The sequence below is a fragment of the Neobacillus ginsengisoli genome (genome assembly GCF_030813055.1).
In genome coordinates this window covers 1-55,618 of the sequence record NZ_JAUSTW010000012.1, presented here as the reverse complement: position 1 = coordinate 55,618, position 55,618 = coordinate 1, and the positions used below count along the sequence as shown (strand labels likewise).

Below are 55,618 nucleotides of genomic sequence, written 5' to 3'. Positions count from 1 at the left end.
CAAGAGTGGCTGGATAAAATAGCTGAGCTGCGTGACCAATTTATCAAAGATATGGATGACGATTTTAACACTGCAAAAGCGATTTCTATCCTATTCGAGCTTTCAAAACTAGCGAATTATTATCTTTTGGAAAAAAACACAGCTGTCGAAGTAATCAATACCTTCTTATCGGAATTTGAACAATTATTCCATGTTTTAGGTCTAACGATAGAAGATGAGGAAATGTTAGACGAAGAAATTGATGCCTTAATTGAAAAGCGAATTCAAGCGCGGAAGGACCGGAACTTTCAATTATCGGATCAAATTAGAGATCAATTAAAGGAAATGAATATTATTTTAGAGGATACGGCGCAAGGGACAAGATGGAAAAGAGGCTAATTTAATGCTTAATTATGAAAATAAAGTGGATGCCAAACAATTAAATAGCCTTGCCCTTGCCTATATGGGAGACGCTGTCTTTGAAATCTACGTAAGGCGCCACCTCCTTCAAAGCGGGAAAGTGAAGCCGCACCACTTACACCGTACAGGTACGAAATATGTATCTGCAAAAGCGCAATGTCAAATTTTATTTCAGATGATGGATGATAAACTTCTCTCTGACAATGAATTAGCAGTTGTAATGCGCGGACGAAATGCAAAATCAGGGACAATCCCGAAAAATACGGATGTCCAGACGTATCGTTACAGTACTGCGTTTGAAGCTTTAATGGGATATCTTTATTTAACGGGGGAATTGGACCGGTTAGAAGAACTCATTCGTAAGGCATTTTCGTATGTGGCTGAAGAGAAAGGAGGAACAGTAGGATGAATCAGGAAGAATACATCATCGGAAAAAACCCGGTGATTGAGGCACTAAAATCAGAAAGAGATATTAATAAAATCCTTATTGCTGAAGGGTCGCAGCGCGGTCAAATGCAGCAAATCACCCAGCTGGCAAAAGAAGCAAATGTGATTGTTCAATTTGTACCAAAGAAAAAAATCGATCAAATCACGGATCAAAATCATCAAGGGGTTCTCGCTTATGTTGCAGCATATCAATATGCGGAACTGGATGATTTATTTGCTGCTGCGGAAAAGAAAAACGAACCTCCTTTCTTTCTGCTGTTGGATGAAATTGAGGATCCCCATAACCTAGGCTCCATTATGAGGACAGCAGATGCTGTCGGGGCGCATGGAATTATTATTCCAAAACGGAGGGCTGTAGGCTTAACCGCAACAGTAGCTAAAGCCTCAACAGGTGCAATTGAATATATTCCGGTCGTACGAGTGACAAATATGGCAAGGACAATTGATGAATTAAAAGAACGCGGTGTGTGGATTGCAGGAACAGATGCCCAGGGAAAAGAAGACTATCGCGTGTTTGATGGGACACTTCCACTTGGGCTCGTCATAGGCAGTGAAGGAAAAGGAATGGGCAGGCTTGTCAGGGATAAATGCGATTTTCTGATTCATTTACCAATGACAGGAAAAGTAACTTCGTTGAATGCATCCGTTGCAGCAGCACTCCTCATGTATGAGGTTTATCGAAATCGTCATCCTCTTGGGGGATAGTTTATGGATATCCTGCTAGTTGACGGATATAACATTATCGGTGCATGGCCGGAGCTCAGGACATTAAAGGAACGTGATTTGCCTGCCGCACGGGACCGTTTAGTGGAAAGGATGGCAGAATTCCAAGCATATTCCGGTTTCCATGTCATTGTTGTATTTGATGCACATTTTGTTCAAGGGACCGAGAAAAGATATAAAAATCATAAAGTTGACGTGATTTTCACAAAGGAAAATGAGACAGCTGATGAGCGGATTGAAAAAATGGCTATTAGTTTAAACAATCGGAAAACGCAAATTCATGTAGCCACCTCCGATTTTACGGAACAATGGGCAATTTTCGGACAAGGGGCCTTAAGAATATCCGCTCGTGAGCTGCTTCATGAAATGTCTTTGATTGAAAAAGGAATTGAAAAAAAGGTAAAGAAAATCCAAGAAAAAAAACCAGTATCCAAGATACCGATTAGTAATGAAGTGGCAGAAATTTTTGAAAAATGGCGCAGAGGGAAAAAATGAGCGTTGAGATTAAAAAAATTCTGATGTATACTAATACTATCTATGCTTGTACGGTGGAGGGGATCGACGTTGAGTACAGAATTCGGGATGAAAATCAACGAACACTTCATTGTAATGGAAGATGAAGAAATCGTTGATTTAGTGCACCAAGGTGACACGGAGGCTTTGGATTTTTTAATTCATAAATATCGAAATTTTGTACGAGCAAAAGCAAGATCCTATTTTTTAATTGGGGCAGATAAAGAAGACATTGTCCAAGAAGGTATGATTGGTCTTTATAAGGCGATTCGTGACTTTCGGGAGGATAAACTTACTTCCTTCAAAGCGTTTGCTGAGTTATGTATAACCCGTCAAATTATCACTGCGATTAAAACTGCTACAAGGCAAAAACATATTCCTTTAAATTCCTATGTTTCATTGGACAAGCCTATATATGATGAAGAATCAGACCGGACATTGATGGATGTTTTATCAGGTGCAAAGGTTCTTGACCCTGAAGAGCTAATTATCAATCAGGAAGAATTTGATCATATTGAAGTGAAAATGACCGAATTGTTGAGTGATTTAGAAAGAAAGGTTTTAGCTCTTTACTTAGATGGACAGTCCTACCAAGAAATTTCTGAAGAACTGAATCGTCATGTCAAATCTATTGATAATGCCCTGCAACGTGTAAAACGAAAACTAGAGAGATATTTAGAGGTTCGAGAATTTTCTTTGTAAATCGACATTATTGTCTATAATATTAATACGCTCTCAAGGGTTATTGACAATAATTTGGGTGCATGTTACATTTTTAAAGATAAAAATGATGGTTTTTTGAAGGTGTAAACAATGAGTAAAAAAATTATCCTAGCTTGTGTGGAGTGCGGTTCACGAAATTATTCGACAGCGGGTAACCAGACACAATCAGAGAGATTAGAATTGAAAAAGTTTTGCAAAACATGCGGTTCTCATACAAACCACCGTGAAACAAAATAATTTTACTAGATTCCAGCAGTGCTATTCATATAGTTGGGGGTTATTGAATGCAACGCATAAAGAAGTTTTTCAGTGATGTTTTCCGTGAAATGAGAAAGGTAAGCTGGCCGAGACGCGGTGAATTAACTCGTTATACGATTACCGTTTTATCGACTGTTGTATTCTTTGCTCTTTTCTTTGAAGTGATAGATTTTGGGATTTCGAAATTGATTCGTTTAATTCTTGAATAATAAACTATATTTCATGGTATAATGGTGAATAATACAGGAAATTTTATGTAAAGCCCGTTTAACGGGTTTTTTCATTTGGTTTAAAAACGAAAAGCGGAAGCGCCTTGGTCAGGACCGAAGCGACTCGAGGGGCTAGGCGCTGGAGCTAGACAGTGATCATAGTTCAAAATAACAAAAGGGTTACTGATAAAAATGCAGGGAGGGACGGACGCTCTAGTCCTCTTAAATGGAAAAGAATTGGTATGTTGTTCATACTTACTCGGGTTATGAAAATAAAGTAAAAGCTAATTTAGAAAAACGTGTCGAATCAATGGGTATGGCGGATAAAATTTTCCGTGTCGTTGTTCCGGAAGAAGAAGAAACAGAAATTAAAAATGGTAAGAAAAAGGTCGTAAAACGTAAAGTTTTCCCTGGGTATGTGTTAGTTGAAATTGTGATGACGGATGATTCCTGGTATGTAGTGAGGAATACACCCGGTGTAACCGGATTCGTCGGTTCTGCCGGTTCGGGTTCAAAGCCGACTCCGTTGTTGCCGGAAGAGGTAACTGGATTACTGAAGCGTATGGGCGTTGATGAAAAACGAGTCGATGTGAATTATGAAATTGGCGAAACCGTTCGGGTGAAAGAAGGTCCATTTGCCGACTTTACCGGTTCCATCGAAGAGATGGATAAAATGAAATCGAAGCTTAAAGTTCTTGTCAATATGTTCGGTCGCGATACCCCGGTAGAATTAGATTTTACACAAATCGAGAAATTATAATGTAAAAAAACTTGAAATCAATTTCAAAAAATGTTAATATTTCATAGGTCAGTATGTCTCGATTGCTGAGACAAGACTTATGTCAAGTTCTTTATCTTTATATAAAGACAGATGCCTGAGTGGGAGGGTTTATCCCTATTACCACATCACGGACTTTAAGGAGGTGTGTCTCGTGGCTAAAAAAGTAATTAAAGTTGTTAAATTGCAAATCCCTGCTGGTAAAGCAAATCCTGCACCGCCAGTTGGTCCAGCACTTGGTCAAGCCGGTGTTAATATCATGGGATTCTGTAAGGAATTTAACGCTCGTACAGCAGATCAAGCTGGTTTGATCATTCCTGTTGAAATCACGGTATTTGAAGACCGTTCATTTACATTTATTACGAAAACTCCTCCTGCTGCCGTTCTTTTGAAAGTAGCAGCTGGAATCCAGTCTGGTTCAGGCCAGCCTAACCGTAATAAAGTAGCAACAGTTAAGCGTAACACAGTACGCGAGATTGCGGAACAGAAAATGCCTGACCTCAACGCAGCTAGTGTTGAAGCAGCAATGCGCATGGTTGAAGGTACTGCACGCAGCATGGGTATCGTTATCGAAGACTAATCCATGTAAACTGTTGGATGTAATGAGGGGTTGCGACGTTGATATATTTCACTCGCAACCTTTTTCGTGGGAGGTAACATTCCGCTAAAACCACAATCTAGGAGGAAAAATTAAATGGCTAAAAAAGGTAAAAAGTATTTAGAAGCTGCAAAGCTTGTAGATCGTACAAAAGCTTACCCGATTGCAGACGCAATTGACCTTGCGAAGCAAACAAATTTTGCGAAATTTGATGCAACTTTAGAAGTAGCATTCCGTTTAGGTGTTGACCCTAAGAAAGCTGATCAACAAATCCGTGGAGCTGTTGTACTTCCAAACGGTACTGGTAAAACTCAACGCGTTTTAGTTTTCGCGAAGGGTGAAAAAGTGAAAGAAGCAGAAGCAGCTGGTGCTGATTATGTAGGTGATGCTGAGTACATCAACAAAATTCAACAAGGTTGGTTTGAATTTGATGTCATCGTAGCAACTCCTGACATGATGGGTGAAGTTGGTAAACTTGGCCGTGTATTAGGACCTAAAGGCTTAATGCCAAACCCTAAAACTGGTACAGTTACATTTGATGTAACTAGAGCTATTAACGAAATTAAAGCAGGTAAAGTTGAATACCGCGTTGACAAAGCTGGGAATATCCATGTTCCAATCGGTAAATCATCTTTTGAAAACGAAAAGCTTGTTGAAAACTTCAACACAGTTTTTGAAACAATGTTAAAAGCTAAGCCTGCTGCTGCAAAAGGTACTTACATGAAGAACGTAACTGTTACTTCAACTATGGGACCTGGTGTGAAAGTAGATCCTTCATCCGTTGCGGTAAAATAATTTTTAGTTGACAAACAATAATATATTTTATATAATATGTTTTGTTGTTTAAAATAATAAACATTTGTACTGTAGACAGCAGGTGCCAAATGGCTTAATGTCCTGCCGAGGTAATGCGATAGAATTGGCTGAATTAATCGGCTATTGTATGCTGCCTCCATGTCGTTGTTAAGATATGGAGGTTTTTACTTGCCTGGTATAAATGTAGAGAATCTACAGGAGGTGTAAAGATGAGCAACGCAATCGAATCAAAAAAATTAATCGTTGATGAAATCACCGATAAATTAAAAGCTAGCAAATCAACAATTGTTGTTGATTATCGCGGACTATCTGTTGCTGAAGTAACTGAACTTCGTAAACAACTTCGCGAAGCTGGTATCGATTTCAAAGTTTACAAAAACACAATGACTCGCCGTGCAGCTGATGCAGCTGAGCTTTCAGGTTTAAATGATGCGTTAACAGGTCCGAACGCAATTGCGTTCAGTAACGAAGACGTAGTAGCACCTGCCAAAATCTTGAATGATTTTGCGAAAAAGCATGAGGCACTTGAAATTAAAGCTGGTGTAATTGAAGGAAATGTTGCAACAGTTGAAGAGGTTAAAGCTCTTGCTGAACTACCTTCACGCGAAGGCTTACTTTCTATGCTACTCAGCGTACTACAAGCTCCAATTCGCAACCTTGCTCTTGTTACAAAAGCAGTTGCAGAACAAAAAGAAGAACAAGGCGCGTAAGTTAATCTGAAACGCTATCCTAATAAAACGAACGTAAACTAAGGAGGAAAATTTATCATGACTAAAGAACAAATCATTGAAGCAGTTAAATCTATGACTGTTTTAGAACTTAACGATCTAGTAAAAGCAATCGAAGAAGAATTCGGCGTAACTGCTGCTGCTCCTGTAGCAATGGTAGGCGGAGCTGGAGCTGCTGCTGTTGAAGAGCAAACTGAATTTGATGTAATCCTAGCTAGCGCTGGCGATCAAAAAATCAAAGTTATCAAAGTTGTACGTGAAATCACTGGTCTTGGACTTAAAGAAGCAAAAGACCTTGTTGACAACACTCCAAAAGCTGTTAAAGAAGGCGTTGCTAAAGAAGAAGCAGAAGAAATCAAAGCTAAGCTTGCTGAAGTTGGAGCCAACGTTGAAGTTAAGTAATTACCAAAAAAATGAGCTCGCTGTCTAAGCGGGCTTTTTTTCGCTTAAGAAAAATCCATCGATTGTTTAAAAAATGAAAGTCCTCTTTTTTCTTCAATTATATACGCTCTCCGGGAGGTGAGTCTGTTGACTGAACACTACTATTCTCGTACCCAAAAGGTTGAAAGTGATCCGAAATATTGGGATTTTACACTCAGGAATCATCTATTTCGTTTTAAAACGGATAATGGTGTCTTTTCGAAAAGGGAAGTAGATTTTGGCTCACGTTTATTGATTGAAACGTTTGAAATGCCGAAGGCGGAGGGGCTTGTTTTAGATGTAGGTTGCGGATATGGACCGATTGGCCTATCAGTTGCGAAGAGCTTTCATGGACGAACCGTTCATATGGTTGATGTCAATGAGAGGGCGATTGAATTGGCAAAGGAAAATGCTGAACTTAACCGGATTCAAAATGTTGTTATATACGAGAGTGACCGTTTGGTAAATGTAAAGGAAAGTAATTTTTCAGTGATCCTAACAAATCCACCGATTAGGGCCGGAAAAAAGACAGTTCATGATATTTTTGAACAAAGCTACGAACGTCTTGTTTCACACGGTGAGCTCTGGGTGGTCATTCAAAAAAAACAAGGGGCACCATCCGCAATTGAAAAATTAAAAGAATTATTTTCTGTTGTTGAGACTATTGACAAATCAAAAGGTTATTTTATCATTAAATCGATAAAATAGTTGACTGGAAAATGTCACTATGGTAGCATTATAAAATGCCATCATAATATTTTCCGAATTATTCCTATAAATACTTACTTTTTATGTATAAAATTGGATTGATTAGGAAAAGATGACAAAATAATAGTCAAAATGTGAAAATGTGGTTTTTGATTTAAAAAACCCTTTTTCTTTTTGTCTGATGGAAGGAATGTCAATTCCTTGCTGAGGACGTAAATAAATTTTTATCATAACGCTTGATTTGAGGGGTGAATCAGTTGACAGGTCAACTAGTTCAGTATGGACGACACCGCCAACGAAGAAGTTACGCGCGAATCAGTGAAGTTTTAGAATTACCAAATCTTATTGAAATCCAAACCTCTTCATATCAATGGTTTCTTGATGAGGGATTGCGTGAAATGTTCCAGGATATTTCACCGATTGAAGACTTTACTGGTAACCTATCACTGGAATTTATTGATTACAGCCTTGGCGATCCAAAGTATTCTGTTGAAGAATCAAAAGAACGGGACGTTACATATTCAGCGCCGTTGCGTGTTAAAGTGCGTCTAGTTAACAAAGAAACAGGCGAAGTAAAAGACCAAGATGTTTTTATGGGTGATTTTCCGCTTATGACGGAAACAGGTACGTTTGTCATTAATGGGGCAGAACGTGTTATTGTTTCCCAATTAGTCCGGTCACCGAGTGTTTACTTCAGTGGGAAAGTTGATAAAAATGGAAAAAGAGGATTTACAGCGACTGTAATTCCGAACCGCGGCGCTTGGCTTGAATACGAAACTGATGCCAAAGATGTCGTATATGTAAGAATAGATCGTACTCGGAAACTGCCCGTTACGGTTCTTTTGCGTGCGTTAGGGTTCGGTTCTGATCAAGAAATCATTGAATTGATTGGTGATAACGAGTATATTCGCAATACGTTAGAGAAGGACAACACAGAGGGTGTTGAAAAAGCACTGCTTGAAATTTATGAGCGCCTCCGTCCGGGTGAACCGCCAACCGTTGATAATGCGAAAAGCTTATTGGTTTCCCGATTTTTTGACCCAAAACGCTATGATTTAGCGAACGTTGGGCGTTATAAAATCAATAAGAAGCTTCATATTAAAAACCGCTTATTCAATCAGCGTCTGGCAGAATCCCTTGCTGACCCTGAAACAGGTGAAGTTATTGCGGAAAAAGGAACAGTCCTTGATCGCAGAAATCTGGACCGAATCATTCCTGCTCTTGAAAAAAACATTAACTTTAAAGGCTTTAATCCTGCCGGTGGTGTAGTCGAAGAAGAAATTATTCTTCAAGGAATTAAAATCTATGCTCCAAATGATGAAAGTGAAAAAGTTATAAATGTGTTGGGCAACGCCTATGTGGCAGAGCCAATTAAAAATATTACTCCTGCTGATATCATTTCATCCATAAGTTATTTCTTTAACTTACTGCATGGTGTCGGTGATACTGATGATATCGATCATTTGGGTAACAGACGTCTTCGTTCTGTTGGAGAATTGCTGCAAAATCAGTTCCGTATCGGATTATCCCGGATGGAACGTGTGGTTCGCGAAAGAATGTCCATTCAAGATACAGCAACAATTACTCCGCAGCAATTAATTAATATCCGTCCTGTGATCGCTTCGATTAAAGAGTTCTTTGGCAGCTCTCAGCTTTCACAGTTCATGGACCAAACGAATCCGCTTGCGGAATTAACTCACAAGCGTCGTCTTTCAGCATTAGGACCGGGTGGATTAACCCGTGAACGTGCAGGCTTTGAAGTCCGTGACGTACACTATTCCCACTATGGCCGTATGTGTCCGATTGAAACGCCTGAGGGTCCGAACATCGGACTAATTAACTCATTATCATCATATGCGAAAGTAAACCGCTTCGGTTTCATTGAAACTCCATACCGCCGTATTGATCCTGATACCGGAAGGGTAACAGGCCGAATCGATTATTTAACCGCAGATGAAGAAGATCTCTATGTAGTGGCACAAGCAAACTCCCGTCTTGGAGATGATGGGTCATTCCTTGATGAAGATGTAGTGGCGCGTTTCCGCGGTGAAAATACAGTTGTTAAACGTGAACGCATCGATTATATGGATGTATCACCAAAACAGGTTGTATCTGCGGCAACAGCATGTATTCCGTTCCTTGAGAATGATGACTCTAACCGTGCCTTGATGGGTGCGAACATGCAGCGTCAAGCCGTACCGCTAATGCAGCCTGAGGCTCCTCGCGTTGGTACCGGTATGGAATATGTATCCGGGAAAGATTCAGGTGCGGCTGTTATTTGTAAGCATGATGGTATTGTGGAACATGTCGAAGCACGTGAAGTATGGGTTCGTCAAATTAAAGAAGTAGATGGTCAAGAAGTAAAAGGTGACCTTAAAAAATATCGACTCTTAAAATTTATCCGTTCAAACCAAGGTACCTGCTATAACCAGCGTCCAATCGTTGCAGTAGGTGACCGTGTGAAGAAAGGCGAAATTCTTGCTGACGGTCCTTCAATGGAGCTAGGGGAATTAGCTCTAGGACGTAATGTTCTCGTGGCCTTTATGACATGGGATGGCTATAACTATGAAGATGCGATCATCATGAGTGAACGTTTAGTAAAAGACGATGTGTATACATCGATTCATATTGAAGAATACGAATCCGAATCACGTGATACAAAACTGGGACCGGAAGAAATTACCCGCGACATTCCTAACGTAGGGGAAGACGCCCTTCGTAATTTAGATGAACGCGGTATTATCCGTACCGGGGCAGAGGTAAAAGACGGAGACCTTCTTGTTGGTAAAGTAACTCCAAAAGGGGTTACAGAACTTACTGCTGAAGAAAGACTTTTGCATGCTATTTTTGGTGAAAAAGCACGTGAAGTCCGTGATACTTCTCTTCGTGTACCACATGGCGGCGGAGGAATTGTTCACGATGTTAAAGTCTTTAACCGTGAAGATGGCGATGAACTCCCGCCGGGTGTGAACCAGCTTGTCCGTGTCTATATTGTTCAGAAGCGTAAAATTCATGAAGGCGATAAGATGGCTGGTCGACATGGTAATAAAGGGGTTATCTCAAGGATTTTACCTGAAGAAGATATGCCTTACCTACCAGACGGAACGCCAGTTGATATCATGTTAAATCCTCTAGGGGTACCTTCTCGTATGAACATCGGTCAGGTGTTAGAGCTTCATCTTGGAATGGCAGCCCGCTACTTAGGAATTCATGTAGCCTCTCCAGTATTTGATGGTGCTCGTGAGGAAGATGTTTGGGGAACGATTGAAGAAGCTGGAATGGCGCGTGATGCGAAAACGGTTCTATATGATGGCCGTTCAGGTGAACCATTTGATAACCGTGTTTCTGTAGGTGTTATGTATATGATTAAACTTGCACACATGGTTGATGATAAGTTACACGCCCGCTCAACTGGACCATACTCACTTGTTACGCAGCAGCCACTTGGCGGTAAAGCACAATTTGGTGGACAGCGTTTTGGTGAGATGGAGGTTTGGGCACTTGAAGCATACGGAGCAGCATATACACTTCAAGAAATCCTAACAGTGAAATCAGATGATGTAGTTGGTCGTGTGAAGACATATGAAGCGATTGTAAAAGGTGAAAATGTTCCAGAGCCAGGTGTTCCTGAATCATTCAAAGTATTAATTAAAGAACTTCAAAGTCTTGGTATGGATGTGAAAATTCTATCAGGAGATGAAGAAGAAATTGAAATGCGTGATTTGGAAGATGAGGATGACTTACAACAAGTCGATACGTTAAACATTGTTTCTGAAGCGCAGAACTTTGAATCAGAAAAAGTCGGTTCAAAAGAGTAGTTACTAGCTGCAGCGCACACCCAAAAGGGAAGCTTATCGTGTATATGCTTCGATAGGAACAAGCTTTGCTTGTTCCGAGTGCGCTTTTAGCTTTTGTTCGCAATAAGGGTAAAACCTGGAGATCAAAAGGGAGGTAGGCCCCTTGCTGGATGTTAATAATTTTGAGTATATGAAGATTGGTCTTGCTTCACCGGATAAAATCCGTTCATGGTCATTCGGAGAAGTGAAAAAACCGGAAACCATTAACTATCGTACTTTAAAGCCTGAAAAGGATGGCTTATTCTGTGAAAGGATTTTCGGTCCAACAAAGGACTGGGAATGTCATTGCGGAAAGTACAAACGTGTTCGTTATAAAGGCGTTGTTTGTGACCGATGCGGTGTTGAAGTAACACGGGCAAAAGTCCGCCGTGAGCGAATGGGTCATATTGAGCTTGCTGCACCTGTATCTCATATATGGTATTTCAAAGGAATTCCTAGCCGAATGGGACTTGTTTTAGATATGTCCCCACGGGCATTAGAAGAAGTGATTTATTTTGCTTCTTATGTAGTAACGGAATCCGGAGATACCGCCCTTGATAAGAAGCAACTCTTATCTGAAAAAGAATATCGTGCATACCGTGATAAGTACGGAAATAAATTCCAAGCTGCCATGGGTGCAGAAGCTATCAAAAAATTACTCTCAGATATCGATCTAAACAAAGAAGTAGAAAGTTTAAAGGAAGAATTAAAAACAGCACAAGGCCAACGACGCACCCGTGCGATTAAACGCCTTGAAGTATTAGAAGCATTCCGCGGTTCCGGTAATGAACCTTCATGGATGATTCTGGATGTGCTTCCTGTTATTCCTCCTGAACTTCGTCCAATGGTCCAATTGGATGGGGGAAGATTTGCTACATCTGACTTAAATGATCTTTACCGCCGTGTTATTAACCGTAATAACCGTCTAAAGCGTTTATTAGACCTTGGAGCACCGAGCATTATCGTTCAGAACGAAAAACGGATGCTGCAAGAAGCGGTTGATGCCTTGATTGATAACGGCAGACGCGGCCGTCCTGTAACAGGACCGGGTAACCGTCCGTTAAAATCACTATCCCATATGTTAAAAGGGAAGCAAGGTCGTTTCCGTCAAAACCTTCTCGGTAAGCGTGTTGACTATTCCGGCCGTTCGGTAATTGTAGTAGGTCCAAACTTAAAAATGTATCAATGCGGCCTTCCGAAAGAAATGGCTTTAGAACTATTTAAGCCATTTGTTATGAAGGAGCTTGTTGAAAAAGGTTTAGCACATAACATCAAGTCCGCGAAGCGGAAAATTGAAAGAGTGTCTCCTGATGTTTGGGATGTACTTGAAGATGTAATCAGAGAGCATCCGGTTCTATTAAACCGTGCCCCTACATTGCATAGATTAGGAATTCAGGCATTTGAACCTACGCTTGTTGAAGGCCGGGCAATTCGCCTTCACCCTCTCGTATGTACTGCGTATAACGCGGACTTCGACGGTGACCAAATGGCTGTTCACGTTCCGCTTTCGTCAGAAGCGCAAGCAGAAGCGCGTCTGTTGATGCTTGCTGCACAAAACATCTTGAACCCTAAAGATGGAAAACCGGTTGTTACACCTTCACAGGATATGGTATTAGGTAACTATTACTTAACCTTAGAGCGGGAAGGCACAGTCGGTGAAGGGATGATTTTTAAAGACACGAGTGAAGCGATTCTTGCCTATCAAAACGGTTATGTTCACTTGCATACACGTGTTGCAGTCCCTGCCGGTTCATTAGGAAATGAAACCTTTACGGAAGAACAAAACAGTAAGCTATTAATAACAACTGTTGGGAAACTTATTTTTAATGAGATTCTACCGAAATCATTCCCTTATATCAATGAACCAACAAGGAATAATCTGGAAGTCCAAACACCTGAAAAGTATTTCGTTGAAAAAGGTGAAGACGTTCTAGCAAAAATTAAAGCAATGCCGTTAATTGATCCGTTCAAAAAGAAAATCCTTGGAAATATTATCGCTGAAGTATTCAAGCGTTTCAAAATTACTGAAACGTCCAAAATGCTTGACCGTATGAAAGACCTAGGGTTCAAACATTCAACAAAGGCCGGTATTACGGTCGGTGTTGCTGATATTGTTGTACTTAAGGAAAAGCAGGAAATTCTTCATGAGGCACAAGCAAAAGTAGATAACGTGATGAAGCAATTCAGACGTGGATTAATTACCGAAGAAGAGCGTTATGATCGCGTTATTGCGATTTGGAGCCAAGCGAAGGATACCATTCAAGGTAAACTGATGAAATCCTTGAATAAAACGAACCCAATTTTCATGATGAGTGATTCCGGTGCCCGTGGTAACGCATCAAACTTTACGCAGCTAGCAGGTATGCGCGGTCTAATGGCCAACCCGGCTGGACGTATCATTGAATTACCGATTAAATCCAGTTTCCGTGAAGGTCTAACGGTATTAGAGTACTTTATTTCTACACATGGTGCTCGTAAAGGACTTGCTGATACAGCTCTTAAAACAGCTGACTCTGGTTATTTGACACGTCGTCTTGTTGACGTAGCACAAGATGTCATTGTCCGTGAAGATGATTGCGGAACGGATCGTGGTTTATTAATTCGTTCATTAAAAGACGGTACTGAAGTAATTGAAGGACTAGATGAACGTTTAATTGGACGTTATGCACGTAATGCCATTAAGCATCCTGAAACGAAGGAAGTCCTTGTACCTGAGAATGGACTTATTACAGAAGATCTAGCTGAAATCATTGTTGGCGCAGGTATTGAAGAAGTGAAAATTCGGTCTGCCTTTACCTGTAATACTCGCCACGGCGTATGTAAGAAATGCTATGGTCGTAACTTAGCCACTGGCCAAGAGGTTGAAGTCGGCGAAGCTGTTGGTATTATTGCTGCACAATCGATTGGTGAGCCAGGAACACAGTTAACGATGCGTACTTTCCATACAGGTGGGGTAGCAGGAGACGATATTACCCAAGGTTTACCACGTATCCAAGAGATTTTTGAAGCGCGTAACCCTAAAGGGCAAGCTGTAATTTCTGAAATCGATGGTGTGGTTGTCGGGATTAACGAAGGCCGTGACCGTCAGCATGAAATCGTTGTGCAAGGCGATGTTGAATCACGTACCTACAATGCTCCTTATACAGCACGCTTGAAGGTTGCAATAAATGATCAGGTGGCACGCGGTCAAGAACTGACAGAGGGTTCTATTGACCCTAAAGAATTAATTAAAGTAAAAGACGTAAATGCCGTCCAAGAATACCTATTGCGTGAAGTACAAAAAGTTTACCGCATGCAAGGGGTTGAAATTGGCGATAAGCACGTTGAGGTAATGGTGCGCCAAATGCTTCGTAAAGTCCGTGTTATTGATGCCGGTGAAACAGATGTCCTTCCAGGGACACTCTTAGACATTCATCAGTTCACTGATGCGAATGAAAAGGCGTTATTAAGCGGAAAATTACCTGCAACCGGACGTCCGGTATTACTTGGTATTACCAAAGCATCACTTGAAACAGACTCTTTCTTGTCTGCAGCTTCTTTCCAAGAAACAACAAGAGTTCTTACAGATGCAGCTATTAAAGGTAAACGTGATGAATTGCTTGGATTGAAAGAAAATGTTATCATCGGTAAGCTTGTACCTGCGGGAACAGGAATGCAGCGTTATCGCAAAGCAGATCCTGTCCTAAGAGATACAACTTCTGAAGAAACAGTAGCAATTGATTAATAAAACATGAGTAATGTCTAGCTCCAGCGCCTAGGGGCTCACAGGTCTACAGTAAATCCGTCGGGAAGGTTAAAAAGCAACCTTCCCGTCGGCTCGTCTTATGCATGTCGCCCCTGGTTAAGGCGCTTCCGCTTTTCTATGTACCGCGTTTTAAAGAAAGTCTATAAGTCTTGTTGACATCCTTTTATGAAGATGTTACTATATTAAAGGTGCTTCTATTCACCTGATACTTTGGAGGATATGATAAATGTCTTATGAAAAAGTATTACAGGCCAAAAGAATTGTCATTGGAACAAAACAAACAGTAAAAGCCCTTAAAGAAGGTAGTGTTCAAGAGTTAATCATTGCAAGCGATGCTGAACCGAAAGTGACAGCAAAAGTAGTAAGTGTAGCTCTTGAATTAAGCGTTCCTGTCTTATATGTGGAATCGATGAAAAAACTCGGCAAAGCATGTGGGATTGAGGTAGGTGCTTCAACTGTTGCAATTATCCGTTAAAAACTGTTTTTGTAGATAGATTAGTCTGCAAAAACTTTGTTTTTGCAAAAAAATGAACCACCTGGATGTGTGGGTTTACAAATAATGAAGGGAGGAAAAAAACATGCCTACAATTAATCAATTAGTGCGCAAGCCTCGTCAATCTAAAGAGGAAAAGTCAAAATCACCTGCGCTAAATAAAGGCTATAACAGCTTTAAAAAATCACAAACTAATGTATCTTCACCACAAAAACGCGGAGTATGTACTCGTGTTGGTACAATGACTCCAAAGAAACCGAACTCAGCGTTACGTAAATATGCACGTGTACGTTTGACAAATGGTATTGAGGTGACAGCATACATTCCTGGTATTGGCCACAACCTTCAAGAACACAGCGTTGTTCTTATCCGTGGAGGACGTGTAAAAGACTTACCGGGGGTACGTTATCATATCGTACGTGGAGCACTTGATACTGCTGGTGTAAACAACCGTATGCAAGGTCGCTCAAAATATGGTACTAAGAGACCAAAAGCACCGAAAAAATAATCATATTAAATAGAAGCTTCTTTGAAAGGAGGAAAAAATATGCCACGTAAAGGTCCTGTAGCAAAAAGAGACGTGTTACCAGATCCGCTTTACAATTCTAAACTTGTTACTCGTCTAATCAACAAAATGATGGTTGACGGTAAAAGAGGTAAATCGCAAGAAATTCTTTACTCTGCATTTAATACAATTCGCGAACGTTCTGGAAAAGAGCCAATGGAAGTTTTCGATGCAGCGATGAAAAATATTATGCCAGTACTTGAAGTTAAAGCACGCCGTGTAGGTGGTGCGAACTACCAAGTACCAGTTGAGGTGCGTCCTGACCGCCGTACAACTCTTGGTCTTCGCTGGTTAGTGAACTACTCGCGTCTTCGCGGTGAAAAAACGATGGAAGAGCGTTTAGCTAACGAAATCATGGATGCAGCTAACAACACTGGTGCATCTGTTAAGAAACGTGAAGATACACACAAAATGGCAGAAGCAAACAAAGCGTTTGCTCACTATCGTTGGTAATTTAACCTTCAATATAAAAACTTTCATACTAGGAAGGAGAAAGACCCAATGGCAAGAGAGTTCTCCTTAGACAACACTCGTAATATCGGGATCATGGCACACATCGATGCCGGTAAAACGACAACCACTGAGCGTGTTCTTTACTACACCGGTAAAATTCATAAAATCGGTGAAACACATGAAGGCGCTTCTCAGATGGACTGGATGGAGCAGGAACAAGAACGCGGAATCACAATCACTTCCGCAGCAACAACTGCATCATGGAAAGGTCACCGCGTAAACATCATTGACACACCGGGACACGTAGACTTCACAGTTGAAGTTGAACGTTCTCTTCGTGTACTTGATGGTGCGGTAGCTGTACTTGATGCACAATCAGGCGTTGAGCCGCAAACTGAAACAGTTTGGCGTCAAGCAACAACTTACGGCGTTCCGCGTGTTGTATTCGTAAACAAGATGGACAAAATTGGAGCTGATTTCTTATACTCTGTAAAAACACTCCATGACCGTCTACAAGCGAATGCTCATGCAATTCAGTTACCAATCGGTGCTGAAGACCAGTTTGAAGCAATCATTGACCTTGTGGAAATGAATGCTGTATTTTACGGAAATGACTTAGGAACTGATATTCAAGTTCGTGAGATTCCGGAAGAATACAAAGCACAAGCTGAAGAATACCGTGAAAAATTAGTTGAAGCTGTAGCAGAACTTGATGAAGAGTTAATGGAAAAGTACCTTGGTGGTGAAGAAATCACTAAAGAAGAACTAAAAGCAGGGATTCGAAAAGGTACCGTTAATGTTGAATTCTACCCGGTAATCTGTGGATCAGCATTCAAAAACAAAGGTGTTCAGTTAATGCTAGACGCTGTTATCGATTATCTTCCATCTCCATTAGATGTACCGGCTATCAAAGGTCATGCACCGGATGCAGAAGATGAAGTGATCGAACGTCATTCAAGTGATGAAGAACCATTCTCAGCACTTGCGTTCAAAGTTATGACTGACCCTTATGTTGGGAAATTAACGTTCTTCCGTGTTTACTCAGGTATGCTAGAGTCCGGATCATATGTTCAAAACTCTACTAAAGGAAAACGTGAGCGTGTAGGACGTATCCTGCAAATGCATGCGAATAGCCGTCAAGAAATCTCAAAGGTTTATGCAGGTGACATCGCAGCAGCAGTAGGTCTGAAAGATACTACTACAGGTGATACTCTATGTGATGATAAGAACCTTGTTATCCTAGAGTCTATGCAATTCCCTGAACCGGTAATTCAGCTTTCAGTAGAACCAAAATCAAAAGCAGACCAAGACAAGATGACAACGGCACTGCAGAAGCTTCAAGAAGAAGATCCAACATTCCGCGCACATACTGACCAGGAAACTGGACAGGTTATCATTGCCGGTATGGGTGAACTTCACCTTGATATCTTAGTTGACCGTATGCGTCGTGAATTTAAGGTTGAGGCGAACGTAGGTGCACCACAGGTTGCCTATCGTGAAACTTTCCGTGCTTCTGCACAAGTTGAAGGTAAATTCGCTCGACAATCCGGTGGTCGTGGACAATACGGTCACGTTTGGATTGAATTCTCACCTAACGAAGAAGGTAAAGGCTTCGAATTCGTAAACGGTATTGTCGGCGGTGTTGTTCCTCGTGAATACATCCCTGCTGTTCAAGCCGGTCTTGAAGATGCTCTAGATCGCGGTGTTCTTGCTGGATATCCGTTAGTTGATATAAAAGCAAGATTGTTTGATGGATCATACCATGATGTTGACTCCTCGGAAATGGCGTTTAAAATTGCTGCATCTATGGCACTTAAGAATGCTGCATCCAAGTGTAGCCCTGTCATCTTAGAACCTATGATGAGGGTTGAAGTGACGATTCCTGAAGAATATTTAGGAGATATCATGGGACAAATCACTGCTCGACGAGGCCGTGTTGAAGGTATGGAAGCACGCGGTAACGCCCAAGTAGTTCGTTCAATGGTTCCACTTTCAGAAATGTTTGGTTATGCAACAGCACTTCGTTCAAGTACACAAGGTCGTGGTGTATTCTCCATGCACTTTGATCACTACGAAGAAGTGCCAAAATCAGTTTCTGAAGAAATCATCAAAAAAAATAAAGGTGAATAATTGATTTTCACCTTACTATAAAGTATAACTACTAGTGTAAGCATGGAAGCTGAGAATTTGGACAACCACTTCACAGCTTCCATAAAAAAATATACTTAACTTTTATAATTTAAAGGAGGACTTCCTAATGGGTAAAGCTAAATTCGACCGTTCAAAGCCACACGTTAACATCGGAACAATTGGTCACGTTGACCATGGTAAAACTACTTTAACAGCTGCTATCACTTCTGTTCTTGCTAAAACTGGTAAAGCAGAAGCTCGTGCATATGATCAAATCGATGGTGCTCCAGAAGAAAGAGAACGTGGTATCACAATCTCTACTGCACACGTTGAGTATGAAACTGACAACCGTCACTATGCACACGTTGACTGCCCAGGACACGCTGACTATGTTAAAAACATGATCACTGGTGCTGCTCAAATGGACGGCGGTATCCTTGTTGTATCTGCAACTGATGGCCCAATGCCACAAACTCGTGAGCACATCCTTCTTTCTCGTCAAGTAGGTGTTCCATACCTTGTTGTATTCATGAACAAGTGTGACATGGTTGACGACGAAGAACTTCTTGAATTAGTAGAAATGGAAATTCGTGATCTATTAACAGAATACGACTTCCCTGGCGATGACACTCCAGTTATCAAAGGTTCTGCTCTTAAAGCATTAGAAGGCGATGCTGCTTGGGAAGAAAAAATTTATGAACTTATGACTGCTGTTGATGAGTTTATCCCAACTCCAACTCGTGACACTGATAAGCCATTCATGATGCCTGTTGAGGATGTTTTCTCTATCACTGGCCGTGGAACAGTTGCTACTGGACGTGTTGAGCGTGGTGTAGTTAAAGTTGGTGACGTAGTTGAAATCGTAGGTTTCACTGAAGAACCAAAATCTACAACTGTAACAGGTGTAGAAATGTTCCGTAAGCTTCTTGATTTTGCAGAAGCAGGAGACAATATCGGTGCCCTTCTTCGTGGTGTAGCACGTGAAGATATCGAACGTGGTCAAGTATTGGCTAAACCAAAGTCAATCACTCCACACACTAAGTTTAAAGCACAAGTTTACGTTTTATCAAAAGAAGAAGGCGGACGTCATACTCCATTCTTCTCAAACTATCGTCCACAATTCTATTTCCGTACTTCTGATATCACTGGTATTTGTATGCTTCCAGAAGGTACTGAAATGGTTATGCCTGGCGACCACATCGAAATGACAGTTGAACTAATCGCTCCGGTTGCGATCGAAGAAGGAACTAAGTTCTCAATTCGTGAAGGCGGACGTACTGTAGGTTCAGGTTCAATCACAACAATTCAAGAATAATCATTCAATATCAAAAGCAGGTGGGTGACGATCCACTTGCTTTTTTATTTTTAGCTAAAATGTATTATTTTATTAAACATTAAGAAATGTCTAGCTCTAGCGCAAGTACAAGGCGCTAGGGCTTTTCGTATTAGGACTTTTATAACAATTTATCAAAATGCCTGAAAATTTTAAAATAACTGATTGACTTTTATACAAAATGCTGTTAAATTAAATTAAACCGATATATTAACTAGGAATTAAATTTTAGAAAAATTTGAACTTTATGTTTTAAAAGTGAATACTTATCCAGAGCGACGGAGGGAATTGGCCCTTTGATGTCCGGCAACCTACAAATAGCAAGGTGCTAAATCCAACAAAATGTGAACCATTTTGAAAGATAAGGTAAAAATATTACCTAAACAGTCTTTCCGAAATGGGAAGATTTTTTTATTTTACAAGGGAGGGACTTGTTTGGGAAAAGAAGACGTGCTGGAACATGTTTTTATACAGCTAAAAGAGCTAATGAAAGATTTGAAGTTTGGCTCGATAACGCTTGTCGTTCAAGACGGTAAGGTCATTCAAATTGAAAAAAATGAAAAAGTAAGGCTGAAATAAAAAGTGCTGACTAGATAAACTAGAGGCAGTTTTCACCGCAAGGAGTGAAACTGTCTTTTTTTTATGGCCTTGCTAAAGGAATGGGGGATATAGCTTGACTGAATTGTTGACATATAATACGTTTGATTCTTTTTCACCGCCTTTGTTTACAACGGATGATGAAACAAAAGGAGCTCTCGAAGTATTAAGGTGGGCGTACCGGCATTACTCAGAGGAGGAGCTAACATATGCCTGTAGTTTCGGAATTGAAGGAATTGTCTTAATTGATTTGATCGCAAAAGTAAACAACAAAGCTAAAGTAGTTTTTCTGGATACAGGGGTCCATTTTGAAGAGACCTATGAGCTAATAGAACAAGTAAAACAAAAATATCCTCACTTAAGAATTGAAATGAAAAAACCTGATCTTACACTTAAACAACAGGCATTGGAATATGGGGATGAATTATGGAAGCGTGAGCCTAATAAGTGCTGTGAAATGAGAAAGGTCATTCCGCTAAATGAAGTCCTGTCCGGCGGGACTGCATGGCTTTCAGGATTAAGAAGAGAACAGTCTGAAACGAGAAAAAACACAGAATTTATTAATGTAGATAGTAAATTTAAATCAGTAAAAATTTGTCCGCTTATCCACTGGACCTGGAAGGATATTTGGAGATATGCACACAAAAACCAGTTGCCGTACAATATCCTTCATGATAAAGGCTATCCAAGCATTGGCTGTAAAACTTGTACCGCACCTGCTTGGAATGAAGAAGATCTTCGTTCAGGAAGATGGTCCGGTAAAGGTAAAACAGAATGCGGACTACATGAATAAGAGGGGATGTCAATGCTAACTTATGCTGCTTGTGCAGTTGCCTTGTTTTTTGCTATGAATATTGGAGCTAGCGGTGCCGCAGCTGCTATAAGTATCCCTTACGGCTCAGGTGCACTTCCGAATCGAAAAATAGCCTTACTTATATGCGGCATCGGTATATTTGCCGGTGCTGTCATCGGAGGCGGTGAAGTAGTCAAAACAATCGGGAGCAGCCTTATTCCCCATACGTTTTTAACCGTGAAGGTTGTTTTGATTATCCTTTCATCTGCCGCTTTATCCTTATTTGTCGCTAATATTTTAAGTATCCCACTCTCCACAAGCGAGATTACAGTTGGCTCTGTGGTGGGGGTAGGAATTGCCTACCATGCTTTATTTATCAATAACATTTTGGTGATCGTCGCTTTTTGGTTTATCATCCCAATCATTGGTTTTACACTGGGGTTCGTTTTTGGAAAGTTGATTCAGAAAATACAAAAGAAATACCCTAAGTTAGAAACAGGGAAATCAAAAGGCATTCTCTCACTATTTCTAATTATTGTTGGCTTTTTCGAGGCTTTTTCAGCCGGTATGAACAATGTTGCCAATGCAGCAGGGCCAATTGTCGGTGCAGGCATATTAACAGTTAAATCAGGCATTATCATTGGTGGGCTGGTTATTGCTTTGGGAGCCATTCTTCTTGGGAAAGGTGTTTTACAAACTAATGCTAAAAAAATAACTAGCTTTTCCCTATTAGAAGGTGGAGCGATTTCCGGGACGGGAGCAACTCTTGTCATTTTAGCCTCTATTTATGGATTACCGGTGCCACTTACACAAGTAACAAGTACTGCGATTATGGGAATTGGTACTGCACAAAGAGGACTGGAAATCTTTAAAACTACCGTAATTAGTAAAATTGTGAAAGTATGGCTGGTATCTCCGGTCCTTTCACTTGTGATCTCATATGGTTTTGTAAAATTATTTGTTGACAGTGACATTTACACAGTAGTCGTTTTATTCGGTGTTTGCGCAGCAACATTAGGAATTATAAGCCTTATTAAGACAATACGGGAAGATAGCAGGTCGTATTACGAAGGCGGAGGGGGTATTTAGGTATAAGATATTTATCTTACACCTAACCCGCCTACAGTATCTTAAACTTTTTAAATAATGGAGGAAAAAATCATGGCATTAATTAAACCGCATGGAGGATCACTAATAAATCTTTGGGAGCCTTCTTATAATTATGAATCTGTAGAAAAAGAACTTCAATTAGATGTAATGGCACTAAGTGACTTGGAATTAATCGGGACGGGGGCTTACAGCCCTAATAAAGGTTTTATGAATAAAAAGGATTATGAGTCTGTCGTAAAATCAATGCGCCTTGCAGATGGTACTGTTTGGAGTATCCCTATTACACTTCCTGTCTCTGAGGAAGAAGCACAACATCTTTCCGTTGGTGATGAAGTAAGGCTTTTGCACAATCATGAAACCTATGGTGTTATTACCGTTTCTGATATTTTTCAGCCTGATAAATTTGTAGAAGCAGAAAATGTATATCGAACAACTGAAACAGCACATCCGGGAGTAAAAAAATTACTTGATCGAGGAAATGTATACGTTGGCGGTGAAATCAAACTTATTAAGCGAATCAAACGAGACCAATTCGCAGATTTTTATTTTGATCCTGCCGAAACAAGACAAGAATTTGAAGCAAAGGGATGGAAAAAGGTTGTCGGCTTCCAAACAAGAAATCCGGTTCACCGTGCACATGAATATATTCAAAAAACGGCCCTTGAGACTGTGGATGGTTTATTTTTAAACCCGCTTGTCGGTGAAACTAAATCAGATGATATTCCTGCAGATGTTCGAATGGAAAGCTATCAAGTATTGTTAAAGAACTATTATCCGCAAGAGCGTGTATTCCTTGCTGTTTTCCCTGCCGCGATGCGCTATGCAGGTCCTAGAGAAGCTGTTTTCCATGCAATGGTTAGGAAGAATTATGGCTGCACGCATTTTATTGTCGGCCGCGACCATGCCGGGGTAGGTAATTATTACGGAACGTATGATGCCCAATTAATTTTCAGCAATTTTACCCAAGAAGAACTTGGAATTAACCTATTATTCTTTGAACACAGCTTTTATTGCAAAAAATGCGAAAGCATGGCTTCAACCAAAACATGTTCACACAGCAAAGAAGATCATGTTATTTTATCCGGCACAAAGGTTAGAGAATTGCTCCGCAACGGCGAACTGCCGCCAAGTACATTTAGCCGAAAAGAAGTAGTGGAAGTTCTGATCGAAGGATTGCGCAAAACTGCAGTTAAAGCATAAAGGAAGCGGAGTGGATTATGTTGCAAAAAAGTTCAAATATTGTTTGGCATGAACAATCGCTGACAAAGGAATTAAGAAGAAAACAAAATGGACATAACAGTTTTGTCCTATGGTTCACAGGCCTTTCCGGTTCGGGAAAATCAACGGTTGCCAATGCTGTTGCCAAACGTTTGTTTGATGAAGGAATAAAAAACTATGTGTTGGATGGGGATAATGTCCGGCATGGCTTGAACAAGGATCTCGGTTTTTCAGAGGAAGATCGTAAAGAGAATATCCGCAGAATCGGCGAAGTTTCAAAATTGTTTGTGGACGGCGGACAGGTCGTTTTAACGGCATTTATCTCTCCTTTCGCAGCCGATAGGGAACTAGTTCGTTCCCTTCTTGAAGATGATGAGTTTGTAGAAGTTTATATCAAATGTCCGATTGAAGAATGTGAAAAAAGAGACCCTAAAGGGCTTTACGTAAAAGCAAGACAAGGAATAATTCGTGACTTCACGGGAATCGATTCTCCATACGAGGAACCGGTAAATCCTGAATTGACAATCGAAACGAATGCCTATTCAATAGAAGATAGCGTTGAAAAGATTATTGAGTATTTAAAGAAAAGAAACTTCATTTCATAGAAAAGATTTAGATGATTATGCAGGAATGTTTTTATTAAAAGCGGGGTGAATGGAATTTGGGAAAAGTATATCTAGTCGGCGCAGGACCGGGCGACCCGGACTTAATAACGGTAAAAGGACTAAAATGTATTAAAGAAGCAGATGTCGTTTTATATGATCGATTAATAAACGAAGAATTGTTAAGCTTTGCAAAGCCAAGTGCCGAATTGATTTACTGCGGAAAACAACCAAATTCTCATGCACTTCAGCAAGAAACTATTAATCAATTACTAGTTATGCACGCAAAGCAGGGGAAAGTCTTGACCCGTTTAAAAGGCGGCGACCCATTCGTCTTTGGCCGTGGCGGGGAAGAGGCGGAAACCCTTGCAAACAACAGTATTGAATTTGAAATCGTGCCCGGTATTACATCAGGTATTGCTGCTCCGGCATATGCCGGTATCCCGGTGACACATAGAGACTATGGTTCTTCATTTGCGATTGTTACCGGTCACCGTAAAAATGGAGAGGCCGATAATATAAAATGGGCGGCATTGGCCAAGGGGATTGATACTGTTGCTGTCTACATGGGGGTAAAAAATCTTCCTTATGTTCAAGAGCAGTTGCTGCAGCATGGGAAAAGCCCGGATACCCCTGCGGCGTTAATCCAATGGGGAACTAAGACTAATCAAAAAACAGTAATAAGTACACTCCGGGAGGTAAATGTTGCTGCACGGAGAGAAAAAATAGAAAACCCATGCATGATTGTGGTTGGGGATGTTGTAACCATGCATCACAAAATTAACTGGTTTGAAAACAAACAATTAAACGAAAAACTTATAGCAAGCGAGGCTTTTTAAATGGAAGCAATTTTGTATATTTGCCATGGTAGTCGGGTTAAAACGGCAAGGGAGCAGGCCATAACATTTATAACAAAATGCATAGAGCGGAGTCATGCTCCAATCAACGAGTATTGCTTCCTTGAACTTGCCGCGCCGACAATTGAAGAGGCATTCATTAATTGTGTACAAAAAGGAGCAACAAAAATTATCGCGCTGCCGGTATTATTATTAACTGCTGTACATGCAAAAGTGGATATTCCAAATGAACTGGCGAGACTATCTGCACTGTTTCCGGGTATAGAATTAGAATATGGCAGGCCGATTGGTGTCCATAGGAAAATGATTGATACATTAATTGAACGGATAGAAGAAACAGGTGAAGAGCTTGATGGAAACTCAAGAGTCCTTCTGGTTGGAAGGGGCAGCAGTGATCCTGATGTTAAAAATGACCTTAATGCAATTGCGGAAATGCTAAAAAGGAAAACAGGTGTTAAGAGGGTACAGACGTGCTTTCTAACAGCTACCTCACCCGGTTTGGAAGATGGCATGGAACTAATCGGAGAAGATAAAAATTCAAAGGTGTTTGTGATTCCTTATTTACTATTTACCGGTATATTAATGAACCATATAAATAAGGTAATAAAAAATCACCCTCAAAGTCACCAGTTCATACTATGCAATTATTTAGGATATCATCCGAATATTGAAAGTGTAATACAAGAAAGAGTTTTGGAGATAACTGCTTAGTAGGCTTTAAAGATACTTTTCTTCTATATATATATTTGAAAAAGATGGAGCAGCTGAAAATCAGTTAGCTCCTTTTCTATTTAAATAATGGAAAGAGTAATTTATTTGTTTTCAGAAAAAAAGAATCTATAACGATAAATTATCCAATTAATTTCCTAAACCCCCGTTGTAGCGCCAAAAAAACTTATAAACAAATAAACCGGAATAAAAAGAAATTAACAATATACGAATATTCACTTGAAAACAGGCTAAGCCCTAGTTATAATAAGAAAAGTGTTCAAAACATAATAAATTCGTAATAAATGTTGCGTTTGCTTTATGTTTTATGTATAATAGACAATGTTGGTCTTTGACTGCGATGATGTGGAAGGTTGCTGACACACCCGGCCGCTTTGCCATGGCGAGTGTGTGGGAAATTTTCACTGAGAAATGTCTATTTAGAAAATAGGCGATAAAGGAGGGAAAATAATGGCAAAACAAAAAATTCGTATCCGTTTAAAGGCGTATGATCACAGAATTCTTGATCAATCGGCAGAAAAAATCGTTGAAACAGCAAAACGTTCAGGTGCGGCAGTATCCGGTCCGATCCCGCTTCCAACTGAAAAATCCGTTTACACGATTCTTCGTGCGGTTCATAAGTATAAAGATTCTCGTGAACAATTCGAAATGCGGACACATAAGCGTCTAATCGACATCGTTAACCCAACTCCGCAAACAGTTGATGCGTTAATGCGTTTAGATTTACCATCTGGTGTTGATATCGAAATCAAACTTTAATAAAAATAAATGAACAAATTACAGGAGGTGTGACTTAAATGACCAAAGGAATCTTAGGAAGAAAGATTGGAATGACTCAAGTATTTGCGGAAAACGGCAACTTAATCCCTGTTACTGTTGTTGAAGCAACTGCAAACGTAGTACTTCAAAAGAAATCAGTTGAAAGCGACGGTTATGTTGCGGTTCAAGTGGGCTTTGAAGATAAACGTGAAAAGTTAGCTAACAAACCGGAAAAAGGCCACGTTGCAAAAGCTAATACTGCTCCTAAGCGCTTCGTTCGCGAATTCCGCGGAGATGACTTAGCAGGACTTGAAGTTGGTCAGGAAGTCAAAGTTGATATTTTCGCTGCAGGCGATGTAGTAGATGTAACAGGAGTTTCAAAAGGTAAAGGTTTCCAAGGCTCAATCAAACGCCACGGACAATCTCGCGGCCCTATGGCTCACGGTTCTCGTTATCATCGTCGTCCGGGTTCAATGGGACCTGTTGCTCCAAACCGTGTATTCAAAGGTAAAGCATTACCTGGTAGAATGGGCGGCGAACAAGTTACTGTTCAAAACCTTGAAATCGTTAAGGTTGATACAGATCGTAACTTACTTTTAATCAAAGGTAACGTTCCAGGACCTAAAAAAGCATTACTAAAAATTAAAGGTGCGATTAAAGCATAGTCACTTTATAAGAAAGGAGGAACAAAGGAATGCCTAAAGTAGCATTATTAAACCAAAACGGATCACAAGTTGGTGAAATCGAACTTAATGAATCAGTATTTGGTATTGAGCCAAACCAACACGTACTATTTGAAGCGATTGTTATGCAACGTGCTTCATTGCGTCAAGGAACTCATAAAACAAAAATTCGTTCTGAAGTAGCAGGCGGCGGACGTAAACCATGGCGCCAAAAAGGAACCGGCCGTGCTCGTCAAGGGTCAATCCGTTCACCACAATGGCGCGGAGGCGGTACAGTATTTGGACCTGTTCCACGCAGCTATAGCTACAAATTGCCGAAAAAAGTGCGTCGTTTAGCAATCAAATCTGCACTTTCTTCAAAAGTATTAGAAGAAAACATTCTAGTACTGGAAAGCTTAGCTTTCGAAACTCCAAAAACAAAAGACTTCAAATCAGTTTTAACCGGTCTTTCTGTTGAGAAAAAAGCACTAATTGTTACTGCAGATCTTGATGAAAATGTAGCACTTTCTGCTCGTAACATTCCTGGTGTAACAGTTGTAACAGCTGCCGGAATCAACGTATTAGACGTTGTTAATCATGAAAAATTGATTATCACTAAAGCAGCGGTTGAAAAAGTAGAGGAGGTGCTTGCATAATGGATGCACGCGATATCATTAAGCGCCCCGTTATCACTGAACGTTCTACTGACCTAATGGCTGAAAAGAAATATACGTTCGAAGTTGATGTTAGAGCTAACAAAACTCAAGTTAAAGATGCCGTTGAAGAAATCTTTGGCGTTGATGTTGAGAAAGTTAACATCATGAACTATAAAGGTAAATTCAAGCGTATGGGGAAATTCGGTGGTTACACAAACAAACGTCGTAAAGCAATTGTAAAATTAACAACTGACAGCAAAGAAATCGAATTCTTTGAAGCATAAGAACCTAACAAGAAGAGGAGGGAAATAAAATGGCGATTAAAAAGTACAAACCTACCTCTAATGGTCGTCGCGGTATGACTACGTCTGATTTCGCAGAAATCACAACTAGCACACCAGAAAAATCTCTTTTAGCTCCATTAACGAGAAAAGGCGGCCGTAATAACCAAGGTAAGTTAACTGTTCGTCATCAAGGTGGCGGCCATAAGCGTCAATATCGTTTAATCGATTTTAAACGTACAAAAGATGGCATTCCAGGACGCGTTGCCACTATCGAGTACGATCCAAACCGTTCCGCAAATATAGCACTAATCAATTATGTTGATGGAGAAAAGCGTTATATCTTAGCTCCTAAAAACTTGCAAGTTGGCATGGAAGTAATGTCCGGCCCTGAGGCGGATATTAAAGTGGGTAACGCTCTTCCATTAGCAAACATTCCTGTTGGTACAGTAGTACACAACATCGAATTAAAACCTGGTAAAGGTGGACAATTAGTCCGTTCTGCTGGTACTTCAGCACAAGTACTTGGTAAAGAAGGTAAATATGTTCTAGTTCGTTTAACTTCTGGTGAAGTTCGCATGATTCTTTCTGAATGCCGTGCTTCTATCGGTCAAGTTGGTAACGAGCAGCACGAATTAATTAACATTGGTAAAGCAGGTCGTTCACGCTGGTTAGGCAAGCGCCCGACAGTACGTGGATCTGTAATGAACCCTAACGACCATCCACACGGTGGTGGTGAAGGACGTTCACCAATCGGACGTAAATCACCAATGTCTCCATGGGGTAAACCAACTCTTGGATTCAAAACACGTAAGAAAAAGAATAAATCAGATAAATTTATCGTACGTCGTCGTAAAAAATAACGGGGTTGAACTACGGTTCAAGGAACGAACCGTAGACCAATCACGAAGGGAGGTTCCTTCATGGGTCGCAGCTTAAAAAAAGGACCATTTGTTGATGATCATTTAATGGTTAAGATCGAAAAGTTAAATGAAACCGAAAGTAAACAAGTTGTTAAAACTTGGTCTCGCCGTTCTACGATCTTCCCACAATTTATCGGCCACACAATCGCAGTATACGATGGTCGCAAACATGTGCCTGTGTATGTTACTGAAGACATGGTAGGACACAAGCTTGGAGAATTCGCTCCAACTCGTGCTTATAAAGGTCACGGTAACGATGATAAGAAAACAAGACGTTAAGAGAGGAGGGCATCCAAATGCAAGCTAAAGCTGTTGCAAGAACAGTTCGTATTGCTCCTCGTAAAGCACGTTTAGTCGTAGATTTAATTCGAGGTAAGCAAGTTGGTGAAGCGGTGGCGATTTTAAATCTCACTCCTAAGGCTGCTTCTCCAATCGTTGAAAAAGTATTAAAATCCGCTATGGCAAATGCCGAGCACAATTATGAAATGGACGTTAATAGCTTGGTAGTTGAGCAAGCTTTTGTAGATGAAGGACCAACATTAAAACGTTTCCGTCCTCGCGCAATGGGCCGTGCAAGCCAAATTAACAAACGCACTAGCCACATCACAATCGTTCTATCAGAAAAGAAGGAGGGATAATCAGTGGGTCAAAAAGTAAATCCAGTCGGTTTGCGTGTCGGGATCATCCGTGATTGGGAATCTAAATGGTACGCAGGTAAAGACTTTGCTGAACTTTTACACGAAGACCTTAAAGTTCGTGAGTACATCACGAAACGTTTAAAAGATGCTTCTGTTTCTAAAGTTGAAATCGAACGTGCTGCTAACCGTGTGAATGTAACTGTTCATACAGCTAAGCCTGGTATGGTTATCGGTAAAGGCGGTACTGAAGTTGAAGCACTTCGTAAAGCATTAAATCAACTTACTGGCAAACGTGTTCACATCAATATTCTTGAAATCAAGAAAGCTGACCTTGATGCGAAACTAGTAGCTGAAAATGTTGCTCGTCAATTAGAAAACCGTGTATCTTTCCGTCGTGCTCAAAAGCAAGTTATTCAACGTGCTATGCGTGCTGGTGCGAAAGGTATTAAAACAATGGTATCCGGACGTCTTGGTGGCGCTGATATCGCTCGTTCTGAACATTACAGCGAAGGAACAGTTCCACTTCATACACTTCGCGCTGATATCGACTATGCTACAGCTGAAGCTGATACTACTTATGGTAAGCTAGGCGTAAAAGTATGGATCTATAAGGGAGAAGTCCTTCCTACTAAGAAGAAAAATGCGGAAGGAGGCAAATAATCATGTTATTGCCAAAACGCGTAAAATATCGCCGTCAACACCGCGGGAAAATGCGTGGAAACGCAAAAGGTGGCACTGAAGTTACTTTCGGTGAATACGGCCTACAAGCTACAGAAGCTTCTTGGATCACGAACCGCCAAATCGAAGCTGCCCGTATTGCCATGACACGTTACATGAAACGTGGCGGTAAAGTTTGGATTAAAATTTTCCCACATAAGCCTTACACTGCTAAACCTTTAGAAGTGCGGATGGGTTCTGGTAAAGGGGCGCCTGAAGGATGGGTAGCTGTTGTTAAACCGGGAAAAATTATGTTTGAAATTGCGGGGGTTTCTGAAGAAATCGCACGTGAAGCACTGCGTCTTGCAATGCACAAGCTTCCTGTAAAGTGTAAGTTTGTAAAACGAGAAGAAATTGGTGGTGAATCAAATGAAAGCTAATGAACTTCGTGACCTTACCACTGCTGAAATTGAACAAAAAGTAAAATCATTAAAAGAAGAGCTTTTCAACCTTCGCTTTCAATTGGCGACTGGACAACTTGAAAATACAGCTCGTATACGTGAAGTACGTAAAGCGATTGCTCGCATGAAAACTGTGATTCGCGAGAGAGAAATCAGCGTTAACAAGTAAATGAGAGGAGGTTCACATAATGAGTGAACGTAACCAACGCAAAGTTTACACTGGACGCGTTGTTTCTGACAAGATGGAAAAAACCGTTACGGTTCTTGTTGAAACACATAAAAAGCATCCTCTTTACGGTAAACGCGTTAAGTACTCTAAAAAGTTTAAAGCTCATGATGAGCAAAACCAGGCAAAAGTTGGCGACATCGTGCGTATCATGGAAACTCGCCCACTTTCAGCTACAAAACGCTTCCGTTTAGTAGAAGTTGTAGAAAAAGCAGTTATTATTTAATTGTTCGGATAAGTTTCATTCCGAAGGGAGGTTACACGCATGATTCAACAAGAAACACGTTTAAAAGTTGCTGACAATTCCGGTGCTCGTGAGGTACTAACTATCAAGGTTCTTGGTGGTTCCGGACGCAAAACTGCCGGGATCGGCGATGTTATCGTATGTACAGTAAAACAAGCAACACCTGGTGGCGTTGTTAAAAAAGGTGATGTTGTTAAAGCTGTTATTGTTCGTACAAAAAGCGGTGCTCGTCGCCCTGACGGTTCTTATATTAAATTTGACGAAAATGCATGTGTGATTATCAAAGATGATAAGAGCCCACGCGGAACTCGTATCTTCGGACCAGTCGCTCGTGAACTTCGCGAAAACAACTTTATGAAAATCGTTTCTTTAGCTCCAGAAGTACTATAATTTAAATTCAAATGCCTTTAAGGAGGTGCTTAATGATGCATGTGAAAAAAGGTGACAAAGTAAGAGTCATCTCCGGTAAGGATAAAGGTAAAACAGGTGTAATCCTAGCTGCCTATCCTAAAGAAAGCCGAGTTCTTGTTGAAGGTGTAAACATCGTGAAAAAACACGCAAAACCTTCCCAAGCGAACCCGCAAGGCGGAATCATGAGCTTTGAGGCTCCAATTCATGTATCAAACGTTATGCCTATCGATCCTAAGTCCGGTAACCCAACTCGTGTAGGTTACACAACGGTTGATGGCAAAAAAGTACGCACAGCAAAATCCGGTGAAGTTTTAGATAAATAGTTTAAATTAAGAAGGGAGGTACAATAAATGAACCGCCTAAAAGAAAAATTTGTTAAAGAAGTATCACCTGCTCTAGTAAGCAAGTTCAACTATAAATCAGTTATGCAAGTACCAAAGCTTGAAAAAATCGTTGTGAATATGGGCGTTGGTGATGCTGTTGCTAATGCAAAAGCACTCGATAACGCCGTTGAAGAACTTGCAACTATTACTGGTCAAAAACCTGTAGTAACTCGTGCAAAGAAATCAATCGCCGGCTTCCGTCTACGTGAAGGTATGCCGATCGGTGCGAAGGTTACTCTTCGTGGTGAGCGCATGTACGAATTCTTGGATAAATTAGTTTCTGTTTCTTTACCTCGTGTACGTGACTTCCGTGGTGTTTCTAAAAAAGCATTCGATGGTCGCGGTAACTACACTTTAGGTATTAAAGAACAATTAATCTTCCCTGAAATTGATTACGATAAAGTAAGTAAAGTTCGTGGTATGGATATCGTTATCGTAACGACTGCTAACACTGATGAAGAAGCACGTGAACTTTTAACTCAATTTGGAATGCCATTCCAAAAGTAATCGCTAAATAAGGGAGGCGAAAACGTGGCTAAAAAGTCAATGATTGCGAAACAAAAACGCACGCCTAAATATGCAGTACAAGAGTACACACGCTGTGAACGTTGCGGCCGTCCACACTCTGTATACCGTAAATTTAAGCTTTGCCGTATTTGTTTCCGTGAATTAGCATACAAAGGACAAATTCCTGGTGTTAAAAAAGCTAGCTGGTAAAACCCAAGTCTGGGAAGGAGGTAAAAATAATGGTCATGACAGATCCAATTGCTGATATGCTTACTCGCATTCGTAATGCGAATATGGTGCGTCACGAAAAATTAGAAGTGCCTGCTTCTAATATGAAAAAAGAAATTGCTGAAATTTTAAAGCGCGAAGGTTTCGTACGTGACGTCGAATTTATCGAAGATAATAAACAAGGCATCATCCGTATCTTCTTAAAATACGGTGCAAATAACGAACGTGTTATTACTGGTCTTAAGCGCATAAGCAAGCCTGGACTTCGAGTTTACGCAAAATCTACGGAGGTACCACGCGTTCTTAACGGTCTTGGTATCGCGTTAGTATCAACATCACAAGGTGTTATTACAGATAAAGAAGCTCGTGCAAAACAAGTCGGCGGAGAAGTATTAGCTTACGTTTGGTAATAGAGTTTCTGAATGAATGGAGGTGCACTAAATGTCACGCGTAGGAAAAAAACCGATCGAAATTCCAGCTGGAGTTACGGTTACTGTTAATAATAATGCTGTTACTGTAAGAGGACCTAAAGGCGAACTTTCCCGTACTTTTAGTCCTGATATTACAATTAACGTAGAAGAAAATTTAGTTACAATTACTCGTCCATCTGACGTAAAAGAACACCGCGCATTGCACGGAACAACTCGTGCGGTAATCGCGAACATGGTTGAGGGTGTTTCAACAGGATTCACAAGAGGCCTTGAATTAATCGGGGTTGGATACCGTGCTCAAAAGCAAGGTAACAAACTTGTATTAAACGTTGGTTACTCGCATCCGGTTGAAATTGAACCGGAAGCCGGACTTGAAATCGAAGTACCTGCTAATACAAAAATTATTATTAAAGGTACTGATAAAGAACGTGTTGGTGCATTAGCTGCCAATATTCGCGGAGTTCGTCCTCCTGAGCCGTATAAAGGCAAAGGAATTCGTTACGAAGGCGAATTTGTTCGTCGTAAAGAAGGTAAAACCGGTAAGTAATGCCGCATAGGTAAACGAAAGGAGTGACCTAAATGATTACGAAGCTTGATAAAAACGCTACTCGCAAGAAAAGACACGCTCGTGTTCGTGCGAAACTTAGCGGAACTTCAGCTCGTCCGCGTCTAAATGTGTTTCGTTCTAACAAACATGTTTATGCACAGGTTATCGATGACATGAGTGGTGTTACTTTAGCAAGTGCATCCACTTTAGATAAAGAATTAACTCTTGAATCTACAAGTAACGTTGAAGCTGCACAAAAGGTCGGAGAATTAGTTGCTAAACGTGCGGTAGAAAAAGGTATCTCGTCTGTTGTCTTTGACCGTGGAGGATACCTGTATCATGGACGTATTCAAGCACTAGCTGATGCAGCTCGCGCGAACGGCTTACAATTTTAATAGGCAAAGGAGGGACACAAAAAGATGCGTCGTATTGATCCAAACAAACTTGAACTAGAAGAACGCGTAGTTACGGTTAACCGTGTTGCGAAAGTTGTTAAAGGCGGACGTCGTTTCCGTTTCTCTGCTCTTGTAGTAGTTGGAGATAAAAACGGTCATGTCGGTTTCGGTACCGGTAAAGCACAAGAAGTACCGGATGCGATTCGTAAAGCTATCGAGGATGCAAAGAAAAACTTAGTCGAAGTGCCAATGGTTGGAACTACTGTTCCTCACCAAGTAATTGGACGTTTTGGTGCCGGTGAAATTCTTCTAAAACCTGCTTCTGAAGGTACAGGAGTTATCGCCGGAGGACCTGTTCGTGCAGTTCTTGAATTAGCAGGGGTAGCTGATATCCTTTCTAAATCATTAGGAACTAACACTCCGATCAACATGGTTCGTGCCACAGTTGATGGTCTTAAACAATTAAAACGTGCTGAAGACGTAGCGAAATTACGTGGTAAATCAGTAGAAGAACTGTTAGGATAAGGAGGGAAATCAAATGGCGAATAAACTTTTAATTACCCTCAACCGCAGCGTAATTGGTCGCCCTGAGGACCAACGCGCGACAGTTACTGCTTTGGGTTTACGTAAATTAAATCAAACAGTTGAGCATCAAGATAACGCTGCTATTCGCGGTATGATTAACAAAGTTGCTCACCTTGTAACAGTTAAAGAACAATAATTGATTCTTTTCTTTCATAAGGAGGTGCCAATATGAAACTTCATGAATTAAAGCCTGCTGAAGGTTCCCGTAAAGAACGTAAACGTTTAGGACGCGGTATCGGATCCGGTCAAGGTAAGACTGCCGGTAAAGGCCATAAAGGTCAAAACGCTCGTTCCGGTGGAGGTGTACGACTAGGTTTTGAAGGTGGTCAAACACCATTATTCCGTCGTTTACCAAAACGTGGATTTACGAATATCAGCCGTAAAGAATATGCAGTTGTTAACCTTGATGCTTTAAATCGCTTTGAAGACGGTACAGAAGTTACTCCAGAACTTCTTATCGAAACAGGCGTTGTAAGTAATGAAAAAGCAGGAATCAAAATTCTTGCTAAAGGGAACGTAGAGAAAAAGTTGACTGTAAAAGCTAACAAATTCTCCTCTGCTGCTAAGGAAGCTATCGAAGCTGCTGGTGGAACTACTGAGGTGATCTAATGTTCCAGACAATCTCCAATTTTATGCGCGTGGGTGATATAAGACGAAAGCTCATATTCACCCTTTTAATGTTAGTCGTTTTTCGATTGGGGACATTTATTCCTGTACCAAACGTAAATGCTGATGTATTAGGTGCTCAAGATAAATTAAGTGTTTTCGGTATTTTAAATACTTTTGGCGGTGGAGCGTTAAAAAAATTCTCCATCTTTGCAATGGGTATTATGCCTTATATCACTGCATCTATTATCATTCAGCTCCTGCAAATGGACGTCGTTCCGAAATTTACGGAATGGTCAAAACAAGGGGAAGCCGGACGTCGTAAGACTGCTCAGTTTACTCGTTACTTCACTGTAATACTTGGATTTATCCAAGCATTGGGTATGGCATATGGGTTTAACAACTTGACCAGCGGTCAATTAATTGAAAATCCCGGAATCGGAACATATCTTTTAATTGCTGTTGTGTTAACGGCCGGAACATCCTTCTTGATGTGGCTCGGGGAGCAAATTACCGAAAAAGGTGTTGGAAATGGAATTTCCATTATCATCTTTGCCGGGATTGTTGCTGGAATTCCTACGACTGTCAATCAGATCTATGTACAGCAGTTTCAGAACGCCGGTGAACAATTATTCCTGCGCATTGTTACAGTTGTTTTAATAGCTCTTGCTGTGATTGCAGTAGTTGTTGGGGTTATCTTCATCCAACAAGCTAATCGTAAAATTCCAATTCAATATGCAAAACGCGTGGTTGAGGGGCGTAATCCTGTTGGGGGACAGTCTACTCACATGCCTTTAAAGGTTAATGCAGCCGGCGTTATCCCAGTCATCTTTGCAGTTTCCTTTATTGTTACGCCAAGAACGGTTGCATCGTTTTTCCCAACAAATAGTGTAACAACTTGGATTATTAATGTATTCGATTATTCCCATCCTATTGGGATGGTCCTATATGCTGCCTTAATTATTGCGTTTACTTATTTTTATGCTTTTATTCAAGTTAACCCTGAACAAGTAGCGGAGAACTTACAAAAGCAAAGCGGTTATATACCGGGGATTCGTCCAGGTAAGAGTACGCAAGAATATTTAACGCGTGTTTTATATCGTTTAACATTTATTGGCGCCATTTTCTTAGCTGTCATAGCAGTATTACCAGTCCTTTTTATACAGATTGCTAACCTGCCGCAAACAGCTCAAATCGGTGGAACAAGCTTGCTTATCGTTGTGGGTGTAGCCCTTGATACGATGAAGCAACTTGAAGCACAGTTGGTTAAACGTCATTATAAAGGTTTTATAAAGTAAAAGGTTTTTGGGGACTCATGTTCCCTAAAACCCATTTATAGCACGAGGGGGGAACACGTGTGAATTTAGTGTTAATGGGGCTTCCTGGTGCCGGTAAAGGTACACAGGCCGAAAAAATCGTCGAAAAATACGGCATCCCTCATATCTCTACCGGAGATATGTTCCGTGCAGCGATGAAAGAAGGAACTGAACTAGGTTTACAAGCTAAATCATTCATGGATAAAGGCGAACTTGTTCCTGATGAAGTAACAATCGGTATTGTACGTGAACGGTTAAGTAAAGAAGACTGTCAAAAAGGATTCTTACTGGATGGCTTTCCTAGAACGGTACCTCAAGCAGAAGCTTTGGAAAATCTTCTTGTTGAATTAGATAGAGAGATTGATTATGTGATCAATATCGAAGTTGACAAGGATATTTTAATGGAGCGCTTAACAGGACGACGTATTTGTAAAGATTGTGGCGCAACTTATCATCTTGTCTTCAACCCGCCTCACCAAGAGGGGATTTGCGACCGCTGCGGCGGTGAGCTTTATCAAAGGGCAGATGATAATGAAGAGACTGTTCAAAACCGCTTAGATGTAAACATTAAACAATCTCAGCCATTATTGGATTTCTACGAAACAAAAGGTTATTTGCGTCCGATAAACGGTCAGCAGGACATTCGTAAAGTATTAGCTGATATCGAGCAATTACTCGGGGGCTTAATTTAATGATCATTTGCAAAACCCCCAGGGAAATTGAGATCATGCGCGAAGCCGGGCGAATTGTCGCCCTAACCCACCAAGAGTTAAAAAAACATTTAACTCCTGGTATAACAACGAAAGAACTGGACCGTGTCGCTGAAGAATTTATTCTCGCTCACGATGCATTTCCTTCTTTTAAAGGGTATAATGGATTTCGCGGCAGCATCTGTACCAGTGTGAACAACCAGCTTGTTCACGGGATTCCTGATGATCATGTTCTAAATGAGGGCGATATTATTAGCATCGATATCGGTGCGAAATACAACGGTTACCATGGTGATTCTGCATGGACTTATGCTGTTGGAAAAATTGATGAAGATTCACAGCGTCTCTTAGACGTAACAGAGGAATCTCTTTATCAAGGACTAAACGAAGCAAAACCAGGTGAGCGACTCTCGAACATCTCCCATGCGATTCAAACGTTTGTGGAAGCAAATGGCTTTTCAGTTGTGCGCGAGTATGTAGGACATGGAGTTGGGCAAGACTTACATGAAGAACCTGATATTCCTCATTACGGTCCGCCAAACAAAGGTCCGAATCTATTACCTGGAATGGTACTGGCAATCGAACCGATGGTAAATGCCGGAAGCCGCTATGTGAAGACATTGGCTGACAATTGGACAGTTGTAACGGTAGACGGAAAAAGGTGTGCTCATTTTGAACATACTATTGCGATTACTGAAACAGGATATGAGATCTTAACCAAAGCCTAAGTCCGGGTGATTTCAATGTTCAATACCGGTTTTATTCCGCAAATAGGGCAATTTGTAATAGTTACTAGCGGACGGGACGCAGGTCAATATGCTATAATTGTAAGGTTGGCTGAAAAGTTCGTTTATCTTGCGGACGGAGAAAGGATTCCTTTTGACCGACCGAAGAAAAAGAACCCGCGACATTTACAATTTATTGATCACGTTTCTCTTGAGGTTCAGAACAGCATGAAGGAAATAGGGCGTGTTACGAACGGAAAGCTGCGATTTGCACTTACAAAGTTTTTAAATGAACGCATATCTGAAAAAGAGAAGGGGGACGAGACCCATGGCCAAAGATGATGTAATTGAAATTGAGGGTAAAGTAATTGAAACTTTGCCAAATGCGATGTTTAAGGTAGAATTAGAAAATGGTCATACTGTGCTAGCTCATGTTTCTGGTAAAATACGAATGCATTTCATTCGGATCCTTCCGGGTGACAAAGTGACTGTTGAGCTATCTCCATATGACTTAACACGCGGAAGAATTACTTACCGCTTTAAATAATCTGCTTGCACTCCGTACTACTAAGGAGGTTAGGATAATGAAAGTAAGACCATCTGTTAAACCGATCTGCGAAAAGTGCAAAGTTATCCGTAGACGCGGAAAAGTTATGGTTATCTGTGAAAACCCTAAACATAAACAAAAACAAGGTTAATTTTTGAAGGAGGTGCGCTAAATTAATGGCACGTATTGCTGGTGTAGATATTCCACGTGAAAAACGTGTAGTTATCTCTTTAACTTACATTTATGGTATTGGCAAAAATACTGCACAAAAAGTCTTGGCAGAAGCCGGTGTTTCTGAAAATACAAGAGTGCGTGATTTAACTGAAGAAGAATTAAACAAAATCCGTGACATCATCGACAAGTTAAAAGTTGAAGGTGACCTTCGCCGTGAAATTTCTCTTAACATTAAGCGTTTAATGGAAATCGGCTGCTACCGCGGGTTACGTCATCGTCGTGGTTTACCGGTTCGTGGACAAAATACGAAAAACAACGCTCGTACACGCAAAGGTCCTCGTAAGACTGTTGCGAACAAGAAGAAGTAATCGGCAAAGGAGGTTATTTAAATGGCACGTAAAACTAATACACGTAAACGTCGTGTTAAAAAGAATATTGAATCAGGTATTGCACATATCCGTTCAACATTTAACAACACGATCGTAACAATCACTGATGTTCATGGGAATGCAATTTCATGGTCAAGTGCCGGTGCGCTTGGATTTAAAGGTTCTCGTAAATCTACTCCATTCGCTGCGCAAATGGCTGCTGAAACTGCTGCGAAAACATCAATCGAACATGGTATGAAAACTTTAGAAGTAACGGTTAAAGGACCTGGCGCAGGGCGTGAAGCTGCAATTCGTGCTCTTCAAGCTGCTGGTCTGGAAGTTACAGCAATTAAAGACGTTACACCTGTTCCTCATAATGGATGCCGTCCACCAAAACGTCGTCGTGTTTAATTTTTTTGTATAGATTTTGTATCATACGTCTATAATGGGATATGATACTAATTTTTGAAGTTTATACAGAAAATTTATTCCAGTTGTTGTGCACAAAACGGGAACGTATACATGGGGGAATTTCGCTTAGAACTAGTATCTATTCGAAGTTTCGACGTTTTGAAGGAGGGTTATTTGATGATCGAAATAGAAAAACCAAAAATCGAAACGGTTGAGATCTACGATGATGCCATGTACGGTAAGTTCGTCGTAGAACCTCTATTGCGTTGATTTGGTACCACTTTGGGTAACTCCTTACGTCGTATCCTATTATCTTCACTCCCAGGTGCCGCTGTTACATCGATTCAGGTCGATGGGGTACTTCATGAGTTCTCAACAATTGAAGGCGTCGTAGAGGATGTAACATCCATAATTTTAAACATTAAAAAATTGGCTTTAAAAATCTACTCTGATGAAGAGAAAACCCTTGAAATTGATGTACAGGGTGAAGGACCTGTCAAGGCCGGTAATATTACGCATGACAGTGATGTTGAGATTTTAAACCCTGATCTTCATATTGCTACGTTAGCAACGAGCGGTCATCTTCGCATGCGTTTAACTGCTAGACGAGGTCGCGGTTATACTCCGGCAGATCAAAATAAGAGAGAGGATCAACCAATCGGTGTGATACCTATAGACTCTATTTACACTCCGGTTTCGCGTGTTTCTTACCAGGTAGAAAATACACGTGTTGGTCAAATGACAAACTATGATAAGCTTACGCTTGATGTTTGGACAGATGGAAGCACTGGGCCAAAAGAAGCGATTGCTCTTGGTTCGAAAATTTTGACCGAGCATTTGAATATTTTCGTTGGTTTAACCGATGAAGCACAAAATGCTGAAATAATGATAGAAAAAGAAGAAGATCAAAAGGAAAAAGTTCTTGAAATGACTATTGAGGAACTGGTTCTTTCTGTTCGTTCTTATAACTGCTTAAAACGCGCCGGAATCAACACTGTTCAGGAATTAGCTAATAAAACTGAAGAAGATATGATGAAAGTACGTAACTTAGGTCGCAAATCACTTGAAGAAGTGAAGGCGAAACTAGAAGAGCTTGGGTTAGGCTTACGTAAAGACGACTAGTAGCGGTTAAAAACTTAAAGTTTATCTCCCGTATGCTTAACGATCGATTTATGACTTCAACAAAGGAGGGAACCCTTCATGGCTTACAGAAAGTTAGGACGCACAAGTGCACAGCGTAAAGCTATGCTTCGTGATTTAACTACAGATTTAATTATCAACGAGCGCATCGAGACAACAGAAACTCGCGCGAAAGAACTTCGTGTGACTGTTGAAAAAATGATTACTTTAGGCAAACGCGGTGATTTACATGCTCGCCGTCAAGCTTCTTCATATGTTCGTAATGAAGTAGCTGATGCTGAAAATGGTCAAGATGCAGTACAAAAACTTTTCGCTGATATCGCTCCGCGTTATCAAGAGCGTCAAGGTGGATACACTCGTATTATGAAACTTGGACCACGCCGCGGTGACGGTGCGCCAATGGTTATTATCGAGTTAGTTTAATACTTTTACAGACAACAAGGGCGCTGGACAGTTTACAAACAAACTTGTTCTTTGCCCTTTTTCTGTAACAAATATAATATGTACGAACCAAGCCAAACGAGTGTTACGATGAGCGTGACTCCGATTAAGGAGCAAAATAGGAGTGTGTTAAATACTCCTTGGAAAGAATTCATTTTCCCAATATTTTTCACGTCTCGTCTAGCTCATGCACCTCCTCCCATTTCTTTTATAGAAATCCCGGATTTTACAGCAGATGTTATGCGTTTCTGCTAGGGACGAGGTGCAGGCTTTTTTTGTATTGTAAAATAAAAGAGATTAGATTAGCAGAGATTAGGGGAGGAAACATTAGATGAAAAAGCCCGTTGTTTCCCTTGATGGAGTTTCCTTTCAATACGAATCACAGGAGCGATATGCCCTTCACAATGTCAGCTTTAAAATATATGAAGGGGAATGGCTTGCGATTGTTGGCCATAACGGCTCAGGCAAATCTACCATGGCAAAACTCTTAAATGGTTTGCAATTTCCAAAACAAGGTGAGATTACCGTTTGTGATATAAAGTTAACTGAAGAGTCTATCTGGGATATTCGCAAGCAATTAGGTATGGTTTTTCAAAACCCTGATAACCAATTCGTTGGTACCACGGTTCAGGATGATGTGGCTTTTGGTTTAGAAAATCACGGGATACCAAGGGATGAAATGGTCTTTAGGGTTGAAGATTCACTTAAAAAAGTCAAAATGGATCGTTTTCTTAATCAAGAGCCCCACCATCTCTCCGGTGGACAGAAGCAACGGGTTGCCATTGCCGGTGTTCTCGCATTGAGGCCGTCAATTATCATCTTAGATGAGGCAACATCTATGCTTGACCCAAGAGGTAGAGAAGAAGTTTTAGAGACAGTAAGGAATTTAAAAGATGAAAAGCATTTGACGGTTATCTCCATTACACATGATTTGGAAGAAGCTGCAAAGGCGGACCGAATCATTGTTATGAATAAAGGGGAAGTTTACAGGGAAGGAACTCCCGAAGAGATTTTCTCAATGGATGATGAGTTAATCCAATTAGGCCTTGATATCCCGTTTTCGGTAAAAATGAGTAAAGCATTCAATCAAAAAGGGATAGAATTTTCAAAGCGCTATTTATCGGAAGAAGAGTTGGTGACAGAGTTATGGACATCTCACTGCAAAATGTAGAGTACCGTTATCAGGCAAATACTCCTTTCGAACGCCTTGCTATTGAAGATGTATCCATCGAAATAAAAGAAGGCACATATATGGCGATAATCGGACATACCGGTTCAGGTAAGTCAACGGTTTTGCAGCATCTAAACGCGCTTCTTGTGCCCACGGAAGGAACTGTAAGAATCGGTGAGCACGAAATAAGGGCAAAGAAGAAATATAAAAATTTGAAACAAGTCCGACGTAAAGTGGGAATTGTTTTTCAATTTCCTGAACATCAGTTATTTGAGGAGACGGTTGAAAAGGATATTATTTTTGGCCCAATGAATTTCGGTGTATCGGAATCAGAAGCGAAGAAAAGGGCGCGGATTGCACTGAAGCAAGTGGGATTACAAGAAGAGATTCTTGAAAAATCACCATTTGACCTATCGGGTGGTCAAATGCGCCGCGTAGCCATCGCCGGAGTCCTGGCCATGGAACCGGATGTGATTGTGCTAGATGAACCAACCGCAGGATTAGACCCGCGTGGCCGTAAAGAGATTATGGATATGTTCTATCAGCTGCATAAGAACAGAAATCTATCCACCATCCTTGTGACCCACAGTATGGAGGATGCAGCCTGCTATGCAGACCAAATTGTGATCATGCAGCAAGGAAGATTGGTCAAAGAGGGGTCTCCGGAGGAGATTTTCTCCTCACCGGATGATCTGATCAAGATGGGATTAGATGTACCGGAGGTTGTTCGATTTCAGCTCAAGCTGGAGGAAAAATTAGGTGTAAAACTAGGGAAAGTCCATCTATCAATCGAACATCTATCTGATGCCGTGACAGATTTAATCAGCAGAGGTGAACGGGTATGATGGAAAAAATGATTTTTGGCAGATATGTACCTGCTGATTCTTTGATTCACCGGATGGATCCGCGGTCTAAATTGATTGTTATTTTCTTATTTGTTTGTATCATTTTTCTTGCAAATAATTGGGTCACATACGCACTAATAGGAATTTATACTTTGTTAATGCTCGGATTGTCACGGATTCCCTTACGCTTTTTATATGTGGGCTTGAAGCCGGTTATCTGGCTCGTTCTTTTTACATTAGTTCTGCAATTATTTTTTACAAAGGAAGGGAACCTGCTAGCAGAGCTTGGTCCTTTGAAAATTTACGATGAAGGCCTCAGACAAGGAATTTTTATCTCAATGAGATTCTTTTTCTTAATCTTAATGACGTCACTGTTAACATTAACGACGACACCGATTGAAATTACCGATGGAGTTGAAACCCTTTTACATCCATTGAACAAGGTTCGCTTTCCAGTTCATGAAATGGCTTTAATGATGTCGATATCATTGAGATTTATTCCTACGCTTATGGAGGAGACCGATAAAATCATGAAGGCTCAAATTGCCAGAGGGGTCGAGTTTGCCGGCGGGCCGATAAAAGAACGTGTCAAAGCGGTTATTCCGCTCTTAATTCCGTTATTTGTTAGTTCATTTAAACGGGCTGAAGAGCTTGCGATTGCCATGGAAGCTAGAGGATATCGCGGCGGCGAAGGCAGAACCAAATTTCGTCAATTAAACTGGAGAACGGCAGATTCCCTGCAGATTCTACTGCTTGTCATTCTAACACTATGCTTATTTTCATTACGTTCATAAATGGAGTAATTAAATGCAAAGGTATAAGTGCATTATTTCATATGATGGTTCGGGCTTTTCCGGTTACCAGATCCAACCGAAGAAGCGAACGGTACAAAGCGATATTGAAGCGGTTTTAACCAAAATGCATAAGGACAAGCGTGTTTTGGTTTCCGGTTCCGGAAGAACGGATGCAGGAGTTCATGCGAAGGGTCAGGTTATTCACTTCGACTCTCCTCTTCCGATTCCGGAGAACAAATGGGTCGTAGCCCTCAATTCCATGCTTCCAGAGGATATTACGGTCCTATCTATTGAGAAAGTAAGTCCGTCATTTCATGCACGTTTTGACGCAATAGGAAAAGAATATCGCTATTTCCTTCATCTTTCCGCAACGAGGGATCCATTCAGGCGTAACTTTGCCTATCAATATCCTTATCCTTTAAATATAGATGCCATGCGTGAGGCGAGCCGATATTTATTTGGAACACATGATTTTTCCAGCTTTTGTTCTGCTAAAACAGAAGTTGAAGATAAGGTGAGGACCATTGAAAAAATTGATTTGACGATGGAAGGCGAACTACTGTTATTTCGCTTTGTCGGAAATGGCTTTTTGTATAACATGGTACGTATCCTTGTTGGTACATTATTAGAGGTGGGAACAGGTGCACGAGAGCCAAAGGAAATTCTCGATATTTTAGAAAAAAAAGACCGTCGTTACGCCGGAAAAACGGCTCCGGCTAACGGTTTATATCTTTGGAAAGTATTTTACAACTAATTTTATACTGTCAAGCTCCAGCGTTTGTCGGGGCTGACCAATGTGCTTCCTCTTTTCTTACTAACAACCTAACCTGGTGTAACATTTTCTTGACATTCAGCCCAGGAGAATTTATTATATTATATGTGTGTGTTTTTAATCCCACGATAAAGCCCCGGAAAGTCTTCATCGTGATTGAAAATATATGTTTAGAAAATTAAGCGCATAATGGTGATTGACGTTCATTCCCGGAACAGAATCGAACGGAGATTGCTTATAATCGTGCGAGAAAATAATCTTTAACGGATTTAATTAGGAGGGAAATTCATGCGTACAACGTTTATGGCAAATGCCAACAATATCGAGCGTAAATGGTACGTTATTGATGCAGAGGGCAAAACTCTTGGACGTCTTGCTTCAGAAGTAGCATCAATCTTACGTGGTAAAAATAAACCAACTTTTACACCACATGTTGACACTGGTGATAATGTTATCATTCTTAACGCTTCTAAAGTTGAATTAACAGGTAAGAAACTAACTGACAAAATTTACTACCGTCACACAAATCACCCAGGTGGTTTAAAACAAAGAACTGCTTTGGAAATGCGTACTAACTATGCTGAGAAAATGATCGAACTTGCTGTTCGCGGCATGCTTCCAAAGAATTCTCTAGGACGCACAATGTTCAAAAAATTACATGTATATGCTGGCGCAGAACATCCGCACCAAGCACAAAAACCTGAAGTTTACGAACTTCGCGGTTAATTAAGAGGGAGGGAATTAACTTGGCACAAGTTCAATATATTGGTACTGGCCGTCGTAAGAGCTCTGTCGCACGTGTGCGCTTAGTTCCAGGAACTGGTAAAATTGTAGTTAATGGTCGTGACATCGTAGATTATATCCCATTCGAAGCTTTACGTGTTGTTGTAAACCAACCGTTAGTAGCTACTGAAACTGTTGGCAGCTATGACGTTCTTGTAAACGTAAGCGGCGGTGGATACACTGGTCAAGCTGGCGCAATCCGCCACGGTATTGCTCGCGCATTACTTCAAGCTGACCCTGAATATCGCCCAACTTTAAAGCGCGCAGGTCTATTAACTCGTGATGCTCGTATGAAAGAACGTAAAAAATACGGTCTTAAAGGTGCTCGTCGTGCGCCTCAGTTCTCAAAACGTTAATTATCAACATTTCAAAGGCTCTCAACCAATTTGGTTGGGGGTCTTTTTTATGGCTAAACGAATAGGGGTGCAGTCTTCCCTAGTAAAAACCATGTTATTATTATCAATGTTATTCATGGATGCCATAATCGCTTCTTTTGGGCGTATACGCCACTTTTTCAGAAATGAAAGCGTTGGGCTGTCCAAACTAATTAAGCGCTTAGATTGAGCTTTTTTAGGCTTTTGAATAAGGAAATCACCTTCATTATGGAAAAGAGTCTATGGTAGACGAATTGAAGCTGCTGGAAACACATTCTAACAAACAGATAGAGGAAACAACAGGGATAAGCAAAAGTACGCTGATTCGGGCCGAAAAATGCGTCCGGGAGAGATAATTAGGTTTAATGATATATTTGGTTGATCATGCTTGTGTTTTTTAAAAATATCTATAAATTAGAACTGGTCCCTCGTAACAATCGACATTCTTTTTTCAACTTTAGAAGGAAAAAGCCCTAAGTTATGCGAATTATGAAAGTTCTAATCAAACGTTTGATTAAGAAGGAAAAATGGAGAACTTTGTAGGATAATGTATAGTGGATTGTTTTATTAGGTGTGTAAAGAAGTAAAAGAGAATTTCCCGGACAATAGTCGACATTCTTTTTTCTAGAATGGCAAGGAAAATCCTTATCTAAAAGGGCTCGCGGGAGATCTAATCAAACGTTTGATTAAGAATAGAAAACGGTGAAACCAGTCGAAGAATGTATTTTTTAGGAGATATACCGATCTGAGACAGGTGCATAAATTATTTCTTACGCCAACTCTATTTATATAAATTGGTGAAAAACTGTCCTCAAGACAACGGTACATTGAAAAATATAAAGCCCAGGTTTGAACGCCTGGACTTTATTATTTTGTTCCTTCAGTATATTTAGTATAAATGGTGCGGGCGAGAAGCCAAATTAAATATGCAGCAACTAATATACTCATTATGTTACCTATCATCTTACAATCCCTCCTGTTACATACTCCAAAAATCATCATGGTTTATGTTTTTTTGGGTTAGTTTCCGCAAGGCGTTAATGATCTTTGTTGCATTTCTCATATTGGGGGCAAATTCATCACCCTGGCATATCCGGCTAACAGTGGATTTACTTACCCCGCTTTCATTGGCCAAGTCTTGTTGATTTATTTCGTTTTCCTCTAAAAATTTGGCTAGCTTAGATCGGTGTCGTTTCCCCAGGTTAAACCAGTTATACAAAAACACGTTTTCCCACTCCTATTTGGCTTTTTTATCAGCATAGCCACAATTCCAATTTTCTAAACTTAAATGAAATACAGAAAGTTGGAAACATGGACAAGCGGTGTCTCATATCTTTTACAAAGGCGTCTTAGGGCGTCACGAAAGGTAAGGGGGAATATATATGTATCGTCCGACTGTACGCTATGAGTCTTTACGATCAATTAGGGTGGTAAAGGTGAAGGGGAAATACGGCACATATTTAATTAAAGATTGGGAGCAATATGAAAGGGCAATTGGAACTGTTTTTATCTTGGTAGCGATCGTGGTAATCATTAGGCTTATTAAGGTAAAAATATTTGATTATGAAGACTGTTATATGGAACTTTCCTTTATAATGAAAAATAAAACGAAGTGAACCAGCCTCAAATTCAACGTAGTCCCAAGTAAGGGGTAATAACTCACCTTTACGAGCTCTAATATAGATTAAAAAGTAAAAGAGAACGTAATCACGTAATGATAATTCATTTTTTGTTAACGCCAGAAATTGTTTTATCTTTTCCTTTTTCCTGAGAGGGGCCGATCGGTTCTCCTTTTTGGTTCGTATCGCTGGGCGATACAGCTTTCAAATAAATCCAAAAATGGCGTATTCTTGTTCAATCTGACAATGAAGAGCTTATAGCGGTACGCGATACAGCAAGCCCCTAGACGATACAGCTAAAGGTCTTACGTATCAACAAAAAGAAAGATTAGAAGGATCAAATGAAACAGAGCTTGCGATATCCGATACATATGATAATTTACCCCATGATACTAATTATTTATATGAGTTTTAACGTTTTTAGCCAATGAGCTCGGAGCTGCACGTAAAATGAATGTCCACCTGACAAACGGTATGTCTCTGCATCTCTTAACATAATTTGGGACCTGCTTTGAAGAGCTCGGTAATACATCCCATGTATCGGCTGGCGATATGACTTGCAAAAAAATCCTAAAACCCTCATATTTAATATAAAAGGAGGTCCGATATGCGATATGATATACAACCGAATGAACGTTCTTTCTCTTCCAAGGAGGTTGCAGAAGAAGCGGGAATTGCAACACCCACCGTTCGAAAGTATGGCCAAATTTTAGAACGAAATGGATATGAGTTTTTAAAAGATGGAGACCGGCGTATCTTTGTTCAATCCGATATCGAAGCACTTATAGCGTTACGCGATACGGACAAGCCCTTAGACGATACAGCTAAAGACCTTGCATATCAACAAAAAGAAAGATTAGAAGGATCAATTAAAACAGAGATTGCGATACCCGATACATATGACAATTTACCCCCCGATCCCCATCAATTAAAAGAGATATTAACTTTTTTAGCCAATGAACTCGCAGCCACACGTGAAATGAATGTCCAAGTGATAAACGATATGTCTCAGCTTAAAACATCAGTTTCCCGGCTTCACCAAGATCATCATGATTTAAGTTCTAATATTGGAAATTCAGCGCAAAAAACAAATGCTAAAATTGAAAAATTATCTGAACAACAAAGGACTCATTACGAAACATTGCTGCAACAAGAAAAACAAAAAAGCGAATTCTTACAAAGAGAAATACAAAATATGCGGGACGAACAGAAAAATGAATGGCGTTCACAAAATGACTTTAATAAACGTTTAGAAGGAGCGATACAAAAACCAAATGAAAAATGGGGGTGGCTTTTCTCCATATTCCGTAAATAAGGTGCCTATATAAGACACTTTTTTGCTTAAATGTTGACATGATAAGAATTGTTTTTTCCGTGTTTCTTCATATAAAAACACACATAAAAGAGCGAAAAAAATACGGTCTTAAAGGTGCCCGTCGTGCGCCTTAGTTCTCAAAACGTTCATTTTTGGCATTTTAAGACTCTCAACCTTTACTGGTTGGGGGTCTTTTTTATGAATAGCATCAGCTTTTGACCACATTTTGTAGAAATTATGCAATTGTTGTATAATATTATCTGGAATGAAAGCAATCAATTTAAATCGTATTAATTGTTTAGATTCAAAGTGGAAAGAGAGTGTTCATAATGGGGCGTAAGTGGAACAATATTAAAGAAAAAAAAGCTTCAAAGGATGCAAATACAAGTCGTATTTATGCAAAATTCGGCGTTGAAATTTATGTAGCAGCAAAGCAAGGTGAACCCAATCCGGAATCCAATCAGGCTTTAAGGTTTGTACTTGAGCGGGCAAAAACCTATAATGTGCCGAAACACATTATTGACCGTGCGATTGATAAAGCAAAAGGCGGTTCAGAAGAGAGCTATACTGAACTTCGATATGAAGGCTTTGGTCCAAGCGGTTCAATGGTCATTGTTGATGCACTGACCAATAACGTAAACCGTACGGCATCAGATGTGCGTGCTGCATTTGGTAAAAACGGCGGTAATATGGGGGTAAGCGGATCAGTAGCCTATATGTTTGATGCAACGGCTGTTATCGGTGTAGAAGGGAAAACAGCTGATGAGGTGCTTGAACTTTTAATGGAAGCAGACGTAGACGTACGTGACATTGCCGAAGAAGATGAAGCGGTCATCGTTTATGCTGAACCTGACCAGTTCCATGCCGTACAAGAAGCATTCAAAAATGCGGGTATAACTGAATTTACAGTAGCGGAACTAACGATGCTTGCCCAAAATGATGTAACCCTTCCGGAAGATGCACAAGCGAAATTTGAAAAAATGATTGATGCATTAGAAGACTTAGAAGATGTCCAGCAAGTTTACCACAATGTCGATCTAGGCGAATAATAAATCAAAGTTTAAAGGCTTTCAATCCTATTATGGTTGAGGGTCTTTTTATTTTAAAAAAATAAAATTTTTGATCTTTCACGTAACAAAAATTAATGACGCCTTAAAATAAAAAAATCTCTCTTTCCTACCAACTTTTGGGGCTTAAAAAATTGGAAATGGAAAACGGTGAGTACTTTGCATTTCTTATGAACAAGGGATGAAAAATAGTTCTAAGAGGTGAAAAGTGAGTGAATGTAATTACAACCTTTAAAGAAAAGCGTCGGGAAAAACAAATTAAATACGAGCGTTCCGTTTTACGGGACTTATCCATCAATATGTTGAAGGAAAGAGTTAAACAATATTTCGGTTCAACGAGAATTGCTTCGAGCTTTGTTATGAATACCGGAATTGAGGAAGCTTGTTATGATGTTGCTCTTGAGGCTTATTTATTAGGAGCGAAATTTAGTAAATTCGGCTACCACGGAGAAGACTTGGAGGAAGTTCGGTCACGCTGCAATAAAGAAGAGAACCATTTGATTGATACTTTGTTTAACTTTTTACTTTATTGGGGGAATGGCGAAGAAGGAACCATGAGTGAATCCCTTTATTATTTATGTGAACAGTATGTTCATGTCTGGTGGAGGGAAGGGTTTGATAAAGGCCAAAGACGTCATAAGCTCCGCCTACACTAATTTGATAATTGTCCGTCTCTAGCGCCCAATGGCGTTAGAGCATTTCTTTCTTCCTGTTCTAAAAAGTGTTCTTGTCCCATATAGTTAAATGAACATGGACGAGCGGGAAGGAATGATTTGGTTGTTAAAGCGAAGATTGAAAATCATCGGTTTTTCTGTAGGATTAATTATTTTATTTCTTATTCTACAACACGATTTTATGGAAAATGATTCGTGGAAATCATGGAATCTTCCATTATCAGGGAAAATCATTTTAGTTGATCCCGGACATGGTGGACCCGATGGTGGTGCCGGAACCGATCAAACACTTGAAAAAGATATAGCCTTATCAATTTCATTAAAAGTAAGGGATTATCTTCAACAGCAAGGTGCTCTTGTGAATATGACACGCGATTCAGATATCGATTTAGCGGATCCTGATACACGGGGCTACAGCAGAAGAAAAGTGGAAGACCTAAAAAAACGATTAAAATTAATTAATGATGCTGATAATGATTTTTTTGTAAGCATCCATTTAAATGCCATTCCTTCTTCCCGATGGAGCGGCGCACAAACCTTCTACGCTCCCCAACATGAAGAAAATGCAAAGGCGGCAAAATTTATTCAAGATGAGCTTCGCAAAAACTTGGGGAATACCACACGTAAAGCAAAGCAGTTAGGTCAAGTATATATATTAAAAAATGCGAAAAAGCCCGGAGTATTGGTTGAAGTAGGATTTTTATCAAATCCTAAAGAAAAGGCGAATTTAAAAAAGGATTCCTACCAAGAAAAAGTGGCGGCATCGATTTATAAAGGAATAATTCGTTATTTTACGAATGAAAAAGAAATAAAAGAAAAAGATTAAAGAAGGTGCGATAAACACCTTCTATTTTTTTACATGTATATTAAAATGGAGTTTCAAACGTGAAGATGTGTTTGTGTGTGATTCATTTAACTGCTTCCATTAACGGATATGGTATACTGAATAATGGAAACGAATTCATATGGTGAGGTGTTTTATAGATGTTAACAGAAGTGAAAATACAAGAGGTACTTGGCAGCCTTAAAGAGCCATTTTTACATAAAACATTAGCTGAATTAAATGCCATTGAGGAAATTAAAATAAAAGAAGAAAAAAACCACGTAAGTGTTAAAGTGGCAATCGCCAAAACAGGCACTGCCGAACAATTACAGCTGCAAACACAAATCGTCAATTTGTTAAAAGAAGCAGGCGCTGAAACTGTGGGCATCCGTTTCAGCGAGCTTTCTGAAGAAGTATTAGCGCAGCATCGTCAAACTGCACCTGAAACAAAAGAGAAAAGCCTGCTAACATCTGATACAACTTTTATCGCCATTGCGAGCGGAAAAGGCGGGGTAGGTAAATCAACCGTTTCAGTAAATCTGGCTGTTGCCCTGGCCCGTTTAGGTAAAAAAGTCGGGTTAATTGACGCCGATATTTATGGTTTTAGTGTTCCTGATATGATGGGAATTACAAAAAGACCTGTAGTAAGAGGAGAAAAAATCATTCCCGTTGACCGTTTTGGCGTTCAGGTCATATCTATGGGCTTCTTTGTCGAAGATAATGCACCTATTATCTGGCGCGGTCCGATGTTAGGAAAAATGTTAAACAGCTTCTTTAATGAAGTGGAGTGGGGAGAGCTTGATTACTTGCTATTAGATTTACCGCCGGGAACGGGAGATGTCGCATTAGACGTTCATACAATGCTTCCGGCGTGCAAGGAAATCATCGTGACAACCCCGCATCCAACTGCTGCATTTGTAGCTGCACGTGCAGGTGCGATGGCACTTCGGACTGACCATGAGATTCTTGGTGTTATTGAAAATATGGCGTATTTTGAAAGTAAGCTGACCGGTGAGAAAGAATATGTATTCGGTCAAGGCGGCGGGGATAAACTGGCAGAGGAATTAAATACCGAAGTTCTTGGACGCTTACCGTTGAATCAACCGGATTGGAATGAAGGGGACTTTGCACCATCGATCTATCAAGAGGATCATCCGTTAGGAAAAATATATCTGGAAATCGCTGAAAAAGTTACAAGTCTGATTAAAAAATAAATTAATGAAAGGCTGACCCTTGGTTTAAATGGTCAGCCTTTTTATTTGGTTTACGCTCCGCTGCTGGATTGTCCTCCGGCTTTATTTTGCCCGCTAGATTGGCTTCCTCCTGAATCGCTTTTTCCGCTAGACTTGCCTTTCAAATCCTCTGCTGCCTTTATAAGTATATCTTGGATTTTAACTTTAAAAAGCGGACTGTCCACTGTTTCAGTAATCACTTGTTGAAGGTGTGCACGATAGTCTTTACTTTTTAGAGCATCAGTCAGCTCTTGCTGAATGGCGGGCTCTTTAAAAACTTGAATCATCATGTTTCTGTATTCTGGATCATTCATTAATGCTTTAAGTAATTGTTGATTTTCGGATTTCATGTTTTTAGCGACACCCTGAGCAAATTTAGCGTCACTAAAGGTTTTTTTCCAAAATTCTGTTGCTTTATCAGAAGTAAGGGTTTGCTGAATGGTGTCAGTTACCACCTTTTGATCCATAATCAGTTTTTCTTTCATTTTGTCATCCGACATAACATCTTGAATTGCTTTCTTACCCTCATCTGTTTTGAGAATATCAACGACCATTTTTTTGGTTTGGTCGTAATCCACTTGTCCTCCACTACTTGACTCTTTCGAAGAACAGCTCGTTAGAAACACCATAATGAGGAGGAGGAGCAATGTACTTTTTACTTTCATTGAAAAGCTCCTTTCACATAAGAGTCCTTAATTTTAGGATGGAGAAATTAAGCCTAGATTATTCGTAAGTAAATTCTAAATGTAGATTTTTAAAAATTGGATTGGTACAATCAAAAGGAATTTATTTTTAATTTTGGAGGAAAAAAGTGTGACAAGCCGCAATTGGGTAAAATTGTTTATGACCACATTATTAATAGGCGGGCTCACGACGGCTATTGTGGGTTTTATTGTGCGCTGGAATGAGTTTCAGCCCTATTTTACTGAATTTAGAATAATCGATATTCTCTCCACTACAATTTGGTTAATTGTTATGGGGTTTCTTTTTAGCGTCATAAGCCAAATGGGATTTTTTGCGTATTTAACCGTACATCGGTTTGGCTTAGGCATTTTTAAATCCGTTTCATTATGGAATGCTGTTCAAGCCGTGCTTATTTTATTTGCTTTATTTGACTTAGTTTATTTACGATACGTTAATTTTGCCAAAACGGGTGATACAATTTTACCGTATTTTCTTCCCGCGGTAATTCTTTTGTTGGGCGGTCTGATTGTTGCTTGGTTTAAACTTAAGCAAACCAATCAATCGGCTTTTATCCCGGCTCTCTTCGTCATGATCGTTGTGACATTAGTGGAATGGGTACCAGTTCTTCGGGTGAATGAAAAAAGTTGGCTTTATCTTATGATGTTTGCATTAATGGCCTGCAATGCATACCAATTATTAATACTTCATAAACTGAATTCACGATCAGAGCAGGATAGACAGAAGCGTGTTCTTCAATCCGGTGCTGCAAATGATATCCCGAAAAATAAAATGAACAAAAAACCGTCCATTTAAAATGGGCGGTTTTGTTATTATGAAGCCTTCTAATTAATTTCCTTCGACTGTACATTCCCATTAGCAATCATTTCAGAAGCGGATACAAGCTTTAATCCTTTGGTGCGAATATCCTTTAAAATTTGCGGCAGTGCCATTGCGGTTTGTTTTGCTGAATCTGAGGCGTGAAGAAGGACAATATCACCTTTAGTTGCCGTTTTCACATTTTTAACGATTGTATCTACACCTGGATTGGTCCAATCCTTTGAATCCACACTCCAATGCACGACAGTATATCCGTTTCTTTCAGCAATCTTTAAGGTTCGCTCGTCAAAATGACCTGTCGGTGCTCGTAAAAGTTTAATATCCTTAACATTCAACTTTTTGAAAACTTCTTGTGCCTTTGAAATATCTTTGCTTATTTCAGCATCCTCTAAATCCTGATAATCAACATAAGCGTAGCCAAGAATACCAATTTCAAAGCCATCTTTTTCGATCCTGGTTACAATATCGGGATGCCTTTCTGCCCAAGATCCTGCCAAGAAGAAGGTAGCAGATTTTACGTTTTCCTTTTTTAAAGTATCTAAAATAGGCTCTGCCTTTTCATCACCCCAACCGATATCGAAGGTGAGTGCCAAGTCCTTTTCTCCCCGATAAACAGCCTTTGGGCCATCCTTGGTTGAAAAGACAGGAATTTGAGCAAGGTTTTCCATGTAGAGGAACCATGCTGTAAAAAATGCAGCAATTAGAATTAATGAAATATTCTTTAAAGCCTTTCCGTTTAATACAAAAAAGAAATTCATGAATACCACCTCGTCCATTCCATCCTTGTCTAAACCTATGCTTGTTTTTTTAATAATATGATTTGAGAATTTAATTATAAAATTCAAGGAATTGGAAAAGACTACTAGAACTAGATATATTTCCACAGGTGGTGCTTCAATGATAGGATTTTTAATTAATGACAAGGAAATAAAAGAAATGGAATATTTAATCAAACGGGAAATGGACGAAATTTTATTTGATCTTAGGGATGAACGGATTGATCATATAGTTAAAAGAGCAATGGAAGAGCGATATAAGGTGCTGTTTACATTATTTAGAAGGGTTGCTTCACCGAATGAATGTTTAAAATATATAAGAAAAGACAGGAAAGGTAGAAAAAAAGGATAAATTGAAAACTTCATTTTTATTTTATGAAATTCAATTGACAATTATATATTATCTTGGTATATTAATAAGCGTCGCTGCTGACAATAAAACGACTTAAAAAAAGTTGTTGACATTAAGTTTTGCAGATGATATATTAATAAAGTCGCTTTTGGGCGATGGAGTAAATAGCTCTTTGAAAACTAAACAAACAAAATCGTGCAAACAAACAATAACTATCAGTGAATCTTTCGTATGAAAGTGAAGCTGAGCCAACGTAACTTTTATGAGCTAATCAACTTTCTTGGAGA

At 40.1% G+C, this 55,618-nt stretch carries 74 protein-coding genes, 2 pseudogenes, 1 riboswitch and 1 other annotated feature (1 of these 78 cut by a window edge); of the genes and pseudogenes, 73 read left to right on the top strand and 3 right to left on the bottom strand.

Annotation, left to right across the window (positions count from 1 at the left end; all coding sequences use genetic code 11):
- The 65 genes and pseudogenes from cysS to J2S10_RS27550 all read left to right on the top strand — a co-directional run.
- Nucleotides 1–378 carry the end of a cysteine--tRNA ligase gene (gene cysS / locus J2S10_RS24890; RefSeq protein ID WP_307413491.1) on the top strand. The gene continues 1,020 nt to the left of window position 1, outside the view, so only the last 378 of its 1,398 coding nucleotides appear in the window; its start codon lies beyond the left edge, outside the window; it ends in the stop codon at nt 376–378.
- Nucleotides 379–382: 4 nt separating this feature from the next.
- Nucleotides 383–808, top strand: a complete 426-nt coding sequence (locus J2S10_RS24885) for a Mini-ribonuclease 3 (RefSeq protein ID WP_307413489.1) — start codon at nt 383–385, stop codon at nt 806–808.
- Nucleotides 805–1,551 carry a 23S rRNA (guanosine(2251)-2'-O)-methyltransferase RlmB gene (gene rlmB, locus J2S10_RS24880; RefSeq protein ID WP_307413487.1) on the top strand — a complete coding sequence of 249 codons (747 nt, stop codon included), beginning with the start codon at nt 805–807 and terminating at the stop codon, nt 1,549–1,551. The genes J2S10_RS24885 and rlmB overlap by 4 nt, the downstream gene beginning before the upstream one ends.
- Before the next feature lie 3 nt (nt 1,552–1,554).
- Nucleotides 1,555–2,064 carry an NYN domain-containing protein gene (locus tag J2S10_RS24875; protein ID WP_307413485.1) on the top strand — a complete coding sequence of 170 codons (510 nt, stop codon included), beginning with the start codon at nt 1,555–1,557 and terminating at the stop codon, nt 2,062–2,064.
- Nucleotides 2,065–2,151: 87 nt separating this feature from the next.
- Entirely contained in the window at nt 2,152–2,784 is a 633-nt protein-coding gene (gene sigH, locus J2S10_RS24870) for an RNA polymerase sporulation sigma factor SigH (protein WP_370876283.1), read from the top strand.
- A gap of 111 nt (nt 2,785–2,895) precedes the next feature.
- Nucleotides 2,896–3,042: a 50S ribosomal protein L33 gene (gene rpmG / locus J2S10_RS24865; protein WP_307413480.1), complete on the top strand. Its 147-nt coding sequence runs from the start codon at nt 2,896–2,898 to the stop codon at nt 3,040–3,042.
- A 47-nt stretch (nt 3,043–3,089) separates the two neighbouring features.
- Nucleotides 3,090–3,272, top strand: a complete 183-nt coding sequence (secE, locus tag J2S10_RS24860) for a preprotein translocase subunit SecE (protein ID WP_307413478.1) — start codon at nt 3,090–3,092, stop codon at nt 3,270–3,272.
- Between the two features lie 226 nt (nt 3,273–3,498).
- Nucleotides 3,499–4,032: a transcription termination/antitermination protein NusG gene (nusG, locus tag J2S10_RS24855; RefSeq protein WP_307413475.1), complete on the top strand. Its 534-nt coding sequence runs from the start codon at nt 3,499–3,501 to the stop codon at nt 4,030–4,032.
- Nucleotides 4,033–4,204: 172 nt separating this feature from the next.
- Nucleotides 4,205–4,630: a 50S ribosomal protein L11 gene (gene rplK, locus J2S10_RS24850; RefSeq protein ID WP_192654866.1), complete on the top strand. Its 426-nt coding sequence runs from the start codon at nt 4,205–4,207 to the stop codon at nt 4,628–4,630.
- A 114-nt stretch (nt 4,631–4,744) separates the two neighbouring features.
- On the top strand, nt 4,745–5,443 hold the full coding sequence (gene rplA / locus J2S10_RS24845) for a 50S ribosomal protein L1 (protein WP_307413473.1): 699 nt from the start codon (nt 4,745–4,747) through the stop codon (nt 5,441–5,443).
- Nucleotides 5,444–5,494: 51 nt separating this feature from the next.
- Nucleotides 5,495–5,640, top strand: a sequence feature (ribosomal protein L10 leader region).
- Nucleotides 5,641–5,673: 33 nt separating this feature from the next.
- A complete protein-coding gene (gene rplJ, locus J2S10_RS24840) occupies nt 5,674–6,174 on the top strand; it encodes a 50S ribosomal protein L10 (protein ID WP_307413470.1) in 501 nt (166 codons plus the stop codon).
- Nucleotides 6,175–6,231: 57 nt separating this feature from the next.
- Nucleotides 6,232–6,594, top strand: a complete 363-nt coding sequence (gene rplL / locus J2S10_RS24835) for a 50S ribosomal protein L7/L12 (RefSeq protein WP_307413467.1) — start codon at nt 6,232–6,234, stop codon at nt 6,592–6,594.
- A gap of 126 nt (nt 6,595–6,720) precedes the next feature.
- Nucleotides 6,721–7,320, top strand: coding sequence for a class I SAM-dependent methyltransferase (locus J2S10_RS24830; protein WP_307413465.1), 600 nt, complete (start codon nt 6,721–6,723; stop codon nt 7,318–7,320).
- A gap of 257 nt (nt 7,321–7,577) precedes the next feature.
- The gene (gene rpoB / locus J2S10_RS24825; RefSeq protein WP_307413463.1) at nt 7,578–11,138 is read left to right on the top strand and encodes a DNA-directed RNA polymerase subunit beta; all 3,561 of its coding nucleotides are present in this window, start codon (nt 7,578–7,580) and stop codon (nt 11,136–11,138) included.
- A 142-nt stretch (nt 11,139–11,280) separates the two neighbouring features.
- Nucleotides 11,281–14,880 carry a DNA-directed RNA polymerase subunit beta' gene (gene rpoC / locus J2S10_RS24820; RefSeq protein ID WP_307413461.1) on the top strand — a complete coding sequence of 1,200 codons (3,600 nt, stop codon included), beginning with the start codon at nt 11,281–11,283 and terminating at the stop codon, nt 14,878–14,880.
- Nucleotides 14,881–15,127: 247 nt separating this feature from the next.
- Nucleotides 15,128–15,376, top strand: coding sequence for a 50S ribosomal protein L7ae-like protein (locus tag J2S10_RS24815; RefSeq protein WP_307413459.1), 249 nt, complete (start codon nt 15,128–15,130; stop codon nt 15,374–15,376).
- Nucleotides 15,377–15,479: 103 nt separating this feature from the next.
- A complete protein-coding gene (gene rpsL / locus J2S10_RS24810; RefSeq protein WP_088084980.1) occupies nt 15,480–15,902 on the top strand; it encodes a 30S ribosomal protein S12 in 423 nt (140 codons plus the stop codon).
- A 39-nt stretch (nt 15,903–15,941) separates the two neighbouring features.
- Entirely contained in the window at nt 15,942–16,412 is a 471-nt protein-coding gene (rpsG, locus tag J2S10_RS24805) for a 30S ribosomal protein S7 (RefSeq protein WP_307413457.1), read from the top strand.
- A 48-nt stretch (nt 16,413–16,460) separates the two neighbouring features.
- Nucleotides 16,461–18,542 (top strand): elongation factor G, encoded by a 2,082-nt coding sequence (gene fusA, locus J2S10_RS24800; RefSeq protein WP_307413455.1) that lies wholly within the window; start codon nt 16,461–16,463, stop codon nt 18,540–18,542.
- A gap of 127 nt (nt 18,543–18,669) precedes the next feature.
- Nucleotides 18,670–19,857 carry an elongation factor Tu gene (tuf, locus tag J2S10_RS24795; protein WP_307413453.1) on the top strand — a complete coding sequence of 396 codons (1,188 nt, stop codon included), beginning with the start codon at nt 18,670–18,672 and terminating at the stop codon, nt 19,855–19,857.
- A gap of 281 nt (nt 19,858–20,138) precedes the next feature.
- A riboswitch (SAM riboswitch) is annotated at nt 20,139–20,243 on the top strand.
- Between the two features lie 82 nt (nt 20,244–20,325).
- Entirely contained in the window at nt 20,326–20,454 is a 129-nt protein-coding gene (locus J2S10_RS24790) for a YezD family protein (protein ID WP_370876282.1), read from the top strand.
- Nucleotides 20,455–20,557: 103 nt separating this feature from the next.
- Complete coding sequence (locus tag J2S10_RS24785) at nt 20,558–21,265, top strand: phosphoadenylyl-sulfate reductase (protein WP_307413517.1); 708 nt, start codon at nt 20,558–20,560, stop codon at nt 21,263–21,265.
- Between the two features lie 12 nt (nt 21,266–21,277).
- The gene (locus tag J2S10_RS24780) at nt 21,278–22,354 is read left to right on the top strand and encodes an inorganic phosphate transporter (protein WP_307413449.1); all 1,077 of its coding nucleotides are present in this window, start codon (nt 21,278–21,280) and stop codon (nt 22,352–22,354) included.
- Nucleotides 22,355–22,426: 72 nt separating this feature from the next.
- On the top strand, nt 22,427–23,575 hold the full coding sequence (gene sat / locus J2S10_RS24775; protein ID WP_307413448.1) for a sulfate adenylyltransferase: 1,149 nt from the start codon (nt 22,427–22,429) through the stop codon (nt 23,573–23,575).
- A gap of 17 nt (nt 23,576–23,592) precedes the next feature.
- Entirely contained in the window at nt 23,593–24,198 is a 606-nt protein-coding gene (gene cysC / locus J2S10_RS24770) for an adenylyl-sulfate kinase (RefSeq protein ID WP_307413446.1), read from the top strand.
- Nucleotides 24,199–24,254: 56 nt separating this feature from the next.
- Complete coding sequence (gene cobA / locus J2S10_RS24765) at nt 24,255–25,034, top strand: uroporphyrinogen-III C-methyltransferase (RefSeq protein WP_307413444.1); 780 nt, start codon at nt 24,255–24,257, stop codon at nt 25,032–25,034.
- A complete protein-coding gene (locus tag J2S10_RS24760) occupies nt 25,035–25,763 on the top strand; it encodes a sirohydrochlorin chelatase (RefSeq protein ID WP_307413442.1) in 729 nt (242 codons plus the stop codon). It begins immediately after the preceding gene.
- A gap of 468 nt (nt 25,764–26,231) precedes the next feature.
- The gene (gene rpsJ, locus J2S10_RS24755; RefSeq protein WP_007085291.1) at nt 26,232–26,540 is read left to right on the top strand and encodes a 30S ribosomal protein S10; all 309 of its coding nucleotides are present in this window, start codon (nt 26,232–26,234) and stop codon (nt 26,538–26,540) included.
- 38 nt (nt 26,541–26,578) lie between these two features.
- The gene (gene rplC, locus J2S10_RS24750; RefSeq protein WP_307413440.1) at nt 26,579–27,205 is read left to right on the top strand and encodes a 50S ribosomal protein L3; all 627 of its coding nucleotides are present in this window, start codon (nt 26,579–26,581) and stop codon (nt 27,203–27,205) included.
- 29 nt (nt 27,206–27,234) lie between these two features.
- The gene (gene rplD / locus J2S10_RS24745; RefSeq protein WP_307413438.1) at nt 27,235–27,858 is read left to right on the top strand and encodes a 50S ribosomal protein L4; all 624 of its coding nucleotides are present in this window, start codon (nt 27,235–27,237) and stop codon (nt 27,856–27,858) included.
- Complete coding sequence (rplW, locus tag J2S10_RS24740) at nt 27,858–28,142, top strand: 50S ribosomal protein L23 (RefSeq protein WP_307413436.1); 285 nt, start codon at nt 27,858–27,860, stop codon at nt 28,140–28,142. Before rplD ends, rplW begins: the two co-directional genes overlap by 1 nt.
- Nucleotides 28,143–28,171: 29 nt before the next feature.
- Nucleotides 28,172–29,002 (top strand): 50S ribosomal protein L2, encoded by an 831-nt coding sequence (rplB, locus tag J2S10_RS24735; RefSeq protein WP_307413434.1) that lies wholly within the window; start codon nt 28,172–28,174, stop codon nt 29,000–29,002.
- 60 nt (nt 29,003–29,062) lie between these two features.
- Nucleotides 29,063–29,341 (top strand): 30S ribosomal protein S19, encoded by a 279-nt coding sequence (gene rpsS, locus J2S10_RS24730; protein WP_095250620.1) that lies wholly within the window; start codon nt 29,063–29,065, stop codon nt 29,339–29,341.
- 17 nt (nt 29,342–29,358) lie between these two features.
- Nucleotides 29,359–29,700 (top strand): 50S ribosomal protein L22, encoded by a 342-nt coding sequence (gene rplV, locus J2S10_RS24725; protein WP_307413432.1) that lies wholly within the window; start codon nt 29,359–29,361, stop codon nt 29,698–29,700.
- 3 nt (nt 29,701–29,703) lie between these two features.
- A complete protein-coding gene (gene rpsC, locus J2S10_RS24720) occupies nt 29,704–30,360 on the top strand; it encodes a 30S ribosomal protein S3 (RefSeq protein WP_307413430.1) in 657 nt (218 codons plus the stop codon).
- 2 nt (nt 30,361–30,362) lie between these two features.
- The gene (rplP, locus tag J2S10_RS24715; protein WP_307413428.1) at nt 30,363–30,797 is read left to right on the top strand and encodes a 50S ribosomal protein L16; all 435 of its coding nucleotides are present in this window, start codon (nt 30,363–30,365) and stop codon (nt 30,795–30,797) included.
- Entirely contained in the window at nt 30,787–30,987 is a 201-nt protein-coding gene (rpmC, locus tag J2S10_RS24710) for a 50S ribosomal protein L29 (protein WP_026574095.1), read from the top strand. The genes rplP and rpmC overlap by 11 nt, the downstream gene beginning before the upstream one ends.
- Before the next feature lie 19 nt (nt 30,988–31,006).
- Entirely contained in the window at nt 31,007–31,270 is a 264-nt protein-coding gene (gene rpsQ / locus J2S10_RS24705) for a 30S ribosomal protein S17 (RefSeq protein WP_307413425.1), read from the top strand.
- A 39-nt stretch (nt 31,271–31,309) separates the two neighbouring features.
- On the top strand, nt 31,310–31,678 hold the full coding sequence (gene rplN / locus J2S10_RS24700; protein WP_307413424.1) for a 50S ribosomal protein L14: 369 nt from the start codon (nt 31,310–31,312) through the stop codon (nt 31,676–31,678).
- A 35-nt stretch (nt 31,679–31,713) separates the two neighbouring features.
- On the top strand, nt 31,714–32,022 hold the full coding sequence (rplX, locus tag J2S10_RS24695; RefSeq protein ID WP_307413515.1) for a 50S ribosomal protein L24: 309 nt from the start codon (nt 31,714–31,716) through the stop codon (nt 32,020–32,022).
- Between the two features lie 27 nt (nt 32,023–32,049).
- On the top strand, nt 32,050–32,589 hold the full coding sequence (gene rplE / locus J2S10_RS24690; RefSeq protein WP_307413420.1) for a 50S ribosomal protein L5: 540 nt from the start codon (nt 32,050–32,052) through the stop codon (nt 32,587–32,589).
- Nucleotides 32,590–32,613: 24 nt separating this feature from the next.
- Nucleotides 32,614–32,799, top strand: a complete 186-nt coding sequence (locus J2S10_RS24685; RefSeq protein WP_034676107.1) for a type Z 30S ribosomal protein S14 — start codon at nt 32,614–32,616, stop codon at nt 32,797–32,799.
- A gap of 29 nt (nt 32,800–32,828) precedes the next feature.
- Nucleotides 32,829–33,227 carry a 30S ribosomal protein S8 gene (rpsH, locus tag J2S10_RS24680; RefSeq protein WP_307413419.1) on the top strand — a complete coding sequence of 133 codons (399 nt, stop codon included), beginning with the start codon at nt 32,829–32,831 and terminating at the stop codon, nt 33,225–33,227.
- A 31-nt stretch (nt 33,228–33,258) separates the two neighbouring features.
- The gene (gene rplF, locus J2S10_RS24675; RefSeq protein ID WP_307413416.1) at nt 33,259–33,795 is read left to right on the top strand and encodes a 50S ribosomal protein L6; all 537 of its coding nucleotides are present in this window, start codon (nt 33,259–33,261) and stop codon (nt 33,793–33,795) included.
- A 32-nt stretch (nt 33,796–33,827) separates the two neighbouring features.
- Nucleotides 33,828–34,190 carry a 50S ribosomal protein L18 gene (gene rplR, locus J2S10_RS24670; protein ID WP_307413412.1) on the top strand — a complete coding sequence of 121 codons (363 nt, stop codon included), beginning with the start codon at nt 33,828–33,830 and terminating at the stop codon, nt 34,188–34,190.
- Nucleotides 34,191–34,214: 24 nt separating this feature from the next.
- Nucleotides 34,215–34,715 (top strand): 30S ribosomal protein S5, encoded by a 501-nt coding sequence (gene rpsE, locus J2S10_RS24665; RefSeq protein ID WP_223595843.1) that lies wholly within the window; start codon nt 34,215–34,217, stop codon nt 34,713–34,715.
- 13 nt (nt 34,716–34,728) lie between these two features.
- Complete coding sequence (rpmD, locus tag J2S10_RS24660) at nt 34,729–34,911, top strand: 50S ribosomal protein L30 (RefSeq protein ID WP_307413407.1); 183 nt, start codon at nt 34,729–34,731, stop codon at nt 34,909–34,911.
- Between the two features lie 32 nt (nt 34,912–34,943).
- Nucleotides 34,944–35,384 (top strand): 50S ribosomal protein L15, encoded by a 441-nt coding sequence (gene rplO, locus J2S10_RS24655; protein WP_307413405.1) that lies wholly within the window; start codon nt 34,944–34,946, stop codon nt 35,382–35,384.
- Nucleotides 35,384–36,679, top strand: coding sequence for a preprotein translocase subunit SecY (secY, locus tag J2S10_RS24650; RefSeq protein ID WP_307413403.1), 1,296 nt, complete (start codon nt 35,384–35,386; stop codon nt 36,677–36,679). The genes rplO and secY overlap by 1 nt, the downstream gene beginning before the upstream one ends.
- A 59-nt stretch (nt 36,680–36,738) precedes the next feature.
- Nucleotides 36,739–37,389 carry an adenylate kinase gene (locus tag J2S10_RS24645; protein ID WP_307413402.1) on the top strand — a complete coding sequence of 217 codons (651 nt, stop codon included), beginning with the start codon at nt 36,739–36,741 and terminating at the stop codon, nt 37,387–37,389.
- Complete coding sequence (map, locus tag J2S10_RS24640; protein WP_307413400.1) at nt 37,389–38,135, top strand: type I methionyl aminopeptidase; 747 nt, start codon at nt 37,389–37,391, stop codon at nt 38,133–38,135. Before J2S10_RS24645 ends, map begins: the two co-directional genes overlap by 1 nt.
- 15 nt (nt 38,136–38,150) lie before the next feature.
- Complete coding sequence (locus J2S10_RS24635; protein WP_307413397.1) at nt 38,151–38,474, top strand: KOW domain-containing RNA-binding protein; 324 nt, start codon at nt 38,151–38,153, stop codon at nt 38,472–38,474.
- A complete protein-coding gene (gene infA / locus J2S10_RS24630; RefSeq protein WP_007085268.1) occupies nt 38,461–38,679 on the top strand; it encodes a translation initiation factor IF-1 in 219 nt (72 codons plus the stop codon). The genes J2S10_RS24635 and infA overlap by 14 nt, the downstream gene beginning before the upstream one ends.
- A 37-nt stretch (nt 38,680–38,716) precedes the next feature.
- On the top strand, nt 38,717–38,830 hold the full coding sequence (gene rpmJ / locus J2S10_RS24625) for a 50S ribosomal protein L36 (RefSeq protein WP_000868344.1): 114 nt from the start codon (nt 38,717–38,719) through the stop codon (nt 38,828–38,830).
- Between the two features lie 25 nt (nt 38,831–38,855).
- The gene (gene rpsM, locus J2S10_RS24620) at nt 38,856–39,221 is read left to right on the top strand and encodes a 30S ribosomal protein S13 (protein WP_307413393.1); all 366 of its coding nucleotides are present in this window, start codon (nt 38,856–38,858) and stop codon (nt 39,219–39,221) included.
- A gap of 21 nt (nt 39,222–39,242) precedes the next feature.
- Entirely contained in the window at nt 39,243–39,632 is a 390-nt protein-coding gene (gene rpsK, locus J2S10_RS24615) for a 30S ribosomal protein S11 (protein ID WP_026574109.1), read from the top strand.
- A 177-nt stretch (nt 39,633–39,809) separates the two neighbouring features.
- Nucleotides 39,810–40,754, top strand: a pseudogene (locus J2S10_RS24610) (DNA-directed RNA polymerase subunit alpha).
- Nucleotides 40,755–40,832: 78 nt separating this feature from the next.
- The gene (gene rplQ / locus J2S10_RS24605; protein ID WP_307413391.1) at nt 40,833–41,195 is read left to right on the top strand and encodes a 50S ribosomal protein L17; all 363 of its coding nucleotides are present in this window, start codon (nt 40,833–40,835) and stop codon (nt 41,193–41,195) included.
- 349 nt (nt 41,196–41,544) lie between these two features.
- On the top strand, nt 41,545–42,384 hold the full coding sequence (locus J2S10_RS24600) for an energy-coupling factor ABC transporter ATP-binding protein (RefSeq protein ID WP_307413389.1): 840 nt from the start codon (nt 41,545–41,547) through the stop codon (nt 42,382–42,384).
- Nucleotides 42,360–43,229 (top strand): energy-coupling factor ABC transporter ATP-binding protein, encoded by an 870-nt coding sequence (locus J2S10_RS24595; protein WP_307413388.1) that lies wholly within the window; start codon nt 42,360–42,362, stop codon nt 43,227–43,229. Before J2S10_RS24600 ends, J2S10_RS24595 begins: the two co-directional genes overlap by 25 nt.
- Complete coding sequence (locus tag J2S10_RS24590) at nt 43,226–44,023, top strand: energy-coupling factor transporter transmembrane component T family protein (protein ID WP_307413386.1); 798 nt, start codon at nt 43,226–43,228, stop codon at nt 44,021–44,023. The genes J2S10_RS24595 and J2S10_RS24590 overlap by 4 nt, the downstream gene beginning before the upstream one ends.
- A 13-nt stretch (nt 44,024–44,036) precedes the next feature.
- Complete coding sequence (gene truA, locus J2S10_RS24585; protein ID WP_307413384.1) at nt 44,037–44,777, top strand: tRNA pseudouridine(38-40) synthase TruA; 741 nt, start codon at nt 44,037–44,039, stop codon at nt 44,775–44,777.
- A 306-nt stretch (nt 44,778–45,083) separates the two neighbouring features.
- Complete coding sequence (rplM, locus tag J2S10_RS24580; protein WP_307413381.1) at nt 45,084–45,521, top strand: 50S ribosomal protein L13; 438 nt, start codon at nt 45,084–45,086, stop codon at nt 45,519–45,521.
- 20 nt (nt 45,522–45,541) lie between these two features.
- The gene (rpsI, locus tag J2S10_RS24575) at nt 45,542–45,934 is read left to right on the top strand and encodes a 30S ribosomal protein S9 (protein WP_307413378.1); all 393 of its coding nucleotides are present in this window, start codon (nt 45,542–45,544) and stop codon (nt 45,932–45,934) included.
- 272 nt (nt 45,935–46,206) lie between these two features.
- Nucleotides 46,207–46,308 (top strand): annotated as a pseudogene (locus J2S10_RS27550) (recombinase family protein); the annotation flags it as partial.
- Nucleotides 46,309–46,931: 623 nt separating this feature from the next.
- On the opposite strand, the gene J2S10_RS24570 reads toward J2S10_RS27550, so the two are convergent.
- Nucleotides 46,932–47,177 carry a helix-turn-helix transcriptional regulator gene (locus J2S10_RS24570; RefSeq protein WP_307413376.1) on the bottom strand — a complete coding sequence of 82 codons (246 nt, stop codon included), beginning with the start codon at nt 47,175–47,177 and terminating at the stop codon, nt 46,932–46,934.
- Between the two features lie 157 nt (nt 47,178–47,334).
- On the opposite strand from J2S10_RS24570, the gene J2S10_RS24565 reads away from it, so the two are divergent.
- The 6 genes from J2S10_RS24565 (at nt 47,335) to J2S10_RS24540 (ending at nt 52,664) form a co-directional block, all read left to right on the top strand.
- Nucleotides 47,335–47,568 carry a hypothetical protein gene (locus tag J2S10_RS24565; RefSeq protein WP_307413374.1) on the top strand — a complete coding sequence of 78 codons (234 nt, stop codon included), beginning with the start codon at nt 47,335–47,337 and terminating at the stop codon, nt 47,566–47,568.
- 610 nt (nt 47,569–48,178) lie between these two features.
- Complete coding sequence (locus J2S10_RS24560) at nt 48,179–48,886, top strand: hypothetical protein (protein WP_307413372.1); 708 nt, start codon at nt 48,179–48,181, stop codon at nt 48,884–48,886.
- A gap of 329 nt (nt 48,887–49,215) precedes the next feature.
- A complete protein-coding gene (locus J2S10_RS24555; RefSeq protein WP_307413371.1) occupies nt 49,216–49,935 on the top strand; it encodes a YebC/PmpR family DNA-binding transcriptional regulator in 720 nt (239 codons plus the stop codon).
- 230 nt (nt 49,936–50,165) lie between these two features.
- Complete coding sequence (locus J2S10_RS24550; RefSeq protein WP_307413369.1) at nt 50,166–50,609, top strand: YbaK family protein; 444 nt, start codon at nt 50,166–50,168, stop codon at nt 50,607–50,609.
- A 112-nt stretch (nt 50,610–50,721) separates the two neighbouring features.
- Nucleotides 50,722–51,453 (top strand): N-acetylmuramoyl-L-alanine amidase CwlD, encoded by a 732-nt coding sequence (cwlD, locus tag J2S10_RS24545; protein WP_307413367.1) that lies wholly within the window; start codon nt 50,722–50,724, stop codon nt 51,451–51,453.
- A 158-nt stretch (nt 51,454–51,611) separates the two neighbouring features.
- Complete coding sequence (locus J2S10_RS24540) at nt 51,612–52,664, top strand: Mrp/NBP35 family ATP-binding protein (RefSeq protein WP_307413366.1); 1,053 nt, start codon at nt 51,612–51,614, stop codon at nt 52,662–52,664.
- A gap of 50 nt (nt 52,665–52,714) precedes the next feature.
- Here the strand turns inward: J2S10_RS24540 and gerD are convergent, their stop codons facing one another.
- Nucleotides 52,715–53,347 carry a spore germination lipoprotein GerD gene (gerD, locus tag J2S10_RS24535; protein ID WP_307413364.1) on the bottom strand — a complete coding sequence of 211 codons (633 nt, stop codon included), beginning with the start codon at nt 53,345–53,347 and terminating at the stop codon, nt 52,715–52,717.
- Between the two features lie 148 nt (nt 53,348–53,495).
- Here gerD and J2S10_RS24530 point away from each other — a divergent pair, with 148 nt between their 5' ends.
- The gene (locus tag J2S10_RS24530; RefSeq protein WP_307413363.1) at nt 53,496–54,179 is read left to right on the top strand and encodes a KinB-signaling pathway activation protein; all 684 of its coding nucleotides are present in this window, start codon (nt 53,496–53,498) and stop codon (nt 54,177–54,179) included.
- Between the two features lie 29 nt (nt 54,180–54,208).
- Here the strand turns inward: J2S10_RS24530 and pdaB are convergent, their stop codons facing one another.
- The gene (gene pdaB / locus J2S10_RS24525) at nt 54,209–54,961 is read right to left on the bottom strand and encodes a polysaccharide deacetylase family sporulation protein PdaB (RefSeq protein ID WP_307413360.1); all 753 of its coding nucleotides are present in this window, start codon (nt 54,959–54,961) and stop codon (nt 54,209–54,211) included.
- Between the two features lie 139 nt (nt 54,962–55,100).
- On the opposite strand from pdaB, the gene J2S10_RS24520 reads away from it, so the two are divergent.
- Entirely contained in the window at nt 55,101–55,331 is a 231-nt protein-coding gene (locus J2S10_RS24520; RefSeq protein WP_307413357.1) for a hypothetical protein, read from the top strand.
- Nucleotides 55,332–55,618 lie beyond the last annotated feature (287 nt).

Coding starts and splice junctions, on each gene's coding strand:
- J2S10_RS24885 (WP_307413489.1), top strand. CDS start 383: ATGCTTAATTATGAAAATAAAGTGGATGCCAAACAATTAAATAGCCTT.
- rlmB (WP_307413487.1), top strand. CDS start 805: ATGAATCAGGAAGAATACATCATCGGAAAAAACCCGGTGATTGAGGCA.
- J2S10_RS24875 (WP_307413485.1), top strand. CDS start 1,555: ATGGATATCCTGCTAGTTGACGGATATAACATTATCGGTGCATGGCCG.
- sigH (WP_370876283.1), top strand. CDS start 2,152: ATGAAAATCAACGAACACTTCATTGTAATGGAAGATGAAGAAATCGTT.
- rpmG (WP_307413480.1), top strand. CDS start 2,896: ATGAGTAAAAAAATTATCCTAGCTTGTGTGGAGTGCGGTTCACGAAAT.
- secE (WP_307413478.1), top strand. CDS start 3,090: ATGCAACGCATAAAGAAGTTTTTCAGTGATGTTTTCCGTGAAATGAGA.
- nusG (WP_307413475.1), top strand. CDS start 3,499: ATGGAAAAGAATTGGTATGTTGTTCATACTTACTCGGGTTATGAAAAT.
- rplA (WP_307413473.1), top strand. CDS start 4,745: ATGGCTAAAAAAGGTAAAAAGTATTTAGAAGCTGCAAAGCTTGTAGAT.
- rplJ (WP_307413470.1), top strand. CDS start 5,674: ATGAGCAACGCAATCGAATCAAAAAAATTAATCGTTGATGAAATCACC.
- rplL (WP_307413467.1), top strand. CDS start 6,232: ATGACTAAAGAACAAATCATTGAAGCAGTTAAATCTATGACTGTTTTA.
- J2S10_RS24815 (WP_307413459.1), top strand. CDS start 15,128: ATGTCTTATGAAAAAGTATTACAGGCCAAAAGAATTGTCATTGGAACA.
- rpsL (WP_088084980.1), top strand. CDS start 15,480: ATGCCTACAATTAATCAATTAGTGCGCAAGCCTCGTCAATCTAAAGAG.
- rpsG (WP_307413457.1), top strand. CDS start 15,942: ATGCCACGTAAAGGTCCTGTAGCAAAAAGAGACGTGTTACCAGATCCG.
- fusA (WP_307413455.1), top strand. CDS start 16,461: ATGGCAAGAGAGTTCTCCTTAGACAACACTCGTAATATCGGGATCATG.
- tuf (WP_307413453.1), top strand. CDS start 18,670: ATGGGTAAAGCTAAATTCGACCGTTCAAAGCCACACGTTAACATCGGA.
- J2S10_RS24780 (WP_307413449.1), top strand. CDS start 21,278: ATGCTAACTTATGCTGCTTGTGCAGTTGCCTTGTTTTTTGCTATGAAT.
- sat (WP_307413448.1), top strand. CDS start 22,427: ATGGCATTAATTAAACCGCATGGAGGATCACTAATAAATCTTTGGGAG.
- cysC (WP_307413446.1), top strand. CDS start 23,593: ATGTTGCAAAAAAGTTCAAATATTGTTTGGCATGAACAATCGCTGACA.
- J2S10_RS24760 (WP_307413442.1), top strand. CDS start 25,035: ATGGAAGCAATTTTGTATATTTGCCATGGTAGTCGGGTTAAAACGGCA.
- rpsJ (WP_007085291.1), top strand. CDS start 26,232: ATGGCAAAACAAAAAATTCGTATCCGTTTAAAGGCGTATGATCACAGA.
- rplC (WP_307413440.1), top strand. CDS start 26,579: ATGACCAAAGGAATCTTAGGAAGAAAGATTGGAATGACTCAAGTATTT.
- rplD (WP_307413438.1), top strand. CDS start 27,235: ATGCCTAAAGTAGCATTATTAAACCAAAACGGATCACAAGTTGGTGAA.
- rplW (WP_307413436.1), top strand. CDS start 27,858: ATGGATGCACGCGATATCATTAAGCGCCCCGTTATCACTGAACGTTCT.
- rplB (WP_307413434.1), top strand. CDS start 28,172: ATGGCGATTAAAAAGTACAAACCTACCTCTAATGGTCGTCGCGGTATG.
- rpsS (WP_095250620.1), top strand. CDS start 29,063: ATGGGTCGCAGCTTAAAAAAAGGACCATTTGTTGATGATCATTTAATG.
- rplV (WP_307413432.1), top strand. CDS start 29,359: ATGCAAGCTAAAGCTGTTGCAAGAACAGTTCGTATTGCTCCTCGTAAA.
- rplP (WP_307413428.1), top strand. CDS start 30,363: ATGTTATTGCCAAAACGCGTAAAATATCGCCGTCAACACCGCGGGAAA.
- rpmC (WP_026574095.1), top strand. CDS start 30,787: ATGAAAGCTAATGAACTTCGTGACCTTACCACTGCTGAAATTGAACAA.
- rpsQ (WP_307413425.1), top strand. CDS start 31,007: ATGAGTGAACGTAACCAACGCAAAGTTTACACTGGACGCGTTGTTTCT.
- rplN (WP_307413424.1), top strand. CDS start 31,310: ATGATTCAACAAGAAACACGTTTAAAAGTTGCTGACAATTCCGGTGCT.
- rplX (WP_307413515.1), top strand. CDS start 31,714: ATGCATGTGAAAAAAGGTGACAAAGTAAGAGTCATCTCCGGTAAGGAT.
- rplE (WP_307413420.1), top strand. CDS start 32,050: ATGAACCGCCTAAAAGAAAAATTTGTTAAAGAAGTATCACCTGCTCTA.
- rpsH (WP_307413419.1), top strand. CDS start 32,829: ATGGTCATGACAGATCCAATTGCTGATATGCTTACTCGCATTCGTAAT.
- rplF (WP_307413416.1), top strand. CDS start 33,259: ATGTCACGCGTAGGAAAAAAACCGATCGAAATTCCAGCTGGAGTTACG.
- rplR (WP_307413412.1), top strand. CDS start 33,828: ATGATTACGAAGCTTGATAAAAACGCTACTCGCAAGAAAAGACACGCT.
- rpsE (WP_223595843.1), top strand. CDS start 34,215: ATGCGTCGTATTGATCCAAACAAACTTGAACTAGAAGAACGCGTAGTT.
- rpmD (WP_307413407.1), top strand. CDS start 34,729: ATGGCGAATAAACTTTTAATTACCCTCAACCGCAGCGTAATTGGTCGC.
- rplO (WP_307413405.1), top strand. CDS start 34,944: ATGAAACTTCATGAATTAAAGCCTGCTGAAGGTTCCCGTAAAGAACGT.
- secY (WP_307413403.1), top strand. CDS start 35,384: ATGTTCCAGACAATCTCCAATTTTATGCGCGTGGGTGATATAAGACGA.
- map (WP_307413400.1), top strand. CDS start 37,389: ATGATCATTTGCAAAACCCCCAGGGAAATTGAGATCATGCGCGAAGCC.
- J2S10_RS24635 (WP_307413397.1), top strand. CDS start 38,151: ATGTTCAATACCGGTTTTATTCCGCAAATAGGGCAATTTGTAATAGTT.
- infA (WP_007085268.1), top strand. CDS start 38,461: ATGGCCAAAGATGATGTAATTGAAATTGAGGGTAAAGTAATTGAAACT.
- rpmJ (WP_000868344.1), top strand. CDS start 38,717: ATGAAAGTAAGACCATCTGTTAAACCGATCTGCGAAAAGTGCAAAGTT.
- rpsM (WP_307413393.1), top strand. CDS start 38,856: ATGGCACGTATTGCTGGTGTAGATATTCCACGTGAAAAACGTGTAGTT.
- rpsK (WP_026574109.1), top strand. CDS start 39,243: ATGGCACGTAAAACTAATACACGTAAACGTCGTGTTAAAAAGAATATT.
- rplQ (WP_307413391.1), top strand. CDS start 40,833: ATGGCTTACAGAAAGTTAGGACGCACAAGTGCACAGCGTAAAGCTATG.
- J2S10_RS24600 (WP_307413389.1), top strand. CDS start 41,545: ATGAAAAAGCCCGTTGTTTCCCTTGATGGAGTTTCCTTTCAATACGAA.
- J2S10_RS24595 (WP_307413388.1), top strand. CDS start 42,360: ATGGACATCTCACTGCAAAATGTAGAGTACCGTTATCAGGCAAATACT.
- J2S10_RS24590 (WP_307413386.1), top strand. CDS start 43,226: ATGATGGAAAAAATGATTTTTGGCAGATATGTACCTGCTGATTCTTTG.
- truA (WP_307413384.1), top strand. CDS start 44,037: ATGCAAAGGTATAAGTGCATTATTTCATATGATGGTTCGGGCTTTTCC.
- rplM (WP_307413381.1), top strand. CDS start 45,084: ATGCGTACAACGTTTATGGCAAATGCCAACAATATCGAGCGTAAATGG.
- J2S10_RS24565 (WP_307413374.1), top strand. CDS start 47,335: ATGTATCGTCCGACTGTACGCTATGAGTCTTTACGATCAATTAGGGTG.
- J2S10_RS24560 (WP_307413372.1), top strand. CDS start 48,179: ATGCGATATGATATACAACCGAATGAACGTTCTTTCTCTTCCAAGGAG.
- J2S10_RS24555 (WP_307413371.1), top strand. CDS start 49,216: ATGGGGCGTAAGTGGAACAATATTAAAGAAAAAAAAGCTTCAAAGGAT.
- cwlD (WP_307413367.1), top strand. CDS start 50,722: ATGATTTGGTTGTTAAAGCGAAGATTGAAAATCATCGGTTTTTCTGTA.
- J2S10_RS24540 (WP_307413366.1), top strand. CDS start 51,612: ATGTTAACAGAAGTGAAAATACAAGAGGTACTTGGCAGCCTTAAAGAG.
- gerD (WP_307413364.1), bottom strand. CDS start 53,347: ATGAAAGTAAAAAGTACATTGCTCCTCCTCCTCATTATGGTGTTTCTA.
- pdaB (WP_307413360.1), bottom strand. CDS start 54,961: ATGAATTTCTTTTTTGTATTAAACGGAAAGGCTTTAAAGAATATTTCA.
- J2S10_RS24520 (WP_307413357.1), top strand. CDS start 55,101: ATGATAGGATTTTTAATTAATGACAAGGAAATAAAAGAAATGGAATAT.